The sequence below is a fragment of the Arthrobacter sp. FW306-1B-F12A genome (assembly GCF_058781865.1).
Genome location: NZ_JBYSXD010000043.1, coordinates 1 through 42,877, shown reverse-complemented (window position 1 = coordinate 42,877; position 42,877 = coordinate 1). Strand labels below are relative to the sequence as shown.

36 protein-coding genes, 1 tRNA gene and 1 pseudogene are annotated in these 42,877 nt (G+C 64.5%); 17 read left to right on the top strand and 21 right to left on the bottom strand.

Annotated features, from left to right (window positions below; all coding sequences use genetic code 11):
- Positions 1-33 precede the first annotated feature (33 nt).
- Entirely contained in the window at positions 34-1,029 is a 996-nt protein-coding gene (locus AC3WJU_RS17680) for a substrate-binding domain-containing protein (protein WP_284989657.1), read from the bottom strand.
- A 171-nt stretch (positions 1,030-1,200) separates the two neighbouring features.
- Positions 1,201-2,211, bottom strand: coding sequence for a LacI family DNA-binding transcriptional regulator (locus AC3WJU_RS17675; RefSeq protein WP_492260474.1), 1,011 nt, complete (start codon positions 2,209-2,211; stop codon positions 1,201-1,203).
- A gap of 155 nt (positions 2,212-2,366) precedes the next feature.
- Between AC3WJU_RS17675 and AC3WJU_RS17670 the strand changes: the two genes are divergently transcribed.
- The 4 genes from AC3WJU_RS17670 to AC3WJU_RS17655 all read left to right on the top strand — a co-directional run bounded on the left by AC3WJU_RS17670 (position 2,367) and on the right by AC3WJU_RS17655 (position 6,761).
- The gene (locus AC3WJU_RS17670) at positions 2,367-3,545 is read left to right on the top strand and encodes a Gfo/Idh/MocA family protein (protein WP_492260473.1); all 1,179 of its coding nucleotides are present in this window, start codon (positions 2,367-2,369) and stop codon (positions 3,543-3,545) included.
- Positions 3,542-4,561 carry a sugar phosphate isomerase/epimerase family protein gene (locus AC3WJU_RS17665; RefSeq protein ID WP_492260472.1) on the top strand — a complete coding sequence of 340 codons (1,020 nt, stop codon included), beginning with the start codon at positions 3,542-3,544 and terminating at the stop codon, positions 4,559-4,561. The genes AC3WJU_RS17670 and AC3WJU_RS17665 overlap by 4 nt, the downstream gene beginning before the upstream one ends.
- Before the next feature lie 167 nt (positions 4,562-4,728).
- Positions 4,729-5,106, top strand: a complete 378-nt coding sequence (locus tag AC3WJU_RS17660; protein ID WP_059388171.1) for an ArsR/SmtB family transcription factor — start codon at positions 4,729-4,731, stop codon at positions 5,104-5,106.
- Complete coding sequence (locus AC3WJU_RS17655) at positions 5,103-6,761, top strand: SulP family inorganic anion transporter (protein WP_492260471.1); 1,659 nt, start codon at positions 5,103-5,105, stop codon at positions 6,759-6,761. The genes AC3WJU_RS17660 and AC3WJU_RS17655 overlap by 4 nt, the downstream gene beginning before the upstream one ends.
- 22 nt (positions 6,762-6,783) lie before the next feature.
- On the opposite strand, the gene AC3WJU_RS17650 is transcribed toward AC3WJU_RS17655, so the two are convergent.
- The 13 genes and pseudogenes from AC3WJU_RS17650 to AC3WJU_RS17590 form a co-directional block, all read right to left on the bottom strand.
- A complete protein-coding gene (locus AC3WJU_RS17650; protein ID WP_059388172.1) occupies positions 6,784-7,656 on the bottom strand; it encodes a sugar phosphate isomerase/epimerase family protein in 873 nt (290 codons plus the stop codon).
- Between the two features lie 8 nt (positions 7,657-7,664).
- Complete coding sequence (locus AC3WJU_RS17645; RefSeq protein WP_307052787.1) at positions 7,665-8,678, bottom strand: Gfo/Idh/MocA family protein; 1,014 nt, start codon at positions 8,676-8,678, stop codon at positions 7,665-7,667.
- A 38-nt stretch (positions 8,679-8,716) separates the two neighbouring features.
- On the bottom strand, positions 8,717-9,628 hold the full coding sequence (locus AC3WJU_RS17640) for a sugar phosphate isomerase/epimerase family protein (RefSeq protein ID WP_284989649.1): 912 nt from the start codon (positions 9,626-9,628) through the stop codon (positions 8,717-8,719).
- A 132-nt stretch (positions 9,629-9,760) separates the two neighbouring features.
- Positions 9,761-11,272, bottom strand: coding sequence for a CoA-acylating methylmalonate-semialdehyde dehydrogenase (locus AC3WJU_RS17635; RefSeq protein ID WP_492260470.1), 1,512 nt, complete (start codon positions 11,270-11,272; stop codon positions 9,761-9,763).
- A 44-nt stretch (positions 11,273-11,316) separates the two neighbouring features.
- A complete protein-coding gene (gene iolD / locus AC3WJU_RS17630; RefSeq protein ID WP_492260476.1) occupies positions 11,317-13,245 on the bottom strand; it encodes a 3D-(3,5/4)-trihydroxycyclohexane-1,2-dione acylhydrolase (decyclizing) in 1,929 nt (642 codons plus the stop codon).
- 20 nt (positions 13,246-13,265) lie between these two features.
- The gene (locus tag AC3WJU_RS17625; protein WP_492260469.1) at positions 13,266-14,195 is read right to left on the bottom strand and encodes a Cgl0159 family (beta/alpha)8-fold protein; all 930 of its coding nucleotides are present in this window, start codon (positions 14,193-14,195) and stop codon (positions 13,266-13,268) included.
- Positions 14,192-15,217, bottom strand: a complete 1,026-nt coding sequence (gene iolC / locus AC3WJU_RS17620; RefSeq protein WP_306962949.1) for a 5-dehydro-2-deoxygluconokinase — start codon at positions 15,215-15,217, stop codon at positions 14,192-14,194. Before iolC ends, AC3WJU_RS17625 begins: the two co-directional genes overlap by 4 nt.
- Positions 15,218-15,426: 209 nt before the next feature.
- A complete protein-coding gene (locus AC3WJU_RS17615) occupies positions 15,427-15,831 on the bottom strand; it encodes a tautomerase family protein (protein WP_492260475.1) in 405 nt (134 codons plus the stop codon).
- A gap of 197 nt (positions 15,832-16,028) precedes the next feature.
- Positions 16,029-16,931 (bottom strand): succinate--CoA ligase subunit alpha, encoded by a 903-nt coding sequence (gene sucD, locus AC3WJU_RS17610; RefSeq protein ID WP_284989645.1) that lies wholly within the window; start codon positions 16,929-16,931, stop codon positions 16,029-16,031.
- A 13-nt stretch (positions 16,932-16,944) separates the two neighbouring features.
- Entirely contained in the window at positions 16,945-18,114 is a 1,170-nt protein-coding gene (sucC, locus tag AC3WJU_RS17605) for an ADP-forming succinate--CoA ligase subunit beta (protein ID WP_284989644.1), read from the bottom strand.
- Between the two features lie 250 nt (positions 18,115-18,364).
- Positions 18,365-20,896: a DNA helicase PcrA gene (gene pcrA, locus AC3WJU_RS17600; protein WP_284989643.1), complete on the bottom strand. Its 2,532-nt coding sequence runs from the start codon at positions 20,894-20,896 to the stop codon at positions 18,365-18,367.
- Positions 20,897-21,049: 153 nt separating this feature from the next.
- A pseudogene (locus AC3WJU_RS17595) lies at positions 21,050-21,220 on the bottom strand (UDP-N-acetylglucosamine 2-epimerase); the annotation flags it as partial.
- A gap of 66 nt (positions 21,221-21,286) precedes the next feature.
- Positions 21,287-22,129, bottom strand: a complete 843-nt coding sequence (locus tag AC3WJU_RS17590; RefSeq protein ID WP_284989642.1) for an inositol monophosphatase family protein — start codon at positions 22,127-22,129, stop codon at positions 21,287-21,289.
- A 33-nt stretch (positions 22,130-22,162) separates the two neighbouring features.
- Between AC3WJU_RS17590 and AC3WJU_RS17585 the strand changes: the two genes are divergently transcribed.
- Positions 22,163-22,789, top strand: a complete 627-nt coding sequence (locus AC3WJU_RS17585; protein ID WP_284989641.1) for a hypothetical protein — start codon at positions 22,163-22,165, stop codon at positions 22,787-22,789.
- A gap of 63 nt (positions 22,790-22,852) precedes the next feature.
- Here AC3WJU_RS17585 and AC3WJU_RS17580 read toward each other — a convergent pair whose 3' ends face one another.
- Positions 22,853-23,878 carry a hypothetical protein gene (locus tag AC3WJU_RS17580; protein WP_284989640.1) on the bottom strand — a complete coding sequence of 342 codons (1,026 nt, stop codon included), beginning with the start codon at positions 23,876-23,878 and terminating at the stop codon, positions 22,853-22,855.
- 171 nt (positions 23,879-24,049) lie between these two features.
- Between AC3WJU_RS17580 and AC3WJU_RS17575 the strand changes: the two genes are divergently transcribed.
- Positions 24,050-24,388, top strand: coding sequence for a hypothetical protein (locus tag AC3WJU_RS17575; protein WP_306962957.1), 339 nt, complete (start codon positions 24,050-24,052; stop codon positions 24,386-24,388).
- 76 nt (positions 24,389-24,464) lie between these two features.
- Here the strand turns inward: AC3WJU_RS17575 and AC3WJU_RS17570 are convergent, their stop codons facing one another.
- From AC3WJU_RS17570 to AC3WJU_RS17560, 3 genes are all read right to left on the bottom strand, one after another.
- Entirely contained in the window at positions 24,465-25,985 is a 1,521-nt protein-coding gene (locus AC3WJU_RS17570; protein WP_492260468.1) for a putative bifunctional diguanylate cyclase/phosphodiesterase, read from the bottom strand.
- On the bottom strand, positions 25,975-26,421 hold the full coding sequence (locus tag AC3WJU_RS17565) for a DUF7793 family protein (protein WP_059388180.1): 447 nt from the start codon (positions 26,419-26,421) through the stop codon (positions 25,975-25,977). The genes AC3WJU_RS17570 and AC3WJU_RS17565 overlap by 11 nt, the downstream gene beginning before the upstream one ends.
- 277 nt (positions 26,422-26,698) lie before the next feature.
- Complete coding sequence (locus AC3WJU_RS17560; RefSeq protein WP_492260467.1) at positions 26,699-27,373, bottom strand: DUF998 domain-containing protein; 675 nt, start codon at positions 27,371-27,373, stop codon at positions 26,699-26,701.
- Positions 27,374-27,633: 260 nt separating this feature from the next.
- Between AC3WJU_RS17560 and AC3WJU_RS17555 the strand changes: the two genes are divergently transcribed.
- The 6 genes from AC3WJU_RS17555 to AC3WJU_RS17530 all read left to right on the top strand — a co-directional run bounded on the left by AC3WJU_RS17555 (position 27,634) and on the right by AC3WJU_RS17530 (position 34,973).
- Positions 27,634-27,706 (top strand) — tRNA-Arg (locus tag AC3WJU_RS17555).
- A gap of 1 nt (position 27,707) precedes the next feature.
- Positions 27,708-28,163 carry a DUF6314 family protein gene (locus tag AC3WJU_RS17550; RefSeq protein ID WP_492260466.1) on the top strand — a complete coding sequence of 152 codons (456 nt, stop codon included), beginning with the start codon at positions 27,708-27,710 and terminating at the stop codon, positions 28,161-28,163.
- A complete protein-coding gene (locus tag AC3WJU_RS17545) occupies positions 28,160-28,576 on the top strand; it encodes an NUDIX hydrolase (RefSeq protein WP_492260465.1) in 417 nt (138 codons plus the stop codon). The genes AC3WJU_RS17550 and AC3WJU_RS17545 overlap by 4 nt, the downstream gene beginning before the upstream one ends.
- A 147-nt stretch (positions 28,577-28,723) precedes the next feature.
- Positions 28,724-30,733 (top strand): glycosyltransferase family 2 protein, encoded by a 2,010-nt coding sequence (locus AC3WJU_RS17540; RefSeq protein WP_284989635.1) that lies wholly within the window; start codon positions 28,724-28,726, stop codon positions 30,731-30,733.
- On the top strand, positions 30,730-34,044 hold the full coding sequence (locus tag AC3WJU_RS17535; protein ID WP_059388184.1) for a PAS domain-containing hybrid sensor histidine kinase/response regulator: 3,315 nt from the start codon (positions 30,730-30,732) through the stop codon (positions 34,042-34,044). The genes AC3WJU_RS17540 and AC3WJU_RS17535 overlap by 4 nt, the downstream gene beginning before the upstream one ends.
- Positions 34,041-34,973, top strand: a complete 933-nt coding sequence (locus tag AC3WJU_RS17530) for a GGDEF domain-containing response regulator (RefSeq protein ID WP_284989634.1) — start codon at positions 34,041-34,043, stop codon at positions 34,971-34,973. The genes AC3WJU_RS17535 and AC3WJU_RS17530 overlap by 4 nt, the downstream gene beginning before the upstream one ends.
- 15 nt (positions 34,974-34,988) lie before the next feature.
- On the opposite strand, the gene AC3WJU_RS17525 is transcribed toward AC3WJU_RS17530, so the two are convergent.
- On the bottom strand, positions 34,989-36,902 hold the full coding sequence (locus tag AC3WJU_RS17525; RefSeq protein ID WP_284989633.1) for an ABC transporter ATP-binding protein: 1,914 nt from the start codon (positions 36,900-36,902) through the stop codon (positions 34,989-34,991).
- Positions 36,899-38,569, bottom strand: coding sequence for an ABC-F family ATP-binding cassette domain-containing protein (locus AC3WJU_RS17520; RefSeq protein WP_306962970.1), 1,671 nt, complete (start codon positions 38,567-38,569; stop codon positions 36,899-36,901). The genes AC3WJU_RS17525 and AC3WJU_RS17520 overlap by 4 nt, the downstream gene beginning before the upstream one ends.
- A gap of 224 nt (positions 38,570-38,793) precedes the next feature.
- On the opposite strand from AC3WJU_RS17520, the gene AC3WJU_RS17515 reads away from it, so the two are divergent.
- The 5 genes from AC3WJU_RS17515 to AC3WJU_RS17495 all read left to right on the top strand — a co-directional run bounded on the left by AC3WJU_RS17515 (position 38,794) and on the right by AC3WJU_RS17495 (position 42,793).
- Positions 38,794-39,519 carry a hypothetical protein gene (locus tag AC3WJU_RS17515; RefSeq protein WP_307052777.1) on the top strand — a complete coding sequence of 242 codons (726 nt, stop codon included), beginning with the start codon at positions 38,794-38,796 and terminating at the stop codon, positions 39,517-39,519.
- Positions 39,516-40,223 carry a hypothetical protein gene (locus AC3WJU_RS17510; RefSeq protein WP_306962973.1) on the top strand — a complete coding sequence of 236 codons (708 nt, stop codon included), beginning with the start codon at positions 39,516-39,518 and terminating at the stop codon, positions 40,221-40,223. The genes AC3WJU_RS17515 and AC3WJU_RS17510 overlap by 4 nt, the downstream gene beginning before the upstream one ends.
- 256 nt (positions 40,224-40,479) lie before the next feature.
- On the top strand, positions 40,480-41,298 hold the full coding sequence (locus AC3WJU_RS17505) for an amino acid ABC transporter substrate-binding protein (RefSeq protein ID WP_059388190.1): 819 nt from the start codon (positions 40,480-40,482) through the stop codon (positions 41,296-41,298).
- 15 nt (positions 41,299-41,313) lie between these two features.
- Positions 41,314-41,979 carry an amino acid ABC transporter permease gene (locus tag AC3WJU_RS17500; RefSeq protein WP_059388188.1) on the top strand — a complete coding sequence of 222 codons (666 nt, stop codon included), beginning with the start codon at positions 41,314-41,316 and terminating at the stop codon, positions 41,977-41,979.
- Complete coding sequence (locus tag AC3WJU_RS17495) at positions 41,966-42,793, top strand: amino acid ABC transporter ATP-binding protein (RefSeq protein WP_284989628.1); 828 nt, start codon at positions 41,966-41,968, stop codon at positions 42,791-42,793. Before AC3WJU_RS17500 ends, AC3WJU_RS17495 begins: the two co-directional genes overlap by 14 nt.
- Positions 42,794-42,877: the final 84 nt, after the last annotated feature.

Sequence of the window (42,877 nt, the reverse complement as noted above, 5' to 3'; positions counted from 1 at the left end):
GCGGTCACCCGCCGCGCGGCCAGAATCCTGGATCTAGCGGACGCCCTGCTGGGCGAATTTGAGGACGTCGGAAGCGTTGGACTTGTCCACGATGGTGGGACCGGTCAGAACGGGCTGGCCGCCGCCGAGCTTGAAGCCGCCGCGCTTGGCCTGCCACAGGGAGTCAACGGACATGTAGCCCTGGAGCCACGGCTGCTGGTCCACGGTGAAGATCACAGAGCCGTCCACGATTTTCTGGGCGAGGTCCGCGTTCAGGTCGAAGCTGGCCACCTTTGCAGAGCTGCTGGCGTCCGTGACGGACTTGAGGAGCGTGAGGGTGATCGGCGCGCCCAAGCCGATGATGACATCTGCATCCTTGGCTGCCTGGAGCTTCGCAGTAGCGGTGGACTGGACCGCAGTCATGTCCTTGCCATCGACGTAAAGGATTTCCGTTCCAGGCACTTTCGCCTTGACACCGGCACACCGTGCCTCAAGGCCAACGTGGCCTTGCTGCTGGATCACGCAGACCGGGTGCTTGAAGCCTTGCGATGCAAGCTTGGTTCCGACGGCCTCGCCAGCGAGCTTCTCGTTCGAGCCGAAGTGGGTGAACGCGCCGAGCTGTGCCGAGACGCCTTCACCGGCGTTGAGGCTCACTACGGGGATACCGGCATCGGTTGCTTTCTTAAGGACGTCCTTGAGGGCATCCGGCGTGGCGAGCGTGACGGCTATGCCGTCAACCTTTTGGTCGATAGCCTGCTGCACGAGCTGGGCCTGGCGGCCAGCTTCGGGGTCGCTTGTGTACAGGAGGTCAACATTGTCCTTCGCGGACGCTTCCTCAGCGCCCTTACGGACGATATCCCAGAATGTATCGCCTGCCGCCGCGTGGGTGATGAGGGCGACTTTCATACGCGGAGTGCTGACGGCTTGACCGCCGCCGGCGGCGTTACCGCTGTCAGCTGGCTTCCCGCCCGTGCTGGAACAAGCGCTTAGAGCCATCATCGGAACGACGGCCGCAACGAGTGCCGCCTTCCGCCAGGAAAACTTCTTCACGATTTATCTCCTTTGATTGGGGTTGTGGCCCTGCCACTCTGCAGGAGCTCAAAGCCCTCTACACAGATCATGGTGACTCGCCTCACAGATGTCAATACTTTGTCCTGACATTAGGATGTTTTTACGTGAGATGGTCACGTGATCTCGCGGGGAACACCGTTCAGATCGGGGCTACGGGGCGGGCCGAGACGTGGTGCTTCGCACCACCAGGACGGGATCGATCAAGGTCTGCTGGGGCCTGAGGGCCGGATCCTGAATCCTGGCGAGCAGCCTGTGCGCAACATCAACCCCGACAAGGTCGCTTCGGTTGTCGACGGAAGTGATGTCCAAGTACCTCGACTTTGCCAGCGGGGAATTGTCGTAGCCGATCACAGAAATGTCGTTGGGCACGCGAAGGCCCCTGGCCTTGAGGACGGCAAAGGCGCCTACGGCCATGGTGTCGTTGGCCGCGAAGATCGCCGTCGTGTCCGGGTGGTGGTCCAGCAGCCAAGAAGCCGCGGCGTAGCCGTCCTCCTCCGAAGTACCTTGGGACTCGGCAATCAGGAGTTCGACGCCGGCCGACTGGATCTGCCGTCGGAAACCGGCACGCCGATGGGCTGACGCGCCGTCGGACCCTGAGAGATGGCCGATGCGGGTATGGCCCAGCTCCAGCAAGTGGCTCGCGGCCAGGCCGCCTCCGGCGTCGTCGTCGTTGGTAATGAGGTCGGCGCCGCTCGGCACCCCCATGCGCCATCCGGCCACCACCGTGGGTACCCATGTCCGCGCCAGCATAGGCTCGCTCGGTTCCGCCGCGATCACCAGGGCATCAATGTGCATGGCGAGGAGGCCGTCCGTGGCTTCTTTGATGCGGTGCTCGCCAGGCCGGGAGTCGGCCAGCATGACGTGGTATCCGCGATCGGAGAGGACGGATTCCATGCCCCTCAGCAGGTCCACGAACCAGAGGTTCCGGTAGTCGTCGATCACCAGGCCGATGCTCTTCGTCCGATTGCTCGCCAGGGTGGTCGCGGCCCGGCTGGGCCGGTAGCCCAACTCCGATATTGCGGCCTGGACGGCTTCGCGGCGCTTGTCGCTGACCCTCGCCGGCGCTTGGAGGACCAAGGACACCAACGACGGCGAGACGCCGGCTAGCTTGGCAACGTCGTAGATGGTGGGGCGGCGGGTTTTTGGACTGCTGGCACTCATGGTTCGGGAACCTTTCTCCTTTGCTGTCAAGGGTATTCGCAAGACATTGACAGGACATACTCACATGATTACGCTGTAAGTCCAGTGCTAAATTGTAGCGCTCCAAAATGCCCCGGTGTGCTCGACACCCAGGCTGAATTTCGAAGGAGAAATCAATGGCTGAGAGCCTAGGGGTCGCCGTCATCGGCGCAGGAATGGCCGGCAAGGCACACGCGGCGGCCTACCGCACAGCGTCTGCCCTTTACAGCCCCGTGCTTCCGCCGGTGCGCCTCGTGTCGATCGGCGACGTGAACCCGGAGTTCGGGTCCCTCGCTGCCCGGCGTTTCGGCTACGAACGCAATGACACCTCATGGCAGGCGATCGCGGAAGCGGACGATATCGACGTCGTGAGTGTCGTCATCGCGAATTCCCTTCACCGCGAGGTGGTCGAGGGACTCCTGGCCGCAGGGAAGCACGTCCTCTGCGAGAAGCCGCTGAGCGACTCGATCGAGGACGCCCGGGCCATGGCGGACGCAGCCCGCAACGCTTCCAGCATCGCGCGCATCGGCTTCACGTTCCGCCGCACACCGGGCATCGCCTACATCCGCGACTTGATCCGCACCGGCGTCCTCGGCAAGGTGCTGCACTTCAGCGGCCGCTACTGGACCGACTACGGCTTCAGCCCTTCCGCTCCCATGAGCTGGCGCTACAAGGGGGGTCCCGGCTCCGGTGCGCTGGCCGACGTCGGAAGCCACCTGGCCTACGTCTCCGAGTTCCTGTGCGGCGACATCACGTCCATCAGCGGCGGTCGCCTGAGCACCGTCATCGACAAGCGCCCTGTGCCCCTTGGCGCGGTCATGGGCCACGACCACGCCGCTGTCAGCGACATCTTCGAGGCCGTAGAGAACGACGACTACGCTGCTTTCAACGCAGCATTCGAGAACGGCGCGGGCAGCTTCGAAGTGTCCCGCGTTGCAGCCGGCCACGCCAACAGCCTCAACTTCGAAGTGTTCTGCGAAAACGGTGCGGCGAAGTTCGACCAGCGCCGCCCCTCCGAAATCCAGCTCTTCCTCAACGATGGCTCCGGCAACGAGAGCGGCTACCGCCAGGTCATCCTCGGCCCGGGCCACCCCTACATCGCCGGCGGCCTCGCCATGGACGCCCCCGAAGTGGGCTTCGGGCAGAACGACGCCTTCGGTTACCAGGCCCGGGCGTTCCTCGAGGAGGTCGCCGGACTTCCGGAATCCGAGTCACTCCCCCGCTGCGCCACGTTCGACGAAGGCGTCCGCAACATGGAACTGCTCGGCGCCGTCACCGAATCCGCACTCAACAACGGAAAGACCATCACGCTATGAAACTCGGCGTCTACAACGCAATCCTGCACGACAGGCCGCTTCCCGAGGCCTTGAAGGTCATCGCGGACCTGGGTCTGACGGGCATCGAGATCAACACCGGCGGCTTCCTCCCCGCGGTCCACGTCCCCACCTTCGACGACATTCTTGTCTCGGATGCCGCCCGCGACGACTACCTCGCGATCTTCGAGGGGACCGGCGTCGCGATCGCAGGACTGAACTGCAACGGCAACCCCTTGCACCCCAAGCGCGAGATCGGCGAGAAGCATGCCGAGGACATCCGCCGTTCCATCCGGCTTGCAGAGCGCCTCGGCCAGAACCGGGTAGTGACCATGTCCGGCCTGCCCGGGGGCGAGCCGGGAGCCACCACAGTGAACTGGGTGGTCAATGCCTGGAACTCGGCGGCCTTGGATGTACTGGACTACCAGTGGGACGTCGCGGCGAAGTTCTGGCGCGAGACAGACCGACTGGCCGCGGACCATGGCGTCAAGGTGGCCCTCGAGCTGCACCCGCAGAACATCGTGTTCAACACCGCAGATGTCCACAAGCTCATCGAACTCACGGGCGCCACCCACGTCGGCGTCGAACTGGATGCCTCGCACCTGTTCTGGCAGCAGATGGATCCAGTAGCCGTGGTCCGCGAACTCGGACCCCTGGTCTTCCAGGCAGCCGCGAAAGACGTGCGCATCAACACCGCGAACGCAGCCCTCTACGGGGTGCTCGACAACAGCTTCCGCCGGCTCTCCCCGGAGGAAAGCCGCACCAACCTCGGCGGCGACGAATGGGCCAACGAGTGGCCCAAGAACTCCGCGTGGGACTTCGTTGCCCTCGGCCGCGGGCACGACACCGCCTACTGGACCGAGTTCCTGCGTGCCCTCTATGAAGTGGACCCGAACATGCTTGTCAACATCGAGCACGAAGACACTTCCCTCGGCCGGATCGAAGGACTCGAAGTGGCAGCCAAGGTCCTGCGGGATGCCGACGCAGCGCTGGAAGCGTCGCTGAAGGTGACGGCGTAGGGGGTTCCTCGCTAGCCGGTTCACCGAACCACAGAGGAGGGCCTCATCCGAGATGGGGCCCTCTTGTGTTGGCCTGCAGGGCTCTCTATTCCCACCCTTGTTACACTGGATGATGAATCCATAAAATAGTCAAGCAAAGACTCGTGGTGTGGGCCAGGAAGGCAATCATGGAAGAGTTCGCGGATTTCCGGGCACCGCTATACGAGGTGAAGGCCAATCTGTTCAAGGGGCTGGCCCACCCGGTCAGGATCCGGGTACTGGAGCTGCTGTCGGCCGCGCCCGAAGTGTCGGTGACAGAGCTTCTGGCCGCAACGGGCCTGGAGGCCTCGCACCTGTCCCAGCATCTGTCAGTGCTGCGCCGATATCACCTGGTCAAGGGAGAACGACGGGCACTGCAGATGTTCTACACCCTCGCTTACCCGCAGGTTGCAGAACTCCTCTCCGTGGCCAGACTGCTGCTCAACGACATTCTGCACACCACCCGGGCGCAGCTTGAGTCCTCAGAGGCGGCTGCATCCGCGTCAGCCGCAGCCAGCACCCGGTGAAGGCCCTGGTGGCGGTCCGGGCTTTGCTTCCCGGGCGGCAGGATTACACGCTGTTGCCGCGTACCTGGAAAGGAGACTTGGTTGCCGGGGTCACGGTCGGCATTGTCGCACTGCCGCTGGCCCTGGCATTCGGTGTCAGCTCCGGCGCGGGTGCGGCCAGCGGATTGATCACCGCGGTGATCGCCGGCGTGATCGCGGCCGTCTTCGGTGGTTCCAACATCCAGGTCTCCGGACCCACCGGCGCCATGGTCGTGGTTCTGGGCCCGGTCATCGCCGCCCACGGGCTCGGGGCGCTGGCCGCGGTCTCGGTCCTTGCCGGGGTGATAGTGGTGGCCGCGGGGCTACTCAAACTCGGGCGGGTCGTGACGCTCCTGCCCTGGCCGGTGATCGAGGGCTTCACCGTCGGAATCGCGGTAATCATTTTCCTGCAGCAGGTCCCTGCCGCGTTCGGCACCAAGCCGGGCCCCAGCAGCAACGCCGTCATCTCTGCCGCCCAGGCCATCGGCACCGTGTCCCCTGCCTCGGTTCTTGCCCCGGCTGCCCTGGTGGCTCTGGTGGCGGTGATCATGATTGCGTCACCGCGGATCCACCCCCGGATCCCGGGCTCGCTCATCGCGATCATCATTGCCACTGTGGCCGCGCAGTTCCTCGACCTGCCTGTGACCCGGATCGGTGCGCTGCCAGATTCCCTGCCGGCGCCGATGATCCCCTCCCTGGACCTGGCGACGATCACCGCGCTGGCCGAGTCGGCGGCTACGATCGCGGCCCTGGCCGCGATCGAGTCGCTGCTCTCGGCACGGGTCGGGGCGTCGATCTCCGATACCGGCCCCTATGACGCGGACCGTGAGCTCCTGGGCCAGGGCCTCGCGTCCGTCGCGTCCGGATTCTTCGGCGGCATGCCGGCCACTGGTGCCATCGCCCGCACAGCGGTCAACATTCGTTCCGGGGGCCGGACACGCCTTGCCGCCATTACCCATGCGCTGGTCCTGCTTGCCGTGGTGTACCTGGCCACCGGCCCGGTTTCCCGCATCCCCCTTGCTGCCTTGGCCGGGGTCCTGATGGTCACCGCGACTCGCATGGTCTCCCTCAAGACGCTGCGCAGCGTGATCGGATCGACCCGCGCCGACACGGTCGTGTTCTTCGTCACCGCACTGATCACCGTTTCCTTCGACCTGATCGAGGCCGTGGAGATCGGGATCGCCGTCGCTGCATTCTTCGCCTTGCGTGCTTTGGTCCGGTCCAGCGGTGTGCACCGGGAAGAAATCCCCGGCCCGGTCCACGAAGGGGACGAGCACATCGCCGTGTTCCGGCTCGACGGGGCACTATTCTTCGCCGCTGCCGAGCGCGTCCTGGAGCGGGTCAGCGCCATCCGGAACGTCGACGTCGTGATCATCCGCATGTCGCAGCTGCAGATCCTGGACGCAACCGGTGCCAGAACCATCACAGACATCGTCCAGGCCCTGGAACGCCGCGGAATCACCGTGCTGATCAAAGGGATCCAGGAACGCCACCTTCGGCTCGTCACCCAGGTGGGGGTCCTGGACTCCCTTCGCCACCACAAACACCTCTTCACCGAACTGGGCCCAGCCGTCGAACACGCCCGAAGCCACGTCGCCCGCGCCGCCAGCGCACGCAACCCCGGCAAGACCCCGTAAACCGGTCCAGCCGCGGCCGCCCTTATTGGACCTTCGCGATGTATTTGCCCATGGTTTCCAGCTGGTAGCGGGACACCTCGTTGGCGTTGTCGTCCTCGGCGAAGACGCTGGACACCATGACGGTGTTGTCCTTGTCCAGGAAGCCGATTTCCTTGAGTCCGCCGAAGAACTCGTCCCAGTTGACGTCGCCGTCGCCGATCTTGAGGTGCTGGTGGACGCGCACGGCGTTTCCCGGCGGGTTGGTGATGTAGCGCAGCCCGTGGGAGGCGTGGTGGTCCATGGTGTCGGACACGTGGACCAAGCGCAGCTTGTCCCCCGCGGCCCGCATGATGTCGAGCGGCTTGTTGCCCATGTGAAACGTGTGGGAGGCAACGTAGACCATGCCGATGTTGGGCGAATTCACGCCACGGATGACACGCAGCGCGGCGAGTCCGTCCTCCACGAAGTCGTCCGGGTGCGGGTCGATGAGGACGTCCAGGCCTTCGCGCTCGATAATCGGCAGCAGCTCTTCCATGGAACGGTAGAAGGCCCTTTCGGACTCCTCCGCCTTTTCCGGGCGGCCGCTGAATTCGGTATTCATCGTCTGCACGCCAAGATCGACCGTGATCTGGATGGCGCGCTTCCAGTAACGGACAGCGGCCTCACGGGCGTCTTCGTCCGGTCCGGACCAGCGCAGCACCGGGAGCACCGAGGCGATCTCGACGTCGGCGTCCTTGCAGGCTTTCTTCAGCTGGCCGACCAATTCGTCGTCGGCCTTCGGGTGGTTGAAGAACGGGATGAAGTCCGCGTGCGGGGTCAGCTGGAGGTATTTATACCCGAGATCGGCGGCCAGCCGCGGAAACTCCAGCAGGCCGTGGCTGTGGTGGAACGGGGTGGGATCGAGGGCAATCTTCATGGCCACTCCTACTTGTACAGCTCAGGCTTGGTGTTGAGCTGTACCGCGACCTTCTCGCCCGACTTCTGGGCCTCAACGCCGGCTTCGCAGCACGCAGCGGTGGCATAGCCGTCCCAGGCGGTGGGGCCGCCGATTTCGCCGCGGCGGGCGGCGTCAACCCAAGCCTGGACCTCGACGTCGTACGCGGCACCGAAGCGCTCTTCGAAGCCGGGCGTGACCTTGCCGCCCCAGCGGCCCGCGCTGCGGACGTAAGGACCGCCGTCGCCACCGATGCTCACGATGCCGTCCTCGAAGGAGGCCTGGGTGGCCACTTCGTAGCCGAACTTCGCGTTCACATAGATTTCGACGTCGGCCAGGACGCCGGACTCGGTCTCGATCAGGACGTGCTGGGGATCGTGCTGGCCGTTCGGGGCGTTGCGCGTCGCCTTGCCCAGGCGGACCTGCACGGAGGTGATTTCCTCACCGGTGAAGAAGCGGATGGCATCGAATTCGTGGACCACGGAGTCGTTGATGAGCATCTCGTTGGTGAAGCCCTGAGGAGTGTCCGGGTTGCGGTGCTGGTGGTGGAGCATGAGCAGCTCGCCGAGTTCACGATCGCGGATCACGGAACCCAAGGCGGCGTATTCGGCGTCGAAGCGGCGCATGAAGCCCACCTGGATGCGCTTGTGGCCGGTTGCCGTTTCGGCCTGGACAACCTTCCACGCGCTCTCGGCATCCGGGGTGAGCGGCTTCTCGCAGAGGATCGGGAAGTCCTTCTCCAGTGCCTTGTACAGGATTTCCTCGTGCAGGAAACCGGGCGTCGCGATCAGCACGGCGTTGACGTCGCCGTTGTTGAGGGCCTCATCGGCGCTGGCGAGGGCGACGGCGCCGTCGATCCCTGCGATGGCGGCCTGCGCACGGGCGAGGTCGACGTCGACGACGGCGGCCACCTCGGCGCCGTGGATGCGGGTGCTGAGCCGCTTGATGTGGTCGGCGCCCATGCGGCCTGCGCCGATGACGGCCACGCGGAGAATGTCAGTCATTGTTTCTGTCCTTGGTTGTTTGTGCTTGAGAGGCAGCGTTAGTTGACAACCGTGCGGGAGCCGCACGAGAGCAGGTAGTTGCGGGTGCGCTTGGCGATGGGCATGGGTACGTCGAAGGCCACGGGGTACATGTCCTGTTCCACAATGCCAAAGATCGGGCGGTTAAGTCCTTCAACGGCTTCGATGACGGCGCGAAGATCCGGCAGTCCGTTCGGCGGTTCGGTCATGACGCCGGCCAGGTTGGCTGCCGCCCAGGTCATGTTTTCCTCATTGACCTTCTTCAGGACATCCGGGTTGATCTGCTTCAGGTGCAAGTAGCCGATGCGGTCCGGGTAATTCTTGATCAGTTCCAGGCTGGAGGCTCCGCAGTATTCCGCGTGCCCGGTGTCCAGGCACAGGTTCAGGTACTGGGGATCGGTCTCGGCGAGCAGGTGCTCGATATCCGACTGGGCGCCGACGTGGGAATCTGCGTGGGAGTGGAATTGCTGCTTGAGGCCGAAGTCTTCCAGCAACACCTTGCCCATGCGGTTGTGGCCGGCGAACAGATCGTTCCACTGATCCTGGGACAGCTCCCCGCTCTCCACGGCCTCGCCGGTGACGTCGTCGCGCCACATCGCCGGAATGACCACGATGTGTTCGCCGCCCATGGCTGCAGTCAGCTCAGCCACCTTGCGTGCCGGCTCCCAGGCTTCCTCGTACTGTGCGGCACCGCGATGGAAGGCCGTAAAGACCGTTCCCGCCGTGACCTTGAGGTCACGCTGCTTGAGCTCCTCGGCGAGGCGGGCAGGGTCGTTCGGCAAGTATCCGTAGGGGCCCAGCTCGATCCACTTGTAGCCGGACTCAGCCACTTCGTCCAGGAAGCGTTCCCACGGGGTCTGCTTGGGGTCATCCGCGAACCAGACGCCCCAGGAGTCCGGGGCCGTGCCGATGATGAGTTTGTTCTCTGTCATTGCTCAATCCTTAACGTTGATTGCTCCCCACCGGGAGCCGCAGCCCAACTAACTCGCATTTGTTGTCGTTATGAGGGCCCAAAACGACATCTATTGCGAGTCAGTTGGGTGGGAGAGGTCAGCGGGTGGCGACTAGTTGGAGGGGAAGTTGTAGGAGGCGCCGGAGGCGTGGGTGGGTTCGGGCCAGCGCGAGGTGATGACCTTGCCGCGGGTGTAGAAGGAGACGCCTTCGGGGCCGTAGATGTGCTTGTCGCCGAAGAGCGAGGCTTTCCAGCCGCCGAAGGAGTGGTAGGCCACGGGTACCGGCAGGGGCACGTTGATGCCGACCATGCCCACGGTGACGGAGCGCTGGAACTTGCGGGCGTTGGCGCCGGAGGAGGTGAAGATCGCGGTGCCGTTGCCGTAGGGGTTGGAGTTGATCAGCTTGATGCCTTCATCGAGGTCCTCGACGCGGACGACGACGAGGACGGGTCCGAAGATTTCCTCGGTGTAGGCGGTCATTTCGGCCGTGACGTGGTCGATCACGGTGGGGCCGACCCAGAAGCCTTCTTCGTGGCCGGGGACCACCAAATCGCGGCCGTCCACGACCATCGCCGCGCCCGCGGCTTCGGCTTCGGTGACGATCCGCACGATGCGTTCCTTGGAAGCCGGGGTGATGACCGGGCCCATCTCGGCGTCGGACTCGGTGCCGTTCTTGACCTTCACGGCCAGCGCACGTTCTTCGACCTTCTTGACCAGCAGCTCCGCGGCGTCCCCGACGGCGACCGCGACCGAGATGGCCATGCAGCGTTCCCCGGCGGACCCGAACGCGGCCGCGGCCAGATGGTCCGCAGCGTTGTCCAGGTCGGCGTCGGGCATGATGATCGCGTGGTTCTTCGCCCCGCCCAGGGCCTGGACCCGCTTGCCATGCTTGGTGGCGGTTTCGTGGACGTACTTCGCGATCGGGGTGGAGCCGACGAAGGAGATCCCGTCCACGTCCGGGTGGGTCAGCAGCCCGTCGACGGTTTCCTTGTCCCCGTGCAGGACCTGGAACACACCGTCGGGCAGCCCGGCCTGCTTCCACAGCTTCGCCAGCAGCATCGAGGCGGAGGGATCCCGCTCCGAGGGCTTGAGGATGAAGGCGTTGCCGGTGGCGATCGCCATCGGCGCCATCCAGAGCGGCACCATGACGGGGAAGTTGAACGGGGTGATGCCGGCGACGACGCCGAGGGGCTCGCGGAAGGAGAACACGTCGATGCCGGTGGAGACCTGGTCCGAGTAGTCGCCCTTGAGCAGGGTCGGGATACCGCAGGCGAACTCGATCACTTCGAGGCCCCGGCCGATCTCGCCCTTCGCGTCGGAGATGACCTTGCCATGCTCGGCCGTGACCAGGGCGGCGAGCTCGTCCACGTGGGCAGCGACGAGTTCGCGGAACGTGAACAGCACGGCCGTGCGCTTGGCCAGGGAGAAATCGCCCCACTTCTCGGCCGCGGCCTTGGCTGCGGCAACGGTGGCGTCCAGGTCCGCCCGGTTCGCGAGCCGCAGCTGAGCGGTCACGGCCCCGGTGGCCGGGTTGTAGACCGGCTGGCTCCGGTCGCCTTCGCCGGCGGTTTCTACACCGTTGATGAAATGCTTGATGGTGGTCAGTGTGGTCGTCGTCGACATGTGCGGACTTCCTTGTCTGGTGCTTGAAGAGAGCTTGAGGGGGTCTAGCCGAGCAGCTTGCGCTGGCGGTTCTTGTGGTCTGTGTACGTCTGGTAGGCCTGCTGGGTGGATTCGAGTTCGGAGACCTGCGAAACGGGAACGTCCCACCAGGATTCGGAGCTCGGGGCGTCCAGCAGGGGGTCCGATTCGACGTGGATGACGATCGGTCCGCTGTCTTCCGGTGCTGCTTTCGCGTCGCGGATAGCTTGTTCGAGTTCGGCGATGACCTTCTCCCCCGGTTCGATCCGGATGACTTTTGCGCCGAGGGACTCGGCGTTGAGGGCCAGGTCGATGGGCAGGTTCTCGCCGGCGTCGAAGGAGTGTTGTTCCTTGTCCAGGACGCGGTACTGGGTGCCGAAGCGCTGCGAGCCCAGCGACTCGGAAAGCGAGCCGATCGAGGCGTAGCCGTGGTTCTGGATCAGGACCACGATCAGTTTGATGCGTTCGGCGACGGCGGTGACCAGTTCGGTGTGCATCATCAGGTAGGAGCCGTCCCCCACCATGACCACGACGTCGCGATCCTTGCCGTCTGCAGCGGCCTCGGCCAGGGCCGCGCGCTTGACGCCCAAGCCGCCGGGGATCTCGTAACCCATGCACGAGTAGGCATATTCGACGTGGTAGCCGAACGGATCCCGGACACGCCACATCTTGTGCAGGTCGCCCGGCAGGGAGCCGGCGGCGCAGATGACGACGTCCTGCTCATCCATGGCCCGGTTGGTGGCGCCGATGATCTCGTTCTGGGCCGGCAGCGGGGTGTGCCGGGTATCGAAGGCTTCATCCACGATGCCGTTCCAGCGCTTCTTCTCGGCCGCGATCGTTTGCTCGAGGTCCGCGCCGACACGGTAGCCGCCGAGGGCTGCGTTGAGCTTGACGAGGGCCTTGCGGGCATCGGCGACGATCGGCAGTACGGTGCCGTGCTTGTACGCGTCGATCGCGGCCACGTTGATGTTGACGAACTTCACGTCGGGGTTCTGGAAAGCAGTGCGCGACGCCGTCGTGAAGTCCTCGTAACGGGTACCGATGCCGATGATCAAGTCAGCCTCGGCAGCTAGGGCGTTCGCCGCCGTCGTGCCCGTGGAGCCGATGGCTCCGAGGGAGAACTTGTGGTCCCAGGGCAGGACGCCGACGCCGGCCTGGGTGTTGCCTACCGGGATGCCCGTCATTTCGGCGAACGTGGCGAGTTCCTCGTTGGCGAAGGCGTAGAGGACGCCGCCGCCGGCGATGATGAGGGGGCGCTTCGCGGCGCGGATGGCCTCGGCGGCGCGGCGGATGTCGTCGTCGTCGGCCTCGGGGCGGCGGATCCGCCACTCGCGCTCGGCCAGGAACTCCTCCGGGACATCCAAGGCTTCGGCCTGGACGTCCTGGGGCAGGGAAATGGTCACGGCACCGGTCTCGGCCGGGTCCGTCAGGACGCGCAGGCCGTGGTGGAAGGCCGAGAACAGCTGCTCGGGCCGGGACACCCGGTCGAAGAACTTGGACAGCGGACGGAAGGCGTCATTGACCGTGATGTCGTAGGCGTACGGCAGCTCGAGCTGCTGCAGCACGGGATCCGCGGCCCGGGTGGCGAAGGTGTCGGACGGCAGCAGCAGGACAGGCAGCCGGTTGGTGGTGGCCAGCGCCGCGCCGGTCAAGAGGTTCGAGGAACCCGGGCCGATCGAAGTGCTGATCGCGAACGTCTGGCGGCGGCGGGTATGCCGGGCATAGCCGACAGCCTGGTGCGCCTGGGCCTGCTCGTTGCGGCCCTGGTAATACGGCATGATGCTCGGATCGAGCTGCTGGTACTGCTTGAGGGCCTGCCCCACACCGGCGACGTTGCCGTGTCCGAAGATCCCGAAGGTGCCCGGGATCAGGCGTTCCCGGTACTCGCTCCCGCCGACGGTGTCCACCGTGTACTGCTTGGACAGGAACTCGACAACCGCCTGGGCGACCGTCATTCTGCGCGTTGACATTACTCTTACTCCGATACTTTCGCAGGTGTCTTCAGCAGCGCTGGCGTCTTCAAGAGCGAGGCGGCGGTGGCAACGGCCCCGGCCACGTCCCCGTCGGCCGGATACAAAAGGGTCCGTCCCACAGTCAATCCCTGGACCCCCGGCAGGGCAAGGGCGGCCTGCCAGCTCGCGAAGACCTCGTCCTGGCCCGCATCCGGATCCCCACCCAACAGGACCGTGGGCAGCGTGGTGGCCGCCATGACCCGTTCCATCTCCGCCACGACAGGCAGCTTCATCCACGTGTAGGCGCTCGTGGAACCCAGGCCTTCGGCAATCGCGATCGACTTGATCACGGCATCCGGGGAAAGGTCGTTGCGGACCCTGCCGTTCGCCTCGCGGACAGACAGGAAAGGCTCCACCATGGCGATCAGCTTGCGCGCCGCAAGGGAGTCCACCGCCTTGGCCGTGGCTTCCAGGATGTTGGCGGTGTCCGGGTCCCCGAGGCAGATCCGGGTGAGCATCTTTCCGCCGTCGGCGCCCAGGGCGTCCAGGGCGGCTGCGGTGTGACCCGTGAAACGGTCGTCGATCTCGTTGACCAGCCCCGCGAGGCCGCCGCGGTTCATCGAACCGAAGACAAGCTTGCCCTCAAGTGCCCCCAGCAGGAGCAGGTCGTCCATGATGTCCGGGCTCGCGAGCACACCGTCGACGGCGGGATTCGCCAAAGCGATCTGCAAGCGGTCCAGCAGAGTCCGGCGGTCAGCCATCGCTGTCGGATCCGAGCCGACGCTCAGCGCGCCGCGGGCCGGGTGGTCGGCCGCGACGATGAAGTTCTGGGTCCCGTACTTCAGCCCCGGGTGGCGGCGACGTGCGGCGGCGGCGCGGGCAACGGCGTCGGGATCTTCAAGCCGGATGGCACTCAGGTGCTCGTAACGGCGGGGGTCGTCATTGAAGCTCAACGTGTTGCTCCTTCGGAAACTGGCGCGTGGGAAGCTGCTGCGTCGGTGCCGGCGGGCGTCAGGCGGCCGCGTTCGGCGAGCAACGAGGTGACCTCCTCCGGCGTCGGCATCGCGTCCGCGCACGAGAGGCGTGAGGCGACAATCGCGCCGGCGGCGTTCGCGTAGTCCAGGACCTGGGCCAAAGGCCAGCCGGACAACAATCCGTGGCAGAAGGCCCCGCCGAAGGAGTCGCCCGCGCCCAGGCCGTTGACGGTCTCCACCGGGACCGGCGCGGAAACGACGCGTTCGGTACGGGTCTTGGCCATGACGCCTTCGGGGCCGAGCTTGACGACCGCGATCTCGACGCCGGCCGCGAGGAGGCGATCAGCCTGCTCGTCCGGGGTTCCTTCACCCACGGCGACAGCGCATTCCTTGTCATTGCCGATGGCCACCGTGACGTGCGGCAGGATCTTGGCGACCTCGGCCCGGGCCTCGTCCTCGGAAGCCCAGAACATCGGCCGGTAGTCCAGGTCCAGGATGGTGTATTGGCCCTCTTTGAGTCCGGTGCGGGGGCGCGCTTCGTGGGCCGCGAGGTGGGCCGAGCGGCTCGGTTCCTGGCAGAGACCGGTCACGGTGGACCAGAAGATGCCGGCGTCCTTGATGGCCTCCAGGTCCAGTTCCTCGGCCTTGATCTGCAGGTCCGGCGCCGTCGGGAAACGGCCGTAGAAGTAGAGCGGGAAATCGTGCGGAGGCTGGATCGCGCAGAACGTGGCCGGGGTCTGAAGGCCCGGCACCGGGGTGACGAACACGTCGTCGACCTTGAACTTGCGCAGTTCGCGGTGCAGGTAAATGCCGAAAGGGTCATCACCGGTGCGCGTAATCACGCCGGATCGGCGGCCGTGGCGGGCGGCGGCAACGGCCACGTTGGACGGCGAGCCGCCCAGATACTTGCCGAAGGACTGCACGTCCTCCAGTCCCACACCGATGTCGTTCGGGTAGATATCAACGCTGATGCGCCCGATGGTGAGCAGTTCGTGGGTCACGGTGATCGCGGACCTTTCTGTAGTGAACTCTTCTTGCGGGACGGTGAGAGCTCCAGTGCTTTTGCCGGCCCGCAGTGAGCGGGGCCACAACCACTACTTTGCACCAGAATTCATGTCCTGTCAAAGGTTTGTACTGACATATTTACAACGAAACGTAATAGCCTAAACTGCGCAGTGATATGGACCTAAATCCGCTCCAAAACGCTGAGTTACCGCGCGGGAACGGCAAGTTCGCCGGTGACATACTGGGCCCTGCCGAAGCCAAAGGACCAGTCATCGGCAGTGTTTTCGACGTACCCCAGGAAGACATCCTCCCCAGGGACGCCGATCTCGCCGAGCTGGGCGGCGATGGCAGCGAACAAGGACTGCTTGGCTTCGCGACTTCGACCGCCCTGGGTGAAGATCTGGATCATGACCACGCCGGAACTTCGCTCGAAGCCGAGTCCGGCATCCTGAGCAACAATCTGGCCCTGGGGATGCTCGGTGATGATGTGGAAGTAGTCGCGCTCGGGGATGCCGTACTCGGCAAGGATGGCGTCGTGGATTCGCTTACTGAGTTCACCGAGCTGCTCCGGCGTACGGCCTTCGTTGACGTCAATGCGGACGAGGGGCATCTGCTCTCCTTCGATAGTTTGTCCTGACATACTAACAAACTATCGAATCGCGCCACAAGCTCTAGCGACAATGACGCCCCTCCCCACCGACGCGCCCGGACCCCAACGGTTAAACAACGACGGCGCCCGTCACCTTCACGTGGAAGGTGACGGGCGCCGCCGTACTTCAATCGCGCGGAAACCCTGCGCGGGTTGTGCTAGAGGGCTGCGAAGACCTCGCGGAGGAGCTTGGCGGTCTCGGACGGCGTCTTGCCGACCTTCACGCCTGCAGCTTCGAGAGCTTCCTTCTTGGCCTGTGCCGTACCCGCGGAACCGGAGACGATGGCGCCTGCGTGGCCCATGGTCTTGCCCTCGGGGGCGGTGAAGCCTGCAACGTAGCCGACAACCGGCTTGGTGACGTTTGCCTTGATGAAGTCGGCTGCGCGCTCTTCGGCGTCGCCACCGATTTCGCCGATCATGACGATTGCCTTGGTCTCCGGGTCAGCCTCGAAAGCCGCCAGGGCGTCGATGTGGGTGGTGCCGATGACGGGGTCGCCACCGATGCCGATCGCGGTGGAGAAACCGAGGTCACGCAGTTCGTACATCATCTGGTAGGTCAAGGTACCGGACTTGGAGACCAAGCCGATGGGGCCCTTGCCCGTGATGTTTGCCGGGGTGATGCCAACCAGGGCTTCGCCCGGGGTGATGATGCCGGGGCAGTTCGGGCCGATGATGCGGGTGATCTGCTTGCCGTCAGCGTCCACCGTGGCCTGGGCGAGTGCCCAGAACTCGGCGGAGTCCTGAACCGGCACGCCTTCGGTGATGACAACAACCAGGCCGATTCCTGCTTCGATGGCTTCAACTACGGCGGCCTTGGTGAATGCCGGCGGAACGAAGACGATCGAGACGTCGGCGCCGGTCTCCGCAATGGCTTCCTTGACGGTGCCGAAGACGGTGATTTCCTTGTTGCCGTGCAGCACCGTGGTGCCGGCCTTGCGGGCGTTGACGCCGCCGACGATGTTGGTGCCGGCCTTGAGCATCAGGGCGGTGTGCTTGGTGCCTTCGCCGCCGGTGATGCCCTGGACGATGACCTTGGAGTCCTTGTTGAGGTAGATAGACATAGTCTTGCGTCCCTTACTTCGCTGCGTTGGCGAGCTCGGCGGCCTTGTCGGCGCCCTCGTCCATGGTGGCTGCCAGGGTAACCAGCGGGTGGTTGGCCTCGGCCAGGATGCGGCGGCCCTCTTCGACGTTGTTGCCATCGAGGCGGACAACCAGCGGCTTGTTGGCATTGGAGCCAAGCTCGGCCAGTGCACCGACGATGCCCTTTGCCACAGCGTCGCACGCGGTGATGCCACCGAAGACGTTCACGAATACGCTCTTGACCTGCTCGTCACCAAGGATGACGTCCAGGCCAGCGGCCATGACCTCAGCGGAAGCTCCACCGCCGATGTCCAGGAAGTTGGCCGGCTTGACGTTGCCGTGGTTCTCGCCTGCGTAAGCGACGACGTCGAGGGTGGACATCACAAGACCGGCGCCGTTGCCGATGATGCCGACCGAGCCGTCAAGCTTCACGTAGTTGAGGTCCTGAGCCTTGGCCTTGGCCTCGAGCGGGTCGGCTGCGTCCTTGTCCTCAAGTTCACCGTGGTGAACGTGGCGGAAGCCGGCGTTCTCGTCGAGCGAGACCTTGCCGTCAAGGGCAACGATGTCGCCAGCGCCGGTCTTGACCAAGGGGTTCACCTCAACAAGGGTTGCATCTTCCTTCTTGAAGACGTCCCAGAGCTTCAGGATGACGGAAGCAACCTTGCCACGCAGTTCTTCGGAGAAACCGGCAGCGGCGACGATTTCGTCGGCCTTGGCCTGGTCGATACCGACGGCGGGATCGATCGCGACCTTGGCGAGAGCCTCGGGGCGCTCAACAGCAAGCTGCTCGATTTCCATGCCGCCTTCAACCGAGCACATGGCCAGGTAGTTGCGGTTGGCCCGGTCCAGCAGGACGGAGAAGTAGTATTCCTCAGCAATGTCGGCGCCCTGGGCGATCATGACCTTGTTGACGGTGTGGCCCTTGATGTCCATGCCAAGGATGTTGGTAGCGTGTTCAAGCGCTTCGTCAGCGGACTTTGCGACCTTGACACCGCCGGCCTTGCCACGGCCACCGACCTTTACCTGCGCCTTGACGACGGTTACGCCGCCGATGCTCTCGGCAGCAGCCTTTGCTTCTTCAGGAGTGTGCGCCACGATGCCGGCGAGCACGGGTACACCGTGCGCTTCGAACATATCGCGCGCCTGATATTCAAACAGGTCCACGGTTTAGTGTCCTTCTACGTCGAAGTAGTTTCTGTACAGCCGGAAACCACGGTGACCGCGAAAACCGGCTGCGGATAGGTGCGCATCGAACGGCCGCCAAGCGGCCGGTCACATTGCGCAAGTTCCTCTCGAACTTTAGCCCCCCGGGGAGGCCAGCCGGTTCTACAGTACCTGTTAAGTGAGTAAGCACACACTTCTATCGACCGTAGAAAAACCCCTATATGACGCGGTTTTCCGGCTTCAAGAGCCGCTACGAATCCAGTTTGGTCAGCGGCGCGTAACGCAAGAGCAGCCGTTTCTCGCCGACGTCGAACTTCACCTTCGCCACGGTCTTGTCCCCGGCGCCTTCGACGCCGATCACGGTGCCGTTGCCGAAGCTCGTGTGGTTCACTTTGTCCCCCACGACGACGGCGACCACTTCCTTTTGCGGCTGGACACGATTGCGTACGACGGCGGCCGGCACGTCCGCGTTGAAGCCCGCCGTATCGCTGGCTGCGGCCCCGCGCGAGGTTCCAGCACCCCAGAAGGAGCCCCCGTAACGCCCGGAACCGATGGGGGCGTTCCCCCAGCCGCTCACTTGGCGGGAGGTGCCCTCGCGTTTCCACTCCACGAGACCGGTAGGGATCTCCTCGAGGAACTGGCTGGCAGGGTTGTATTGGCTCTGGCCCCACATGCTGCGGACTTCCGAGCGGGTCACGTAAAGGCGCTTCCGTGCACGGGTGAGGCCCACATAGGCCAGGCGACGCTCTTCTGCCAGTTCCTTGGGATCGGTTGCGGACCGCTGATGCGGGAAAAGTCCGTGTTCCATACCGGTCAGGAAGACAACGGGGAATTCCAAGCCCTTGGCCGTGTGGAGCGTCATGAGCGTGACGACTCCCATCCGCTTGGCCTCTGCGACGGCGGCGGCTGCGTCCTCGGAGGATCCTTCGGGAGCGTCCGGGATCTGGTCGGCGTCGGCTACGAGGGAGACTTGCTCCAGGAATTCACCCAGTGAGCCTTCGGGGTTGTCGCGCTCGTATTCCCGCACCACCGCCACGAGTTCGGCGAGGTTTTCCACGCGGGATTCGTCTTGCGGATCGGTGCTGGCGCGGAGCCCGGCAAGGTACCCGGTCTGTTCCAGTACTGCTTCCAAAGCTGCCGCAGCCCCGGAACCCGAAGCCACTTCGGCCAGGTCATCCAGGAGTTTCACAAAGCCTAGGACCGCGTTCACGGAGCGGGTGGCCATGCCGGGAGCCTGGTCCGCCTTGCGCGCCGCAGTCATGAACGACGTGCGTTCGCGCTCGGCGAGCGCCGCGACGGCGCCTTCGGCACGATCACCGATTCCCCGCTTGGGTTCGTTGAGGACGCGACGCAAATTGACGTCGTCGTCCGGGTTCACCAGGACGCGAAGGTACGCGAGGGCGTCCTTGATTTCCTTGCGCTCGTAGAAGCGGGTGCCGCCCACCACCTTGTACGGCAGTCCGACGCGGACCAGGACGTCTTCAATGGAGCGGGACTGGGCGTTGGTGCGGTAGAAAATGGCGACGTCGCCGGGACGCAGGCCTTCCTCGTCCTGGAGCCGGTCAATCTCCTTGGCGATGAACTGGGCTTCGTCGTGCTCGTTCTCGCCTACGTAGCCGATGATCTTCTCGCCGTCGCCCTCGGCCGTCCAGAGTTTCTTGTCCGGGCGGTTGGGGTTGCGCGAAATAACGGAGTTCGCCGCGCTCAGGATGTTCTGGGTGGAGCGGTAGTTCTGCTCCAACTTGATGGTGCGGGCTTCCGGGTAGTCCTTCTCGAATTCGACGATGTTGCGGATGTCCGCACCGCGGAACGCGTAGATGGATTGGTCGGAGTCGCCGACGACGGTCAGCTCGCTCGCCTGGGGACCCTCGCCGACGATTTCGCGGACCAATGCGTACTGTGCGTGGTTGGTGTCCTGGTATTCGTCCACGAGGACGTGGCGGAATCGACGGCGGTAGGACTCCGCGAGCGCGGGGAAGGCCCGGAACATGTAGACGGTCTGCGCAATGAGGTCGTCGAAGTCCATGGCGTTGGCCTGGCGCAAGCGCTGGGTGTAGCCCTTGAAGACCTCGGCAACGGCTTGTTCGAAGGGTTCGTTGTAGTTGGCGCTTGAGGCGAACGCGTCGTCATCGATGAGCTCGTTCTTGAGGGCCGAGATCTTGTGCTGGATCGCTTTGGGCGCGAACTTTTTGGGATCGAGGTCCAGGTTCTTCGCTACGAGCGTGATGAGCCGCAGGGAGTCTGCGGAATCGTAGATGGAGAAGTTGGAGTTCAGCCCCACGTTGGTAGCTTCACGGCGCAGGATACGCACGCAGGAGGAGTGGAACGTCGAGATCCACATGGACTTGGCACGGGCACCCACCAGGGCTTCGATGCGTTCCCGCATTTCCGCGGCCGCCTTGTTGGTGAAGGTGATAGCCAGGATCTCGCCGTGATGGGCCCGCCTGGTGGCGATCAGGTACGCAATGCGGTTCGACAGCACGCGGGTTTTGCCCGAACCGGCCCCGGCCACGATCAGCAAAGGGCTGCCGGCATGTTTGACGGCTTCCTCCTGCTGGGGGTTCAACCCTTCGAGCAACGCCTCCGCAGACGGCAGGCCCGAGTGGCCGCCGTCTTGCCCACCGCCGGGCTTGCCGGCCCAGGACGCACCCCCACCGGGCGCACTACCACCGGGCGCAGCGCCGCTTCCGGCGCGTGAAAGCATGGCCGGAGCGGCCTTGGTGGCAGCTCGGCTTGCCGCTTTGAAGGGGCCATCAGCGTACGGGTCAAACAACATATCCATGGTGTTTACCAGTCTAGGCGGTGGCCCTGACACTGATGGACCCGCATGCCCTTCCCCGGGCTGCGTCAAAAAAGTGTTCGGTCGGAAAATACCGCGGCTCCGAAGTGCCCTCCCAATGATGCTTCTTAGGAGCTACAAGTTCGCTGGCTCGCCGGCTTCCTCTGGAAAGGGTGAATTCAGGTTGCCGCTACGCAGTCCGGCCTTGAGGTGGACCACCGGAATTCCCTGGTAAAACGCCGCCAGCCCCGCGGCATGCTGCCCGGTCACTGCTACTGGCGCCTTGTAACGGCCGGTTGCACGCAAGGCCTGGACCAGCGGCGCCATCTTGATGGCCTCCGGACGGGTCCCGTAAACGAGCAGGACAGTGCGGTTGCCAAGGGAGGCGCATCCTCAAGCGAATTGCGGCACCGAGGTGAGCGCCGCACGCAACTCCCGGACCGCCGTCGGGCCCCCCGCGAGGAACCAGTCCAGGCCGTTGACGCGCACGACGTCGGTGTCCCCGCCGGCCGCGCGGACGATCGCCTTGCCGGGGAGCCAGTCCCACTCGGGGCAGCTGTGTTGGAACCAGCAGCCCAGTTCACCGTCGGCCACCCGGCCGAGATCGCAAGAGCCGGAACCGAACATGCGCAATGAAGCTGCCGACACCGCTGCAGCATGCCAGGGCATGGCGGCTCGGGGATCGGCGAGCCACGTGGGGTGGATGTAGGTCGCGGCACCGAGTTCACTTAGGGCAGCACCCGACGGTCCCGGAATCCGTTCGTCGTTGAGGGTCGCGGGATGCCCTTCGCCGCCGGTCCAAAGCTTGTCGAGCTCCGGTTGATAGATGGCCCCGAGAATGACGTCGGCATCCGAGGCGGTCCCGGGTGATGCCGTGCCCTCGCGTTTCAAGGCGATCGCGGAGCACCAATAGGTGGAGCCGTGCAGGAAATTGTAGGTACCGTCCACGGGATCGATCACCCAGGTGCGGCCGCTTCTTCCAGCCACCGAGCTTCCTTCTTCACCCAGGATGCCGTCATCCGGGCGGCAACGGCGCAGTTGCTCAAGGACGTAGGCCTCGGCCGCATGGTCCGCGGCGGTCACCACGTCCGAAACCGAGGTCTTCCGTTCGCCTTGCAGGCCGCCCATCCGCATCAGCAGGGCAAGCTGCCCGGCTTCCCGGACCAGGGCGGCAGCGAGTTCGTAGTCGTCGAGCGATGGATCAAGTTCTGTGGCGGAGTGCCTGCCAGTGGTCATGGGTCCAGCTTATGTGGCGGGATAATGAATGACATGGCCAAGACCCCAGCCCAACGCATCAAGAAGCACGGCGCCAATGCCGCTCTCCCCCAGCACCACTTGCCGTCGGTGATCAATCCCACCACCCAGCGGTCGCCCGAGAAGGCCCAGAACAACGGCCGCCTCATAGTGATTGCCGGGGTCGTGGCCAGCCTTTTCCTGTTTTGGTATGTGCACCTGCTGACCCTGAACCAGATGACCCAGTTGTCCGGCGGCATGGCCATGCCCGATTCCCTCATCGGCGGGTTCTCCACCGATTACGTCCACCAATTGCATGGCGCCATGACGGACGACGCCCGCGGACAGCTCAGCTACATCCACAAGACCGCCGGAACCCTGTTTCCGCTGATCTTCGGTTTCACCTGGCTTCTGCTCATCGGCACCAATGTGGCCGGAAAGGCACTGCGCTGGACGCTGTGGGCTGCTCCCCTGCTGTTCGCCGTGGTCCGTTTGTGGAGCAACGTGGCGGTGGACGCCGCGCTAGGATCGGCAACGCCCGACGCCGGCCAGGTGGCTTTGGCTTCCACGCTCACCGTTGTGGGCTGGGTACTGTTCCTGCTGAGCCTTGCGGCCGGCGGTGCGGCTGTGTTTGTGGGGCGGCGGCGTTCGAAGAGCGCCTAGCAGAAGCGCCGAACGCAGCCAACGCCCGCACGCGCTACCCCGGCCCAGAATCGGGCTTCCGAATCAGGCCCCCGGCTCAAGCATCTCCCGGGCTTGGAGGGCACGCTGGTGGGCGCCGGCTTTCTCGAAGCGATCGGCCGCTTCGACCAGGCTTTCTTTCGCCGCCTGCTTGTTCCCGGTACCGGCTTGGGCCCGCGCCATCAAGAGGAATACCTCGCCTGCCATCTGCGCGGGCAGTTGGTCAGCGCTGCGACTGATTTCGTTCAGCAGCTCAAGCGCCGCCCCGGCGTCTCCTGCCAGGTAGTTCCAATGCGCGCGGTTGAGGCGAAGCAGGAGAATTTCCTCTTCGCTGCCGCCGACGACATCCGTGGCAAGCTCCGCCCGTTCAATGCACCGAAGGGTGGCCGCATCGGCCACTTCAGCGGCCAGCCTCATCGCGGCCGAGGCTTTGTTGAACTTGGCCCAGACATCAAGGTTCCGCGAAGGGGAAAAGGTTTCCGCGGCAAGCTCATGGTAGTGGAGGCCTTCAGCTACCTTGTCGCAGAGGAACGCCACATTCCCGATGACCCAGTACGCCTTGCCGGCCAACTGGTCATCCATTTCATCAGAAATTCTCGCCGAGAGGGACAGGCACTCCTCCCACGCCTCCTCCAGTTTGCCGGACTCGCCAAACGCGGCGATCAGTGCCTGCCGCGCATGGACGTCGATTTCCATGTCTGCGTCATCATCGACCAGTCCAACTGCCGACGCCGCAGCCGAGGTGGCCATCTCCAACAGCCCTTCGCCCCGAAGGGAGTTCGCCATCAAGATGAGTGCCCGGGCCCGGTGCTGGGGTGAGGCGACAGCCAACGATGCCTCGGAAAGGGATCTCGCCAGCGCAGTGCTGGCAGCGAAATCACCTGCGTCGAGAAGATTCTCCGCTTGGAGGAAAGTCATGTTCCACCATCCGGCGGAATCGCCCTCATCGAGGGCAATATCGGCGGCCGAGCGCGCACCATCGGCAGCCTTGGCGAAGTCATGGCTGGCCCGGTGACCCCTCGCTTGCAGTTCCGCAGCGGCGTACGACGGCGCAACCTTCTTTTCTCCCATGGCTCCATTATGTCCCTGAGACACTCCGCCTATGATTCGGGCGAGCGTTTAGCATGTTTCTCCACCGTCCGGACGGACACTGATGACACGGCGTGTCGTTACTCTTATAATGAGCGTGCTTCACTTCGTTCACTCCAGTCGCATCAGTCACATATCATCAGGAGCTTTCGCATGAAAAGAACTCTCGCCGCGCTCCTCGCGGCAGCAGCAATCTTGCTCGCAGGAATTACCGGCTCGGCAGCTGTGTCCGCCAGCAGCCAGAGCCCCTCACAGGATTCGTCCATAGCCACGGGCTGGTGGCCGAACTTCGCACAGAACTCGGCGGAGGCTACCGGCTGGTGGCCCAACTTCGCACAGGATTCGGCCCAGGCCACCGGCTGGTGGCCCAACGCCACCACCCAGAACTCGGCAGAGGCCACTGGCTGGTGGCCGAACTCCACCACTCAGGGTTCGCCTCAGGCGACTGGCTGGTGGCCGAACTCCGCCACCAACTCCACTCCCTCCAACTAGCAATACCTGAAAGGCACCGGACCTAAGGTCCGGTGCCTTTCCGCTGCCCGTCTTCCATTGCCGGGAGGAGGCATGCTCAGGCGCCTCGCAACAGTTCCGCGAATTTATCCGCCGCCATGGGCCGGCCAAAGTAATACCCTTGGCCACTGGCGCAGCCCAGGCGGGCAAGCTCAGCCGCCTGCTCCGCCGTTTCGATACCCTCGGCAACAGCCTGCATCCCGCAGGCGTGAATGAGCTGGAGAACAGCCGCCACAAAGGCCCGCTCCTTGTCGTCCGTGCCCAGCCCTTGGATGAGGGAGCGGTCAATCTTGACCACGTTGACGGGAAGGCTGCGCAGGTAGCTGATGGACGAATAGCCTGTCCCGAAGTCGTCGATTTCCAGCCGGATACCGAGTCGCCGGAGGCCGGTCAGAGAGTATTTGTCGATGTCGCTTCCGTTCACGGCCATTGACTCCGTGAGCTCGATGACCAGCTTGGATGCCTCCACTCCGGTTTCGGCGAGCACTTCCCGCACATGCTCGATCAATTCCAGGCTTTGCAATTCGGTGGTGGAAATATTGACCCGCATGCTGAAGTCTTCGTCCATGCCCGGACCGTCCTGCCACTCGCGCAATTGCTGCATCGCCCGCCGGAGAACCCAATAGCCAAGATCGATGATGATGCCGGTTTCCTCGGCCAACGGGATGAATGCATCCGGCATCAACAATCCCCTATCGGGGTGGTTCCACCGCACCAGCGCTTCAGCGCCTTCAATCCGCCCCGAGGCCAACTCGACAACAGGCTGGAAATGGAGGACCAGCTGATCTGTCCGGATGGCTTCACGCAGTTCCGAGATCATGAGTCCTTGGAGCCGGCGCGCGTACAACAAAGCCGGTTCGAAAACCCTGACGCTGCTCCCCTGCTCGGCCTTTGCCGCATACATGGCCGTGTCGGCTTCCATGACGAGGTCGTCCACGGACTGCCCTGGTTCGGCGACCCGGAGCCCGATGCTGGTTCCACAGATGATCCGGACTTCGCCGATGTCGATGCTCTCACCGACGGCCCGAAGGATCCGCTTGGCAACGCCACGCGCATGCGCCGCATTGGATTTGGGCAGCATCACGGCAAATTCGTCCCCGCCGAGCCTCGCCACCATGTCAGTGTCGCGGACCGCTGCGAGCAAGCGCCTGGCGGTAACCTTCAAGACGGTATCCCCGGCGCCGTGCCCCAGAGTGTCGTTGATCCCCTTGAATGAGTTCAAGTCCAAAACGAGCAACGCGGGCGGGAGCTCACCCCGCTCGGATTCGACGAGTTCATGGTTCAGCGCCCTTTCGAGTGCCGTGCGATTCGCCAACTGGGTCAGCGGATCAGTGAGCGCCATCCTTTCGAGTTCGATCTGGGCCTCGCGCAGCATGGCAGTCCGGCTTTCGACCCGCTCCTCGAGCTCCTGGTAAATGGCTTGAAGATCGTCGGCCATGAGGTTGATCCCAGTGATGACTGCAGCCACTTCGTCCCGCGGGCCGGAGACCGGGATCCTCGTGCTGAGGTCTCCGTCCGCGATCCGGACCACCCCTTCAACGAGGGCAAGCAGCCGCGGGTCCTGGGGCTCATGATTCACGGTGGTGCTCTCTCAACCAGTCACGGGCTTCCGCCTCGGACGTGAAGAACCGTCCCGGAAGGGAGCCTGGCTTCGCGCGAAGGAGAAAGTGTGCAATCACCCGGTCCACCGGGCTCTCCCCCAAGAGGGCGCAGGCCGAAATAGCCACGGAATTCGTGTAGGTCAGGCGCGCGTCGTCGGTGACGGACAGTACTCCGGTCACCCTGAGCAGAAGCGGGAGCCGCCGTCCGTCCGCAAACATACGAACAGCCGCCGCGGCCGCCTGGGCTTCGGGTGAGCGGACTACGCTGTTCGGTGGCAGGGTGACCTCGATAATGCCGTCCTCCGCCAAGTCAACGGTGATCTGATCGGCAGGGACCATCACGTCTTCAGGCGAAGCATCCAGGGCATCATCGGGAATCCGCGAATCCCGGGCGGGGAGTGTCTGGGAGCTCATCGCCGCGCCACCTGCCGCCGTCGGGCGATCGGCCCGCGAAGGTCCCGAAGGCCATTACCCGAGGGGTGGGATGCTGCCTTTATGGGGGATGTATCGCCTGCGTGTCCCGGACGACGCAGAACAAGCTGATGAGTCATGGGTCCTATGTTCTGCCGTGTCGGTCAATCTAATCTGCGCCAAGACTGCATGGAACCCTCAGCCCGGCGCCATTCCGGTGAGTGCACTCATGATAATGCAAAGATTGCCCACCCGCTGACATGAGGCTACCCGCGAAAACTCATCGTTTCGCAAGCCGCGCCGCCGTTCGCCGTACTTCCCGGACCCGTTGCGCCACCACAAGTCCCGCGGCGGAAAATCCGATCGTGACCGGATAGGCCATCAGTCGTTCCAGGGTTCCCGGTTCGGGGACATCCATCCGTGTCAGGCCGCCGACCACCAAGGCGCCCAGCGTCAACGTCCCGCACGCCAGGATGAACCAGCTCATCGCTGTATGCGGCAGCCAGAGCAGCCCGAGGAGCAACAGTGCGAATGCTCCACCGATAAAGAACATCAGGGCGCCCGCAAGATGGAAGGGTGAACCCAGGTCTTCCGGCACAAACCCAACAACCACAGTTCCCAGCCCGGAGACACCCGCCAGGAACCGGACCGCGACGGCGGTGGGCCGCGCTTTGCGGTAGGCGGCACCCTGCAGGATCCGCACGCCGGGACGGGCCGCAATGCACAGGAGCGCCGAACTCAGCAGGATCGCCCCGAAAAGCATGCCCAGGCCCTGCACTACGAAGGAGGCATTCATGAGCAGATGCAGGGGCGAACAGATGTCGCGGTGCTCGTAGACCCCGCACTTGAGCGCGCCAAGATCACTGATGAACCCGGTCCGGCGGTCGTAGGGTCCGGGGCCCCGCCAGGCTTCGATCACCGCCGATTCGGCCACGAAATACTGCACCACGCTCAACTGGGCCCAACCGCCGATGTTCGAGCGGATGGTGCCGAGCTCCGGGAGGTGGGGGGCCCGCCCCCCCCCACCACGGTTATTTGCTCTCTCATGCGGGCCAGCCTAACGCCGGCACCCGCATGCGGTGCCGCGTGCGCCGCCGCCGGTGTTGCCGGGCAGCGCGTGTTGCCGGCGTCGGTGTTCGAGGGCCGCCCCGGCAGCTTGTATGCTTGTATGCGTGCCCGGCGAGCGGCTCCCAGGAGCTTCCAGCACGCGCACAGGCCCTCGTAGCTCAGTGGATAGAGCACGGCTCTCCTAAAGCCGGTGTCGTTGGTTCGATTCCAATCGAGGGCACTTGAAAGACCAGCTGCGCGAATCGTCTCCGACGCAAGACCTGCGGGCTTACCTGCTGGGCAGCTGGACCGTGGAACGGTCCCTGTGGGACCGGGCGGGCGGCACCCGCGGTACCTTTGCCGGCGTCGTGCGCTATTCGGAAACCCCCGACGGCGGTCTCTTCCTTCGCGAAGACGGCACCATGACCTGGCCCACCCACACCGGCCCCGCCTTCCGCGAATACCTCCTGCGGCCTTCCGACTCCCCCGAAGCCATGGATGTCTACTTCCCTGATGGGAAACCGTTCCACCGCATGAGCTTCCGCGACCACGCCAACGAGGACACCCACTGGTGCGATCCCGATGACTACAAAGTCAATTACCTCTCGGGCGGGCCGGATGCCTTCAGCTACGCCTGGGACGTGCACGGACCAGCCAAGGACTTGCTGCTCGAATCCCGGCTAAGGAGAGAGACATGACCAGCAACAGTCCAGCCAAGGACCTGATAGTAGTCAGCGCGGTCTGCGTCTACGACGACGCCGGACGGCTGTTGACCGTGCGCAAGCGCGGCACGGACAAGTTCATGCACCCCGGCGGCAAGCCCGAGCCAGGTGAAACCGCGGCGGAGACGGCATCCCGCGAGCTGGCCGAGGAAGTCGGAATCGAGGTCGACCCGGCCGACCTTGAGGCCTTGGGGAGTTGGCTCGCCGTCGCCGCCAATGAGGCCGCGACTGACATCGAGGCCACCGTCTTCACCGCACCGGGCACGTGGGAAGCCCGCCCTTCGGCCGAGATCGCAGAGATCCGGTGGTTGGATCTCTCTGCTGAACTTCCGGACGATTTGGCTCCGCTCCTGACGGACCACGTCCTGCCCCTGCTCGCGAAAAAGTAGGCCTTCCCGCTCCCGGAAAAGCCATGCGTGTCGGGGCCTGAACTTCCCTGTTTTGCCATGAAAATCCGGTGAGAACTGGCTATAGTGATCGCACAGTTTGTTTTAACTTGATACAGGCTGCATTGTCAGATCCAGCTGGGGGATCGCATGCAATCTCTTGAACAGCGCCGACGCGTCCGGGGGGACGTCGGCGGAGAACGTCCGCAGTTCCGTGACACTCCTGTGGAGGTCAAGGCGTACTCGACGGCCGGAATGGCCGGCTGGGCGGCGCAACTGGGTTCTCCCGCGCCCGAAGCTCCCCGTTCCCGCAGAATGGCCAGGACCGGCGGGATAGCTGCGATAGCAGCGTTGTTGCTCTACCTGACGTGGCGGGTCGCATTCACCATGCCGCTTGGTGGCGGGGATCTTGTCATCGCGTGGACGCTGGTGACGTTTGAGGCCCTTCCCCTGATAGGGCTGGTCCTGAAATCCATCACTCTGTGGAACATCGACTGTTATGCGCCTGAGCCGGTTGCCCAAGCTCCCAATGGCATGAAGGTCGCCGTGCTGATCCCCACGTATAACGAGCCGGTCGAAGTCCTTGCGCCCACCATCGCCGCGGCCTGCGCGCTTCAACCGCGCCACGAAACGTGGGTATTGGATGATGGAAGCCGCCCGTGGGTTGCCGAGATGTGCGCATCCTTCGGTGCAAGAGTGGTCACCCGCGCCGAGCACGACCATGCCAAGGCGGGCAACATGAACCATGCATTGGATTTGATGGCTGCGGAGGAAGCAGCCGGAAAAGACCCAATAGACATCATTGCCGTGCTCGACTGCGATCACGTGCCCCTCCCAACATTCCTGACGGCCACCTTGGGTTGGTTCGCCGACGAGGAAATCGCCCTCATCCAGGGGCCGCAGGCGTTCTACAACTCAGGAGCCTTCGACGACGACGGCATCTCCGGCGAACAGGGATTGTTCTTCAACGTCCTGATGCCTTCGCGCAATGTTCCCGGTGCAGGACCTTTCTGGTGCGGTTCAACCTCGCTGCTCCGGATCAAGGCGCTTCGCGAGGTAGGTGGAGTAGCCACCGAGACCATCACCGAAGACATGCACACCACCCTCAAGCTCATCCGGCTCGGGTGGAAGACCGTGTACCACCACCAGACCCTGGCAGTTGGCCTGGCCCCGGCAACGGCCGATCAATACCTGCTGCAGCGCAGACGCTGGGGCATGGGCGCGATGCAGATCCTGACCTACGAGCGCCTTTGGGCGGCCAAGAGCTGGATGACCTGGCGGAACTTCCACGAATACATCAACGGAACCTTATGGTGGCTTGAGGGCATTGCCACCTTGATTGCCTTCATCATCCCCATGGCGGTCATGGTCTCCGGCGCGCAGACCTCCACCGCCGGGCCCGTTGAGTTCACCCTTGCCTTCGCCGCCATGTTCTGGGTGCGTTTGTGGGGCGCCAAGAGGCTCATGCGCCACCAGATCCACTGGCCGACGGCGTTCGCCCTGCGGATTTTCCGGGTTCCTGTCGGGATGGCCTGCCTTTGGTGGCTCGTTTCCCGGAAGTCCTTGGAGTTTCAAGTCACCCCGAAAGGCGCCGCGGAACTTCGACTCCGCGGAAGGGCCCCGCGGATCCTCATTGTGCTGATTGTCATCGTGGGCGCGATTATTCTCTATGCGACGGCCGGAGTCCTCGGTTGGGTGCCCTGGCGGACGAGTCCTGGCTCCACGATTGCCGCCGGAGTCTGGCTGGTGCTGGCGGGGGTTGTCTTGGTGCTGGGGACGCTCCGGATCAGGGCCGCCGAATTCGCCACATCACGCAGGAGCGCCCACCGGGTCACCGTCAAGGTACCTGTCACGGTTTCCGGGGTCCCGGGCCAACTGCTGGACATTTCCATGGGAGGCGCCGCAGTCCGGGTCGGGGCGGACGCGCTACCGGAATCAGGCCGCGTACTCTTGGAACTCCCGGGAGACGCACGGATCCCCCTGGATATCGTCCGGGTGTGGTCTAGTTCGAAGGGAGAATACACTGCTTCGCTACGGGTTCGTGACCGCGACTGGGAGGCGTACCGCAGGCTCTCGCTCTGGCTGTTTCATACTCCCGATAACGCACTGCCCGGCTTTCCTCCCGGGGTCCCTGCCGTCGCAACCCGCGAGTCGGCATGAACGGCCACGCCTTGCGTAGGCCCGCCCTCGCCTGGACTGTTATCGTCACCGCTGCAGCAGTGGCCATCCTGGCGGCGATCCTCGGCGCAAACCAAGGGACGTCCGGGGCCCAGTCAGCCGGTGACCTCGCCATCCTGGCAGCATCGCTGCTCGCCACAGCCAGTTGTGCATGGGCGGGGCGGCGCAAGGATGAAAGCGCCCGTGCGTGGCGGGTCATGGGCCTAGCCACGCTGATCTGGACCACCGGACAAGCGATCTGGACCTTCTACGGCTTGACGCTCGATCACGACTACCCCTACCCCTCCGTGGCCGACGCCGCTTTCGTCGGCTATTCGATCCCTGCCGCCATAGCCCTCTACTTGTTCCCTCGTCCCCGGGTCTCCTCGGTTGCTTTCCTGCGTGCACTCCTGGATTCGGCAGTGATTGCGTCCGCAGTGCTGTTCATGAGCTGGGCTACCGTCCTCGGCTCCATGTACAAGGCCGAAGGGCAGGAGACCCTCGTCCACCTCACCGGCCTCGCGTATCCGGTTGCCGACATTGCGATGGTCTCCATCGTCCTCATGCTCACCATGCGGAGGGCACCAGGGGAACGCCTCAGGTGGGTCTGCCTGGGTGGCGGACTCCTCGTCCTTGCGATCACTGACAGTACGTACGTGGACCTGACGTCCGAGGGCGTCACAGGTCTCACCGGAACTCCCCTGGCGGCAGGCTGGATCACGGCGTTCCTGCTGATAGCCCTCGCCCCGCTGGTCCCCTACGCCCCGCGTCCCCGGACGGAGCGGCGCCTCTACACCTTGGCCCTGGAACTGCTCCCCTACGTCCCTGTCCTGGGTGCCGTGATGGTGGCGCCCATACGGGTCGGGCGTCCCGGGGACCCCTTCCTCCAGGCCGTGGGGCTCACTGCCCTGGCCCTGGCCATCACCCGCCAGATTCTGATCATCCTCGAGAACATCAACCTCACGCGGGATCTCGAATCCAAGGTTGCCGAGCGTACAGCGGAACTTGAAGGTCTCGGCGCGATCGTCAACTCCTCAGCGGATGCAATCGTGGGCAAGTCACTGGACGGTGTCATCACCAGCTGGAATCCCGGAGCCGAACGGATCTACGGATACAGCGCCGCCGAGGCAATCGGCAGGCATGTTTCCTTCATCATTCCGGACGAACTTCAGGAGGAGGAAGAAGAGCTCTTGGCGGGCATCCGGGCCGGCGGGGAAACCCACAGCTACGAAACAGCACGGGTCCGCATCGACGGCTCCATCGTTCCCGTTTCCCTGACGATGTCTCCGATCCGCGGCACCGGCGGCATCCGCGGAGTCGCCACGATCGCCCAGGACATCACCGAACGCAGGATCGCCCAGGCCGAGTTGGTGACCGCCCGGGAAGCCGCCGAGGAAGCCAGCCGCTTGAAGTCGGAGTTCCTCGCGACGATGAGCCATGAGATACGCACGCCGATGAACGGAGTGATCGGGCTGACCGGATTGTTGCTGGACACCCCCTTGGAGGAAACCCAGCGCCAATATGCCGAAGGCGTCAAGGGCGCGGGCGAATCCCTGCTGTCCTTGATCAATGACATCCTGGACTTCTCGAAACTCGAAGCGGGCAAGGTCGATCTGGACCCTGCTCCCTTCAATCCACGCACCTTGGTGGAGGAACTCGCGGTCCTCCTTGCCGAGGCCGCACAGGCCAAAGGCCTGGAGCTGATTGCGTACTGCCGCCCGGAGGTTCCGGCGATGCTGGTGGGCGACGCCGGCCGCATCAGGCAGATCCTGCTCAACCTGGCCTCGAACGCCGTGAAGTTCACTCCCTCAGGGGAAGTTGTCATCAGCGTGAAGCTCGTGAAGCAAGAATCCGCGAACGTTCGTGTACGCTTCGAGGTCCGCGACACCGGGATCGGGATCGATGCGGCAGACCACCACAGGCTCTTTGAGTCGTTCTCGCAGGCCGATGCCTCCACTACCCGGCGGTACGGCGGGACCGGCCTTGGACTGGCGATCTCACGGAGGCTTACAGAGGTAATGGGCGGCGAAATCGGGGTGGACAGTTCCTTGGGCAACGGGAGCACCTTCTGGGCCACCCTTCCCTTGGCAGTGAGCGAAGCTGCGGCAGCTCCGGCGTCGATCTCGCCCGACCAGCTCACGGGACTCCGGGTCCTTGTGGTGGATGACAACTCGACCAACCGATTGGTGCTCGAGGGGCAATTGGCTGGCTGGCGGATGAAACCGGAAGCTGTCAGCGACGCCCAACAGGGCCTGGACCGCTGCCGCGAAGAGGCCGCCGCCGGACGTCCCTTCGACATTGCGGTGCTCGACATGTGCATGCCGGACATGAACGGCTTGGAGCTGGCACACCAGCTGAGCACCGACGTCGCGCTCGCATCCACCCGGATCATCATGCTGACGTCCACCATGAATGTGGACAAAGCCGAACTCGTGGCCGCCGGGGTCCAGGAATGGCTGACCAAGCCGGTGCGCAGCTCCGAGTTCTACGACCGCCTCATGCGTCTTGTCGCGGCCCGCCCGCTCGCGGCTCCCGTGGTCCTTCCAGCCATCCCGGTGACCATCAGCCAGCCTTCGCGCGGCCTGATTCTCGTCGTCGAGGACAACGAGGTCAACCAGCTCGTGGCCCGCAGCATGGTTGCGAAGCTCGGGTACGAGGCCGACGTCGTCGCCGATGGCAGCGAAGCAGTCGCCGCCACTGCGGCCACCGAGTATGCCGCGGTCCTGATGGACTGCCATATGCCCGTCATGGACGGATTCGAGGCCACCAAAGCCATCCGGGCACGGCACGATGGGCGCAGGCGGCTGCCGGTCATTGCGATGACGGCAGGCGCACTCGATGAGGATCGTGAGCGCTGCCTTGCGGCCGGCATGGACGATTATCTGACCAAACCGGTGGACGTGGACAAATTGGAGCGGGTTCTCTCGCGATGGATACCGGAAACATCGAAGGAAGGCGGCGGCACTGTCCTCGACCCCGCGAGGCTGGAAACGTTGCGTGACCTCGGTCCGGCGGACGGGCTCGGGTTGCTGCCCGCCGCCGCCCAGGCCTTCAGGCAAGACATCCAACCGAGCTTGGAGGCACTCCGCCACGCTTTGGACAACGGAAGCCGAGACACTTTCAGGCACGTTGCCCACAAGCTAAAAGGAGCCGCAGCCAACATCGGGGCCGCGCGCGCGGCACGGATGTGCGAGGAATTGGAACGCAGCTCATCAAGCGGCGGGCCCGTCGATCCCGCGCTCCTGGCCGGCCTTGAGGCCGAACTGGGACTTGTTGACAAAGCGTTGGACCACGCCCTGTCGGTGGCCTCGTGAAGGTCCTGGTGGCGGACGACGATTTCGGTTCGCGTCTCGTGGCGAAGGCGGCAGTGGAGCAGTCCGGCCACGAATGCATCGTGGCCGCGGACGGCAATTCCGCTTGGGAGCTGTACAGGCAACATCGGCCGCAAGTTGTGGTGACTGACCTGATGATGCCCGGACTCAACGGACTGGAACTCTGCCGCGCCATTCGCAGCGCGGAAGAGGACTCCTACACCTACCTTGTCCTTGTCACCTCGAAAGATTCACGCGAGGACGTCGTCGCGGGCATGCAGGCCGGTGCTGACGACTACGTGGCCAAGCCGCTTGACCCGTTCGCCCTGCATACCCGGCTGCTCGTGGCTCAAAGGGTGACTTCGCTGCACACCGATCTTGCACGCTACCGTGCCGCGCTCGCGGAGCAAGCGCGCACCGATCCCCTGACGAAGCTCCACAACCGGCTGAAGCTCTCGGAGGACCTGGAACAGCTGCACCACAGGTGCGCCCGTTACGGAACGGACTACAGCCTGGCGATCTGCGACGTGGACAACTTCAAGAGATATAACGATCTTTATGGCCACCAGGCCGGAGATCTCGCATTGCAGTCGGTTGCGGCCTCCCTTGCCGCCCAAGGGCGCGAAAGCGACGGAATCTACCGCTTCGGCGGGGAGGAATTCCTCTTCCTGCTGCCGGGCCAGACGGTATCCGGCGCAGAAGCCAGGCTCGCCCGCGCTCTGGAGGCCGTGCGGGAGCTGGGCATCGCGCACTCAGGTAACCCCTCGGGTACCCTGACCTTGAGCGCCGGTCTCTCGGCCTTTGTGCCCGGCCATCGAGTCAGCAGCGAGCGGCTCCTCAAAGAGGCCGATATGGCGCTGTACGCGGCCAAGTCCGCCGGCAGGAACCGCGTGGAAGTGGCCCCGGAAGTCCGTCAACACACCAGGAGCTGAAGCCCGGCACCGCGCCTACAGCTCCGGAACAGCTTCCTGTGCCACAGCCGTCGCCTCAGCGAACTGAGTGTTGTACAACTCTGCGTAGCGCCCGTCTGCGGCGAGGAGCTCTGCGTGCGTGCCGCGCTCAATGATCGATCCGTCCTCCACCACCAGGATCACGTCGGCGGCCCGGATGGTGGAGAGCCGGTGGGCGATCACGACGGCGGTGCGTCCCTCGAGTGCCTCGCCCAAGGCCGCCTGGACCGCGGCTTCGCTGGTGGAATCCAAGGCTGCCGTTGCTTCGTCGAGGATGACGACCCTGGGTTGGGCGATGAGGAGGCGTGCGATGGTGAGCCGCTGGCGTTCTCCTCCGGAAAGGCGGTAGCCGCGCTCCCCCACCACGGTCTCCAGGCCATCCGGCAAGGAACGGACCATCGCTTCGAGCCTGGCGCGCCGGAGCACGTCCCACATTTCCTCGTCCGTCGCTCCCGGCCGGGCCAACCGCAAGTTGGAGGCGATGCTTTCATGGAAGAGGTGGCCGTCCTGCGTGACCATGCCCAGGGTCGCCCGGAGGGAATCGAACGTTGCGTCCCGGATATCCAGGCCGGTACCTCGCCCATGCCCGCCCAATCGCACGGCGCCGGAGTCGACGTCGTACAGCCGGGACAGCAGCTGGGCCACGGTGGACTTGCCCGCGCCGGAGGACCCCACGAGCGCAACGGTCTGCCCGGGCTCCACGCGGAAGCTGATTCCGTGCAGGACCTCCTCGCCGCCGCGGGTATCAAGCGTCGCCACTTCCTCCAGCGAGGCAAGGGACACCTTGTCCGCGGACGGATAGGCGAAGCGGACGTCGTCGAACTCCACCGCAACAGGGCCCGAAGGCACCGCGACGGCGTCGGGCTTCTCCTGGATGAGCGGCTTGAGGTCCAGGATCTCGAAGACCCGCTCGAAGCTGACCAGCGCGCTCATGACCTCAACGTGGGCACTGGACAGTGCGGTAAGCGGCGCATACAGGCGGGTAAGCAGCAGCGCCAGTACGACGACGTCGCCCGCGGCCAGTTGCCCGCTCAGCGCAAGCCAACCGCCCAGTCCGTAAACGAGTGCGAGGGCCAGGGCGGAAACGAGGGTCAGTGCGGTGATGAACGTGAACTGCAACATGGCGGTGCGGACGCCGATGTCACGCACACGGCCGGCGCGCAGGGCGAACTCGGCGGACTCTTCGTCCGGGCGGCCGAACAGTTTGACGAGCGTGGCGCCGGGTGCGGAGAACCGCTCCGTCATTTGGGTTCCCATGGCCGCGTTGTGGGACGCGGCTTCACGACGGAGGTCGGCCAGCTTGGAGCCCATGCGGCGTGCGGGAATGAGGAAGATCGGCAGCAGCACCATCGCGAGGACGGTGACGAGCCAGGACGTGTTGAGCATGACAATGAGGGTCAGCGCCAAGGACACGACGTTGCTGACTACACCGGAGAGAGTGCCCGCGAACGCCGACTGGGCTCCGATGACGTCGTTGTTGAGCCGGCTGACGAGGGCTCCGGTACGGGTCCGGGTAAAGAAGGCGATGGGCATGCGCTGCACATGGTCGAACACCCGCGTCCGCAGGTCGACAATCACGCCTTCGCCGATCACGGAAGACAGCCACCGGGTCAGTAGTCCCACTCCGGCGTCGGCGACGGCCACGGCAGCGATGAGCGCGGCCAGCCCGACCACGACGTCCACGCCCGCATGGGCGATGATCGCGTTCACCACTTTGCCGGCCAGCACCGGGGTGGCCACGGCAAGGAACGCACCAGCGATGGAGGCCAGCACGAAGGCGATCAGCTTGTTGCGGTGCGGTTTCGCGAAAGCGAGCACGCGCCGGATGGTTTCCCGCGAGAACGGCTGGGAGCCGCTCTTGGCGCGGGTGATGTTGTAGAGCGAGCGCCAGGCGACGCCATCCATGCTCATGGCTTGTGATTCCCCATTCCGGAAGTGTGGTGCAGTTCGGTCACGGTGCCGTTGTCAAGGTGCCAGCGGGAATCGAGCCGGACGTTTTCGAGCAAGCGGCGGTCGTGCGTGACCAGCAGGAGCGCGCCTTCGTAGCCGTCAAGCGCATCCTCGAGCTGTTCGATCGCCGGCAGGTCGAGGTGGTTGGTGGGTTCGTCCAGGACAAGCAGGTTGACGCCGCGGGCCTGCAGCAGAGCGAGCGCCGCGCGCGTGCGTTCGCCCGGGGACAAGGAATCCACGGTCCGGGAGGTGTGGTCCGCCTTGAGGCCGAACTTGGCCAGCAGGGTACGCACATCCGCGGAGTTCCAGTCGACCAGGACAGATTCGACGGCGTCTGCCAGGGTGAGGTGCCCCGCCAGCAGTCCGCGGGCTTGGTCGATCTCGCCGATCGCCACGGATGCACCCATGGAGGCATCTCCGGCGTCGGGCTGTTGAATCCCGAGCAGCAGCCGCAGGAGGGTGGACTTTCCCGCGCCGTTGGGTCCCGTGATGCCAATGCGTTCGCCGGCGTTGAGCTGGAGGTTGACGGGTCCCAGCGTGAAGTCGCCCTGGTGTGCCACGACGTCGCGCAAGGTTGCGACGACGGAGCTGGAGCGCGGAGCCTGGCCGATGCTGAACTGCAGCTGCCATTCCTTGCGCGGCTCTTCCACCTCGTCGAGCCGGGCGATGCGGGATTCCATCTGCCGGACTTTCTGGGCCTGCTTTTCCGAAGACTCAACGCTCGCGGCCCTGCGGATTTTGTCGTTGTCCGGGCTCTTCTTCATGGCGTTGCGGACGCCCTGCGAGCTCCATTCGCGCTGCGTCCGGGCCCGGGATACGAGATCCGCCTTGGTGTTGGCGAATTCCTCGTAGCGTTCGCGGGCGTGCCGCTTTGCTACCGCCCGCTCTTCGAGGAAGGAATCGTAACCGCCGTCGTAGACGGCCACGCTGTTCTGGGCCAGGTCCAGTTCCAGCACCTTGGTGATGCAGCGCGCCAGGAACTCGCGGTCATGCGAGACCAGCACCGCGCCGCCTCGAAGGCCTTGGACGAACGATTCAAGCCGGGCCAGTCCGTCGAGGTCCAGGTCATTGGTGGGTTCGTCGAGCAGCACGACGTCGAAGCGGCTCAGCAGGAGCGCAGCCAAGGCAACGCGGGCGGCTTGCCCGCCGGACAGGCCCGTCATAAGCGCATCGGGACCCGATTCGAGGCCAAGTTCCGCCAGCACCGCGGGGATCCGGTCTTCCAGGTCCGCGGCACCCGATGCCATCCAGCGGTCAAAAGCCAGGGAGTACGCGTCGTCGGCCTCCGCGGTTCCGGCTGCGAGCCCCTCGGCTCCGGCCTCCATCTCCTCAGTGGCCTGGGCGCAACCAGTGCGGCGGGCAATGTAGGCGGCGACGGTTTCGCCTGGGGTGCGTTCGTGTTCCTGGGGCAGCCAGCCGACAAAGGCGTCGCTCGGAGCGAGGCTGACCGTGCCCTCCTGGGGACGGTCGGCTCCCGCGAGGATGCGCAGCAGGGTGGATTTCCCGGCGCCGTTGGCGCCGACGACGCCCACGACGTCTCCTGGCGCGACGGTGAGGGAGAGCTTCGAGAACAAGGTGCGGTGACCGTGGCCGCCGGAGAGCTCTTTGGCGACAAGCGTTGCAGTCATTGGTCTATCCTCTCACTGCTCCGCTCCTGAGCGGAAAGGCCGGCCACGCGAAAGGGCGGCCGTGCGAATACCCTGCCGTCCGAAAGACCGGGGCATGGAAGAACCCGCTGGTCCGTACTTGGGGGGTGTGCGGACCAGCGGGTTCGAGAATCAAGCATAATTCAATGTGCCTGCATCGTAAAATCGACTTCGCAGACCTGAAACCGTCTAGCAGAAAGTGGTTCATGTCCCTCCCCTCCAAGGCGTTCCAACGCTGGCTGCACGGGATCGCCCCGAACACCAGCACGGCCGATGTCTGCCGCTTTTCGGGAGTGAAACGCACCACACTGGCCCAGCAATTGGTTCGCGGCAAGGTGGCCGAGAGTTCGCTCGTGAGCATCAGCCGGGCCTTCGACATGAATCCCTTCGATGCTTTGGCACAATTCGAGGCCTACGCGGCGCTTCGCGGAACCCCGGTTCCCCCCACTGATGCGGAACTCGTCAGCCAGGTGTCCACCATGGATCTGCTGCGTGCGGTCGTCGAGCGCTCCGATCCCGGCGAGGGCGTCCCGCCCCTGGTCCTGGCGGAGACCCCGCACGGTAGTTCAGTCAGGAACTGGGTGGACGCGATCGACGACGGCGAGCTGCGCCACCGGGTGAGCGGCTCCACCGGGATCGCACCGCAGAACTTCTCCGCGCACCTGACCGCCAACCGGCTGCCCCCGGAACTGGCCCTGGCAACGTCCCGGGCGGCCGGCGTCGGACCGGCCGGAGGCCTCGTGGCCAGCGGCCTCGTCACCGAGGCCGAGGCAGGATGGCCCCCCGGGGCGCGGCGGGACGCCCTGGACAGGATGACGGACGGCGAACTGGCCCTGCTGGCCGGAGAGCGGCTGCAGGCCCTGGGCAAGGCCCTGCGCCGCCATGAGCACGAGCTCGACCACAGCAACAGAATCTGGGAGAACCTGGGATGACCACCGTGTTGGCGTGGGCTACGCTCTCCATTTGCCTCATTTTGACGGCCATTCGCATCCCCAGCGCCGTTCGGGGCGAGAACCGCATGATGTTCGTCTTGTTCGCACTGATTTCCCTCGACATCCTTCTCAGCATCGAGGGTCCCTATGTGCTGATTGACGGGTGGCTGGGCAACTTCAACCTCGGCAACCTGCTGCTCCGGTTCCTGCTCTACGGAACGTTCCTGCTCATGGGCATCAAGGTGGCCAGGGCCTTTGGCTCAGCTGGCGGAGAACGCGCCATCCGCGGGCCGATTGGCTTGGCCGTTTTGGGAGCAACCGCGGTCCTCACGGCCTTCTTCTTCTTCTCGATGGACACCCGGGACTCCACGGTTGGCCTGAATGACCTTGACCCTGGGCCGGCCCTTGATCTGTATGCGGCCTTGGGCAGGTTCTACCCGGGCTACGTTGCCGTATGCCTCATCCCGGGCATCTGGCGATCGGTCCGAGGTTCGGGTCCCGTTCTGCTCCGGGCCGCCTCAGCGACACTGCTCCTGGGCCTTGCCTTGCTAACGGTTTCACAGGTCTTTCCGCTCATCCCGCCAACGAATACGTGGCTGCGGCCGCTCATCAATTACTCTGCCGCTTTGGCCACTGCACTTGGCCTGGGAGGCATCTGGCTGTCCAAAACCGTTGCCAGCCGGACTAGCCGCACGGTAATTTAAAAACATACCGCGTAACCTCTTTCATAAATCCATTATATCGTGCCATAATTATGAATGTGTGAAGGCGACGCAGCCTGACCTTTGAATCAATGAACGGGTTTCCAAGGTTCGTGGCGCGTGCGGGAGCACTTTTGGGGGGATGAGTGGTGGCGGGCTGTTGGGGACCGCCCCCACTCAGCCTTTTTAAGCGTCCTCCCGTGTACGCCGGACACCGCCCGAAGCACCCCAGTCCGGTCCCGTGACTAAGATGGCTTTCATGAAGAGCCTGCCCACCCGCCGCACAGCACTGTCCGCAACCCTGGCCGCCGTCGCGCTGGCACTGACCGCTTGCGGCGGTGGTTCCTCGCCGTCGTCGACGTCGGGTGGAGATACCTCGCTGTCCGCCATCAAGTCCAAGGGCGAGATCGTTATTGCCACGGAAGGCACCTACCGGCCGTTCAGCTTCCACGAGAACGGGGCCGGTCCCCTCACGGGCTTCGACGTCGAGATCGCCCAGGCCGTCGCTGCCAAGCTCGGAGTGAAGGCGACCTTCCAGGAAACCCAGTTCGATGGCATCTTCGCGGGTCTTGATTCCAAGCGCTTCGACATGATCGCCAACCAGATCTCCATCAACCCCGAACGCACGGCCAAGTACGATTTCTCGGCGCCGTACACGATCTCCAATGGCGTCGTCGTGACCAAGTCGGACAACAACTCCATCAACAGCTTCGCCGATCTCAAAGGCAAGACCACCGCGCAGTCGCTGACCAGCAACTTCTACAAGATGGCAGTTGACGCAGGCGCCAACGTGCAGTCCGTCGAAGGCTGGGCGCAAGCCGCAACCCTGGTCCGCCAAGGCCGCGTCGACGCAACCGTCAACGACAAGCTGACCTACCTCGACTACGCCAAGAGCACTCCGGACTCCGGCTTGAAGATCGCCGCGGAGACCACCGACAAGACGCAAAGCGCCATGGTCTTCCGCAAGGGATCCGCCGAACTCAAAGCCGCGGTCGACAAAGCGCTCACGGACCTTCAGGCCGATGGCACCCTCGCCAAGATCTCCCAGAAGTACTTCGGCGCAGACGTTACCAAGTAGCCGGCGGCCAATCAGATGACCTTCAACTGGGACCTCGTCTGGAGTTCCTTCGGGCCAATCGTCGGGGGCGCCGTCACAGGAACCATCCCCCTCACCCTGGCTTCGTTCGCCATTGGCCTGGCGTTGGCGCTCCTCGTTGCCCTCTTGCGCTTGAGCCCCAACAGATTGCTCTCCGGCGTCGCACGCTTCTATGTCTCCGTGATCCGTGGGACTCCCCTGTTGGTGCAGTTGTTCGTGATCTTCTACGGTCTCCCGAGCATCGGCGTGAAGCTGGAGCCGTGGCCGAGCGCCATCATCGCGTTTTCGCTCAATGTGGGCGGCTACGCGGCCGAGGTCATCCGCGCCGCGATCCTGTCGGTGCCCAAGGGCCAGTGGGAGGCCGGGCACACCATCGGAATGTCGCGTCCGCAGACGCTCGTGCGGATCATCCTCCCGCAAGCGGCCAGGGTCTCGGTACCTCCACTGTCCAACACCTTCATTTCCCTCGTGAAGGACACCTCGCTGGCTTCGCTCATCCTGGTCACCGAGCTTTTCCGCAACGCCCAGCAGATCGCCGCATTCAGCCAGGAATTCATGATCCTGTACCTCGAGTCCGCCCTGGTTTACTGGGTCATTTGCCTCGTCCTCTCCACGGGCCAGTCCGCCCTGGAGCGCAGATTGGACCGTTATGTCGCCCACTGAGCCCAGCAACGCCCCCCACGGGAACTCCGGGCTGGTGCTGTCTGCCCGGGACCTCGCCAAAGCCTTCGGCAGCAACAAGGTGCTGCGCGGAATCGACATCGACGTCAGGCGCGGCCAGGTGGTCGCGTTGATCGGGCCGTCCGGTTCGGGAAAGACCACCGTCCTGCGCTCACTTAACGGCCTCGAAGTGCCCGACGCCGGAACGGTCACCTTCGGGGACGCCGACGCGGGGACGGTCCGGGGCTCCGGCGCAGGACTGACCCTCGATTTCGCGGGCAGCGTGGGCAAGCGGGAGATCGCCGCCCTCCGGGATCGCAGTGCCATGGTGTTCCAGCACTACAACCTGTTCCCGCACATGACGGTGCTCAAGAACATCATCGAGGGACCGCTCCAGGTCCAGAAGCGTCCACGGGCGGAAGTGGTCGCGGAGGCCGAGCGGCTCCTGGCCCGGGTGGGCCTCGCGGACAAACGAGACGCCTACCCCTTCGAGCTGTCAGGCGGCCAGCAACAACGGGTGGGAATCGTGCGCGCCCTCGCCCTCAAGCCGCAGTTGCTGCTCTTTGACGAACCCACCTCGGCGTTGGACCCGGAACTGGTGGGCGAAGTGCTCGGTGTCATCAAGGAACTTGCCGACGAAGGCTGGACCATGGTGATCGTGACGCACGAGCTCGCCTTTGCCCGCCAGGTTGCCGACGAAGTCATCTTCATGGACGGCGGCGTAGTGGTGGAGCGCGGACCAGCAGCGGATGTCTTGCGCGAGCCGCGGGAGGAACGCACCAAGCAATTCGTCAAGCGCCTCCAGCACGACGTCTGACCCCCAACTGATCCCCACCGCCACCCTCGCCTCGCAAGTCCCCACCGGCTCCCAGCCTTCGCAAGCTCAGGCCGGGGCCCTCGC

Coding starts and splice junctions, on each gene's coding strand:
- AC3WJU_RS17675 (WP_492260474.1), bottom strand. CDS start 2,211: ATGAGTGCCAGCAGTCCAAAAACCCGCCGCCCCACCATCTACGACGTT.
- AC3WJU_RS17670 (WP_492260473.1), top strand. CDS start 2,367: ATGGCTGAGAGCCTAGGGGTCGCCGTCATCGGCGCAGGAATGGCCGGC.
- AC3WJU_RS17665 (WP_492260472.1), top strand. CDS start 3,542: ATGAAACTCGGCGTCTACAACGCAATCCTGCACGACAGGCCGCTTCCC.
- AC3WJU_RS17660 (WP_059388171.1), top strand. CDS start 4,729: ATGGAAGAGTTCGCGGATTTCCGGGCACCGCTATACGAGGTGAAGGCC.
- AC3WJU_RS17650 (WP_059388172.1), bottom strand. CDS start 7,656: ATGAAGATTGCCCTCGATCCCACCCCGTTCCACCACAGCCACGGCCTG.
- AC3WJU_RS17645 (WP_307052787.1), bottom strand. CDS start 8,678: ATGACTGACATTCTCCGCGTGGCCGTCATCGGCGCAGGCCGCATGGGC.
- AC3WJU_RS17640 (WP_284989649.1), bottom strand. CDS start 9,628: ATGACAGAGAACAAACTCATCATCGGCACGGCCCCGGACTCCTGGGGC.
- AC3WJU_RS17635 (WP_492260470.1), bottom strand. CDS start 11,272: ATGTCGACGACGACCACACTGACCACCATCAAGCATTTCATCAACGGT.
- iolD (WP_492260476.1), bottom strand. CDS start 13,245: ATGACGGTCGCCCAGGCGGTTGTCGAGTTCCTGTCCAAGCAGTACACG.
- AC3WJU_RS17615 (WP_492260475.1), bottom strand. CDS start 15,831: ATGCCCCTCGTCCGCATTGACGTCAACGAAGGCCGTACGCCGGAGCAG.
- sucD (WP_284989645.1), bottom strand. CDS start 16,931: ATGTCTATCTACCTCAACAAGGACTCCAAGGTCATCGTCCAGGGCATC.
- pcrA (WP_284989643.1), bottom strand. CDS start 20,896: ATGGATATGTTGTTTGACCCGTACGCTGATGGCCCCTTCAAAGCGGCA.
- AC3WJU_RS17590 (WP_284989642.1), bottom strand. CDS start 22,129: ATGACCACTGGCAGGCACTCCGCCACAGAACTTGATCCATCGCTCGAC.
- AC3WJU_RS17585 (WP_284989641.1), top strand. CDS start 22,163: ATGGCCAAGACCCCAGCCCAACGCATCAAGAAGCACGGCGCCAATGCC.
- AC3WJU_RS17580 (WP_284989640.1), bottom strand. CDS start 23,878: ATGGGAGAAAAGAAGGTTGCGCCGTCGTACGCCGCTGCGGAACTGCAA.
- AC3WJU_RS17575 (WP_306962957.1), top strand. CDS start 24,050: ATGAAAAGAACTCTCGCCGCGCTCCTCGCGGCAGCAGCAATCTTGCTC.
- AC3WJU_RS17565 (WP_059388180.1), bottom strand. CDS start 26,421: ATGAGCTCCCAGACACTCCCCGCCCGGGATTCGCGGATTCCCGATGAT.
- AC3WJU_RS17545 (WP_492260465.1), top strand. CDS start 28,160: ATGACCAGCAACAGTCCAGCCAAGGACCTGATAGTAGTCAGCGCGGTC.
- AC3WJU_RS17540 (WP_284989635.1), top strand. CDS start 28,724: ATGCAATCTCTTGAACAGCGCCGACGCGTCCGGGGGGACGTCGGCGGA.
- AC3WJU_RS17535 (WP_059388184.1), top strand. CDS start 30,730: ATGAACGGCCACGCCTTGCGTAGGCCCGCCCTCGCCTGGACTGTTATC.
- AC3WJU_RS17525 (WP_284989633.1), bottom strand. CDS start 36,902: ATGAGCATGGATGGCGTCGCCTGGCGCTCGCTCTACAACATCACCCGC.
- AC3WJU_RS17520 (WP_306962970.1), bottom strand. CDS start 38,569: ATGACTGCAACGCTTGTCGCCAAAGAGCTCTCCGGCGGCCACGGTCAC.
- AC3WJU_RS17515 (WP_307052777.1), top strand. CDS start 38,794: ATGTCCCTCCCCTCCAAGGCGTTCCAACGCTGGCTGCACGGGATCGCC.
- AC3WJU_RS17510 (WP_306962973.1), top strand. CDS start 39,516: ATGACCACCGTGTTGGCGTGGGCTACGCTCTCCATTTGCCTCATTTTG.
- AC3WJU_RS17505 (WP_059388190.1), top strand. CDS start 40,480: ATGAAGAGCCTGCCCACCCGCCGCACAGCACTGTCCGCAACCCTGGCC.
- AC3WJU_RS17500 (WP_059388188.1), top strand. CDS start 41,314: ATGACCTTCAACTGGGACCTCGTCTGGAGTTCCTTCGGGCCAATCGTC.
- AC3WJU_RS17495 (WP_284989628.1), top strand. CDS start 41,966: ATGTCGCCCACTGAGCCCAGCAACGCCCCCCACGGGAACTCCGGGCTG.